Source organism: Dyella sp. LX-66, assembly GCF_018599165.1.
Lineage (GTDB): Bacteria > Pseudomonadota > Gammaproteobacteria > Xanthomonadales > Rhodanobacteraceae > Dyella_D > Dyella_D marensis.
The window spans coordinates 1-57,671 of record NZ_JAHFVJ010000017.1 but is presented as its reverse complement, the minus strand read 5'-3'; the positions used below and the strand labels follow the sequence as shown (position 1 = coordinate 57,671).

Annotated in this window: 43 protein-coding genes and 1 pseudogene (1 of these 44 running past the window's edge); 21 read left to right on the top strand and 23 right to left on the bottom strand. The window is 66.7% G+C overall.

The features are described from left to right. The 5 genes from KK141_RS21285 to KK141_RS21265 all read left to right on the top strand — a co-directional run. On the top strand, positions 1–36 hold the 3' portion of the coding sequence (locus tag KK141_RS21285) for a CusA/CzcA family heavy metal efflux RND transporter (RefSeq protein WP_214573026.1). Its footprint begins 3,075 nt before the window's first position; the window shows 36 of its 3,111 coding nt (coding positions 3,076–3,111); the start codon falls outside the window, past its left edge; it ends in the stop codon at positions 34–36. A 159-nt stretch (positions 37–195) separates the two neighbouring features. Next, positions 196–882, top strand: a complete 687-nt coding sequence (locus KK141_RS21280; RefSeq protein ID WP_214573025.1) for a sigma-70 family RNA polymerase sigma factor — start codon at positions 196–198, stop codon at positions 880–882. A gap of 14 nt (positions 883–896) precedes the next feature. Next, positions 897–1,259 carry a hypothetical protein gene (locus KK141_RS21275; protein ID WP_214573024.1) on the top strand — a complete coding sequence of 121 codons (363 nt, stop codon included), beginning with the start codon at positions 897–899 and terminating at the stop codon, positions 1,257–1,259. Next, a complete protein-coding gene (locus KK141_RS21270; RefSeq protein ID WP_214573023.1) occupies positions 1,256–1,822 on the top strand; it encodes a hypothetical protein in 567 nt (188 codons plus the stop codon). Before KK141_RS21275 ends, KK141_RS21270 begins: the two co-directional genes overlap by 4 nt. Before the next feature lie 23 nt (positions 1,823–1,845). Next, the gene (locus KK141_RS21265) at positions 1,846–2,196 is read left to right on the top strand and encodes a hypothetical protein (protein ID WP_214573022.1); all 351 of its coding nucleotides are present in this window, start codon (positions 1,846–1,848) and stop codon (positions 2,194–2,196) included. Between the two features lie 4 nt (positions 2,197–2,200). On the opposite strand, the gene KK141_RS21260 is transcribed toward KK141_RS21265, so the two are convergent. From KK141_RS21260 to KK141_RS21250, 3 genes are read right to left on the bottom strand one after another with little or no spacing between them, the layout of a single operon-like run. Next, positions 2,201–2,554, bottom strand: a complete 354-nt coding sequence (locus tag KK141_RS21260; RefSeq protein WP_214573021.1) for a hypothetical protein — start codon at positions 2,552–2,554, stop codon at positions 2,201–2,203. 26 nt (positions 2,555–2,580) lie between these two features. Next, complete coding sequence (locus KK141_RS21255; protein ID WP_214573020.1) at positions 2,581–3,348, bottom strand: LytTR family DNA-binding domain-containing protein; 768 nt, start codon at positions 3,346–3,348, stop codon at positions 2,581–2,583. Continuing rightward, on the bottom strand, positions 3,341–4,585 hold the full coding sequence (locus tag KK141_RS21250) for a histidine kinase (protein ID WP_214573019.1): 1,245 nt from the start codon (positions 4,583–4,585) through the stop codon (positions 3,341–3,343). Before KK141_RS21250 ends, KK141_RS21255 begins: the two co-directional genes overlap by 8 nt. A gap of 415 nt (positions 4,586–5,000) precedes the next feature. Between KK141_RS21250 and KK141_RS21245 the strand changes: the two genes are divergently transcribed. From KK141_RS21245 to KK141_RS21235, 3 genes are all read left to right on the top strand, one after another. Next, the gene (locus KK141_RS21245) at positions 5,001–5,636 is read left to right on the top strand and encodes a hypothetical protein (protein ID WP_214573018.1); all 636 of its coding nucleotides are present in this window, start codon (positions 5,001–5,003) and stop codon (positions 5,634–5,636) included. Then, entirely contained in the window at positions 5,637–6,287 is a 651-nt protein-coding gene (locus tag KK141_RS21240) for a helix-turn-helix domain-containing protein (protein ID WP_214573017.1), read from the top strand. Positions 6,288–6,361: 74 nt separating this feature from the next. Next, positions 6,362–8,317 carry a trehalase family glycosidase gene (locus tag KK141_RS21235; RefSeq protein ID WP_214573016.1) on the top strand — a complete coding sequence of 652 codons (1,956 nt, stop codon included), beginning with the start codon at positions 6,362–6,364 and terminating at the stop codon, positions 8,315–8,317. Between the two features lie 574 nt (positions 8,318–8,891). Here KK141_RS21235 and KK141_RS21230 read toward each other — a convergent pair. Further along, on the bottom strand, positions 8,892–9,365 hold the full coding sequence (locus KK141_RS21230; RefSeq protein WP_168647160.1) for an Lrp/AsnC family transcriptional regulator: 474 nt from the start codon (positions 9,363–9,365) through the stop codon (positions 8,892–8,894). 163 nt (positions 9,366–9,528) lie between these two features. Between KK141_RS21230 and ald the strand changes: the two genes are divergently transcribed. Continuing rightward, positions 9,529–10,647 carry an alanine dehydrogenase gene (ald, locus tag KK141_RS21225; RefSeq protein ID WP_214573015.1) on the top strand — a complete coding sequence of 373 codons (1,119 nt, stop codon included), beginning with the start codon at positions 9,529–9,531 and terminating at the stop codon, positions 10,645–10,647. 190 nt (positions 10,648–10,837) lie between these two features. Further along, positions 10,838–11,947 carry a YXWGXW repeat-containing protein gene (locus KK141_RS21220; RefSeq protein WP_214573014.1) on the top strand — a complete coding sequence of 370 codons (1,110 nt, stop codon included), beginning with the start codon at positions 10,838–10,840 and terminating at the stop codon, positions 11,945–11,947. A 153-nt stretch (positions 11,948–12,100) separates the two neighbouring features. Here the strand turns inward: KK141_RS21220 and KK141_RS21215 are convergent, their stop codons facing one another. The 10 genes from KK141_RS21215 to KK141_RS21170 all read right to left on the bottom strand — a co-directional run bounded on the left by KK141_RS21215 (position 12,101) and on the right by KK141_RS21170 (position 30,783). After that, entirely contained in the window at positions 12,101–14,536 is a 2,436-nt protein-coding gene (locus KK141_RS21215) for a GH92 family glycosyl hydrolase (protein ID WP_214573013.1), read from the bottom strand. A 46-nt stretch (positions 14,537–14,582) separates the two neighbouring features. Further along, positions 14,583–16,001, bottom strand: a complete 1,419-nt coding sequence (locus tag KK141_RS21210) for a glycoside hydrolase family 125 protein (RefSeq protein ID WP_214573036.1) — start codon at positions 15,999–16,001, stop codon at positions 14,583–14,585. A gap of 26 nt (positions 16,002–16,027) precedes the next feature. Beyond that, on the bottom strand, positions 16,028–18,679 hold the full coding sequence (locus KK141_RS21205) for a glycoside hydrolase family 2 protein (RefSeq protein WP_214573012.1): 2,652 nt from the start codon (positions 18,677–18,679) through the stop codon (positions 16,028–16,030). A 158-nt stretch (positions 18,680–18,837) separates the two neighbouring features. Further along, positions 18,838–20,190 carry an alpha-L-fucosidase gene (locus tag KK141_RS21200; RefSeq protein WP_214573011.1) on the bottom strand — a complete coding sequence of 451 codons (1,353 nt, stop codon included), beginning with the start codon at positions 20,188–20,190 and terminating at the stop codon, positions 18,838–18,840. 87 nt (positions 20,191–20,277) lie between these two features. Beyond that, complete coding sequence (locus KK141_RS21195) at positions 20,278–23,178, bottom strand: TonB-dependent receptor (protein ID WP_214573010.1); 2,901 nt, start codon at positions 23,176–23,178, stop codon at positions 20,278–20,280. A gap of 83 nt (positions 23,179–23,261) precedes the next feature. Next, a complete protein-coding gene (locus KK141_RS21190) occupies positions 23,262–25,475 on the bottom strand; it encodes a family 20 glycosylhydrolase (RefSeq protein WP_214573009.1) in 2,214 nt (737 codons plus the stop codon). Then, positions 25,472–26,524, bottom strand: a complete 1,053-nt coding sequence (locus tag KK141_RS21185; protein WP_214573008.1) for a glycosyl hydrolase family 18 protein — start codon at positions 26,522–26,524, stop codon at positions 25,472–25,474. The genes KK141_RS21190 and KK141_RS21185 overlap by 4 nt, the downstream gene beginning before the upstream one ends. Further along, the gene (locus tag KK141_RS21180) at positions 26,521–28,161 is read right to left on the bottom strand and encodes an alpha-L-fucosidase (RefSeq protein ID WP_214573007.1); all 1,641 of its coding nucleotides are present in this window, start codon (positions 28,159–28,161) and stop codon (positions 26,521–26,523) included. Before KK141_RS21180 ends, KK141_RS21185 begins: the two co-directional genes overlap by 4 nt. Continuing rightward, entirely contained in the window at positions 28,136–29,701 is a 1,566-nt protein-coding gene (locus KK141_RS21175; RefSeq protein WP_214573035.1) for an alpha-L-fucosidase, read from the bottom strand. Before KK141_RS21175 ends, KK141_RS21180 begins: the two co-directional genes overlap by 26 nt. A 17-nt stretch (positions 29,702–29,718) precedes the next feature. Then, a complete protein-coding gene (locus KK141_RS21170) occupies positions 29,719–30,783 on the bottom strand; it encodes a glucokinase (RefSeq protein ID WP_345777625.1) in 1,065 nt (354 codons plus the stop codon). A 432-nt stretch (positions 30,784–31,215) separates the two neighbouring features. Between KK141_RS21170 and KK141_RS21165 the strand changes: the two genes are divergently transcribed. The 6 genes from KK141_RS21165 to KK141_RS21140 are packed head-to-tail and all read left to right on the top strand — an operon-like array spanning position 31,216 to position 37,301. Then, positions 31,216–32,178, top strand: a complete 963-nt coding sequence (locus KK141_RS21165) for an aldo/keto reductase (protein ID WP_345777624.1) — start codon at positions 31,216–31,218, stop codon at positions 32,176–32,178. Next, positions 32,175–33,050: an amidohydrolase family protein gene (locus tag KK141_RS21160; protein ID WP_214573004.1), complete on the top strand. Its 876-nt coding sequence runs from the start codon at positions 32,175–32,177 to the stop codon at positions 33,048–33,050. Before KK141_RS21165 ends, KK141_RS21160 begins: the two co-directional genes overlap by 4 nt. A gap of 37 nt (positions 33,051–33,087) precedes the next feature. Further along, positions 33,088–33,834, top strand: a complete 747-nt coding sequence (locus KK141_RS21155) for an SDR family oxidoreductase (protein ID WP_214573003.1) — start codon at positions 33,088–33,090, stop codon at positions 33,832–33,834. A 10-nt stretch (positions 33,835–33,844) separates the two neighbouring features. Beyond that, entirely contained in the window at positions 33,845–34,702 is an 858-nt protein-coding gene (locus KK141_RS21150) for a fumarylacetoacetate hydrolase family protein (protein ID WP_214573002.1), read from the top strand. 44 nt (positions 34,703–34,746) lie between these two features. Beyond that, the gene (locus tag KK141_RS21145) at positions 34,747–36,078 is read left to right on the top strand and encodes an enolase C-terminal domain-like protein (protein WP_214573001.1); all 1,332 of its coding nucleotides are present in this window, start codon (positions 34,747–34,749) and stop codon (positions 36,076–36,078) included. Positions 36,079–36,092: 14 nt separating this feature from the next. Next, positions 36,093–37,301, top strand: coding sequence for an alpha-hydroxy acid oxidase (locus tag KK141_RS21140; RefSeq protein ID WP_214573000.1), 1,209 nt, complete (start codon positions 36,093–36,095; stop codon positions 37,299–37,301). Between the two features lie 517 nt (positions 37,302–37,818). Here the strand turns inward: KK141_RS21140 and KK141_RS21135 are convergent. From KK141_RS21135 to KK141_RS21120, 4 genes are all read right to left on the bottom strand, one after another. Next, on the bottom strand, positions 37,819–40,593 hold the full coding sequence (locus tag KK141_RS21135) for a TIM-barrel domain-containing protein (protein ID WP_214572999.1): 2,775 nt from the start codon (positions 40,591–40,593) through the stop codon (positions 37,819–37,821). Positions 40,594–40,988: 395 nt separating this feature from the next. Next, complete coding sequence (locus KK141_RS21130; RefSeq protein WP_214572998.1) at positions 40,989–41,801, bottom strand: hypothetical protein; 813 nt, start codon at positions 41,799–41,801, stop codon at positions 40,989–40,991. A gap of 221 nt (positions 41,802–42,022) precedes the next feature. After that, positions 42,023–42,478 (bottom strand): SRPBCC domain-containing protein, encoded by a 456-nt coding sequence (locus KK141_RS21125; protein ID WP_214572997.1) that lies wholly within the window; start codon positions 42,476–42,478, stop codon positions 42,023–42,025. A gap of 85 nt (positions 42,479–42,563) precedes the next feature. Continuing rightward, positions 42,564–43,709 carry an NAD(P)/FAD-dependent oxidoreductase gene (locus KK141_RS21120; RefSeq protein ID WP_214572996.1) on the bottom strand — a complete coding sequence of 382 codons (1,146 nt, stop codon included), beginning with the start codon at positions 43,707–43,709 and terminating at the stop codon, positions 42,564–42,566. A gap of 63 nt (positions 43,710–43,772) precedes the next feature. Between KK141_RS21120 and KK141_RS21115 the strand changes: the two genes are divergently transcribed. From KK141_RS21115 to KK141_RS21105, 3 genes are all read left to right on the top strand, one after another. Beyond that, on the top strand, positions 43,773–44,231 hold the full coding sequence (locus tag KK141_RS21115; protein ID WP_214572995.1) for a MarR family transcriptional regulator: 459 nt from the start codon (positions 43,773–43,775) through the stop codon (positions 44,229–44,231). Between the two features lie 912 nt (positions 44,232–45,143). Then, positions 45,144–45,509 carry a hypothetical protein gene (locus KK141_RS21110; protein ID WP_214572994.1) on the top strand — a complete coding sequence of 122 codons (366 nt, stop codon included), beginning with the start codon at positions 45,144–45,146 and terminating at the stop codon, positions 45,507–45,509. 153 nt (positions 45,510–45,662) lie between these two features. Further along, the gene (locus KK141_RS21105; protein WP_214572993.1) at positions 45,663–46,436 is read left to right on the top strand and encodes an SDR family oxidoreductase; all 774 of its coding nucleotides are present in this window, start codon (positions 45,663–45,665) and stop codon (positions 46,434–46,436) included. 72 nt (positions 46,437–46,508) lie between these two features. On the opposite strand, the gene KK141_RS21100 is transcribed toward KK141_RS21105, so the two are convergent. Continuing rightward, entirely contained in the window at positions 46,509–48,614 is a 2,106-nt protein-coding gene (locus KK141_RS21100) for an FAD-dependent oxidoreductase (RefSeq protein ID WP_214572992.1), read from the bottom strand. A 37-nt stretch (positions 48,615–48,651) separates the two neighbouring features. Further along, positions 48,652–50,427, bottom strand: a complete 1,776-nt coding sequence (locus KK141_RS21095) for a thiamine pyrophosphate-dependent enzyme (protein ID WP_214572991.1) — start codon at positions 50,425–50,427, stop codon at positions 48,652–48,654. 660 nt (positions 50,428–51,087) lie between these two features. Here KK141_RS21095 and KK141_RS21090 point away from each other — a divergent pair. Further along, a complete protein-coding gene (locus KK141_RS21090) occupies positions 51,088–52,428 on the top strand; it encodes an ATP-binding protein (RefSeq protein ID WP_214572990.1) in 1,341 nt (446 codons plus the stop codon). Positions 52,429–52,434: 6 nt separating this feature from the next. Here the strand turns inward: KK141_RS21090 and KK141_RS21085 are convergent, their stop codons facing one another. Further along, on the bottom strand, positions 52,435–54,738 hold the full coding sequence (locus tag KK141_RS21085; RefSeq protein ID WP_214587353.1) for a two-component regulator propeller domain-containing protein: 2,304 nt from the start codon (positions 54,736–54,738) through the stop codon (positions 52,435–52,437). 617 nt (positions 54,739–55,355) lie between these two features. Here KK141_RS21085 and KK141_RS21080 point away from each other — a divergent pair. Further along, on the top strand, positions 55,356–56,987 hold the full coding sequence (locus KK141_RS21080; RefSeq protein ID WP_345777623.1) for a recombinase family protein: 1,632 nt from the start codon (positions 55,356–55,358) through the stop codon (positions 56,985–56,987). 102 nt (positions 56,988–57,089) lie between these two features. Here KK141_RS21080 and KK141_RS21075 read toward each other — a convergent pair. Beyond that, positions 57,090–57,320: pseudogene (locus tag KK141_RS21075) on the bottom strand (IS3 family transposase); the annotation flags it as partial. A 156-nt stretch (positions 57,321–57,476) separates the two neighbouring features. After that, on the bottom strand, positions 57,477–57,671 hold a 195-nt coding region (locus tag KK141_RS21070; protein WP_214587352.1), incomplete at its 5' end, for a hypothetical protein.

Genomic DNA, 57,671 nt, shown 5'->3' with positions numbered 1-57,671 from the left:
GAGTTGCGTGCCGAACGGAAGGCGCGCAACGGGTAGGTTGGGGTGAGCGCAGCGAACCCCAACGGACGCCGCGCCGTTGGGGTTCGCCTCCGGCTCACCCCAACCTACGCCGGATGGAAGCCGTTCGCCCTGGCTTAACCCCATTCCTCACAGGGCAGCGAATACCCTGTTACTCCCCGAGGAATGGATGCCCCCATGACCGCCCACGCCCTCCCCTTCGATTCGCCCCTGGCCGGCCCCATCGGCTTCCTGCAGTCGCAATGGCCCTGGCTGGCCAAGGACGAGGCGGTGATGCCACCGCCGTTGCGCATCGACGGGCGCAGCGACGAGGACTGCATGGCGCGCTACCAGGACGGCGACGAACGCTCCTTCCGCGTGCTCTACCTGCGCTACCGCGACCGTCTCTACCGCTACACCCTGCGCCTGGCCGCGCATCCGCAGGAAGCCGAAGAAGTGTTCCAGGAGGTCTGGCTGGCGGTGGTGCGCGGCAAGAACGGGTACGCACCGGGCGCTTCGTTCGCGGCGTGGTTGTTCTCGATCGCCCATCGCCGCGCCGCCGACCGCTGGCGCTCCCTCACCCGCCATGCGCCGGACGGCGTCCATGCCGCCGATGCGGAAGAGACCGAGGCGGTGCATGAGAACACCGCCTCCATCGCCCTCTCGCCCGACGGCCACGCCCATAACGATGCGCTCGGCAGCGCCCTGCAGCAGGCCGTGCGCACCCTGCCGCTGCCGCAGCGCGAGGCCTTCCTGATGAAGGCCGAGGGCGGCCTGAGCCTGGAAGACATCGCCCTGGCCACCGGCGTGCCGCGCGAAACCGTCAAGAGCCGCCTGCGCTACGCCCAGCAGCGCCTGCGCGAAGCCCTCCAACCCTGGTTGTGAACGGAGCAACGGCCATGCATCACGACAACGACGACGTCCTCGACGAGCTGGTCGCGCTGTACCGCCAGAGCGCGAACGAGACCGCGCCGCGCCGGGTCGACGCCAAGGTGCTGCGCGCCGCCGAAGCGCGCCGCATGCATCGCGCCTGGCCCTGGCTGGGGCTGGCCATGGCGGCCAGCTTCGCGCTGTGGCTGATGGTGTTCCACGCCATGCCGATGCCGCCGGCGCCGCAGATGCAGGCGCACCACGACGCCACAGCCACCTATCTGCTGCACATGGACATCCGGCCGCCGCAGCAACATGCCGACGGGCTGTCGCACACCACCGCCTATCTGTACGCCGACATCAACAGCAACAGCCTGGAGAACGCTCCGTGACCCATCGCCTCGCCTTCGCTCTCGCCACCGCGCTCCTGGCTGTCTCGCTGCATGCCGGCGACGCGCCGAAGGGCTGGTTCCCGGCCGGCTCCTCGCCCGACAGCTACGACATGGGCGTGCAGCCCGGCGACCGCCATGCGGGCGACCGCAACGCCTACATCCGCGCGCAGGCCCAGCATCGCGGCTTCGGCACGCTGATGCAGACCATCGGCGCCGACGCCTACCGCGGCAAGCGCCTGCGCCTGTCCGGCTATCTGCGCACGCGCGATGCCAAGAGCGCGGCGATGTGGATGCGCATCGACGGCAATTTCCAGCAGCCCCTGGGGTTCGACAATATGAGCAGCCGCACGCTCAGCGGCGACACCGAATGGAAGCGCTACGACATCGTGCTGGACGTGCCCGAAGGCGCGCAGGCGATCGCCTTCGGCTTCCTGCTGGAGGGCAAGGGCGAAGTGCTGGCCGACGATTTCCACATGGAGCCGGTGGGCAAGGACGTTCCCGTCACCGGCACCGACCGTCCGGCCCTGCCCGCGATGCCATCCAACCTGGATTTCGCGCAATGACGCCCGCGAAAGGAAAGCGAAGCATGAAGATGCCGCGCACTCTGCTCAGCGCCTTGCTGCTTGCGCTGGCCATCACCGGCTGGGCTGGCGCCGCCGAGCGCACGCATGGATGCGATACGAATCCAGCGGCCAGCACCACGCCGGCGCCGGATTGTCGTGGCGCCGTTCCCAGGCTGCTGAACTGGAGCGAGGTCTACGAAAAAGAACAGCGCTCCGCGCTGCATGCCGATGCGCCGCCGCCCGAGATCCAGCAGGATGCCGGCCAGCGCATGGCCGGGACGATCCTGCTGCCGCTGCGCATGACCGCGGACCATGCGCTGTCGCTGCTGGATTTCCTGGTGCGGCTGTGCGTGCAGTCGATCCTCGGGCCTTAAGGATTCAGCGCGCGCTCTTGCAGTCGGCCTGCGCCGCTTCGCCCTGCGCGCTGACGCAAGGGCGGAATCCCGCCGGCAGGCCGACGATCTCCCGGCTCGCACCTTGAGCCAGGGCGAAGCGCTCCGGCGGCTTGTCGCAATTTGCAGAAGGGGCGACACAGGCCGGATCGAACAGCGCGAAATGGCATTCCCCCGTCGCGCTGGCCAGGCATATGAATTTCGCCACGCCGGCGCGCAGTTCGATCCTGCCGTGCACGATGTCGCGTCCGTCCGCTTCGCTGTGGATGTCGGTGACCTGGCCGCCGGTGCAACCGACCACGGCGAGCAGGTAGTAAAGCAGGGCCAGTACGTTGCGCATGGTGAGCTCTCCTGGGCGCCGCCGCGTCACATATTGCGGAACAGCAGCATGAAGGGCTGGCTGACCAGCAAGGTCTCCGGACGCTGGCGCAGGCGCAGCGTGCCCTTGCCGCTGTCGTCGCGGATCACCGCCGCCACCGCTTTCAGGTTGACGATGGTGGAGCGGTGGATCTGCTTGAACACGGCCGGATCGAGCAGGCCCAGCAGTTCGCGGATCGGCTTGCGCATCAGCGCCTCGCCTTCGGCGGTCACCACCGTGGTGTATTTGTGGTCGGCGCGGAAATAAGCCACGTCGTCGATCATGATCAGCCGCGTCTCGCGGCCGGCGCTGGCGGTGATCCAGGTCAGCGGCGGCCGCGCCTCGGCGAAGCGGCCGGCATCGAGCTGGCGCACCAGCGCCGCCAGCGCCTCGCCCGCCAGGCCTTCGCCCGCGCTGCGCAGCTTGATCCGCTGCACCGTGGCGGCGAGGCGTTCCGGTGCGATGGGTTTCAGCAGGTAATCCACCGCGCCGCGTTCGAACGCATCCACTGCGTATTGATCGTAGGCGGTGACGAACACCACCTGGGTGGCGGGGCTCGCTTCCGCCGCGGCGGCGGCGACTTCCAGGCCGGTAAGGCCGGGCATGCGGATATCCAGGAAGGCAACCTCGGGACGATGCTCGGCGATCGCTTCGAGCGCCGCGGCGCCGTCCTCGCATTCGGCCACGATCTCCAGCTCCGGCCACGCCTGCTCCAGCTGTTCGCACAAGGCCTGGCGCAACAGCGGTTCGTCTTCGGCAACGACGGTTTTAGCCATGGGCCACCGCCTTGGTGGGCACGGTGAGCGTTGCCGCCACGCCGCTGGGGAAGTTGGCGAGGATGGCCAGCGAAGCGGCATTGCCGTAGACGAGGCCTAAGCGTTCGCGCACGTTCTTCAGGCCGATGCCGGTGCCGCTGCCCGCTTCCGAAAAGCCCTGCCCGTCGTCGGCCACGGTGATCGCCACCGCATCGTCCTTGGCGCGGCCGAGCAGCCAGATGGTGCCGCCGCCGGGCTTGGGTTCCAGGCCGTGCTTGACCGCGTTCTCCACCAGGGTCTGCAGCATCATCGGCGGCAGCGGCGTGGCGAGCAGGTCCGGCGCCACGTCGATCTCCAGCTTCAGGCGGTCGCCCATGCGGATGCGCAGGATCTCCAGATAGGCGCGCGAACGTTCCAGTTCGTCGGCCAGGGTGGACAGCGCGTCGCCGGTGCGCGGCAGCGAGTGGCGCAGATAGGCAATCAGGTGGCCGAGCATTTCGTCGGCGCGGGCCGGATCGGTGCGCGTGAGGTATTGCGCGCTGGCCAGCGTGTTGTAGAGAAAGTGCGGTTCCACCTGCGCGTGCAGCAGGTTCAGCCGCGCCACGGTGAGTTCCTTCTCGGTGGCGGTCTGCCGCGCCGCGGCCTGTTCGCCGCGGCGGCGCTCGGCCACGCGGCGGGTGATGGCGCGGGTGATGCCTTCGGCGTTCTCCAGGTTGGTGCCGTCGTCGACGCGGAACCAGTCGCTCCACGCGCCGCTGCACGGCTCGCAGATCAGGGTGACGCTGCTGCTGCCGTCGCCCGGCAGCACCGTGGCGAGGATCTGGTTGTCGCGATGGTTGAACCAGCCGAACAGCGAGAAGCGGCGCGGCTGCCGGTTGCCGTAGGGATCGATGCGGCGCACCTTGGCGCGCAGCTGCAGGCTGTCCGGTGCGCTTTCCACGTTCTCGCTACGCGGCAGCTCGCGCACCGCCGCATCCAGCAGGCGGAAGGCCTCGCCGGCCTCGAACGGAATCTCGATCTGGCGACGCTGGCGGCTGCTCAGGCTGCTGCCGTTGACCTGGCCCATGATCAGCCGCACGCGCCGCACATGCGAGAACGCGCCGGTGATCACCATGCCAAGCAAGGCCATGCAGAACAGCACGAAGGGCCAGGCCGGGCCGTGATAACCCTCGTTGATGCCGTTCCACACGATCACGGCGAGCATGAAGGCCAGGAACCACGCGAGCGTGAGGCGGATGACGAAGAAGAAACTGGTCATGGAAGGCTTTCCCCGGAAGCGATGACGGGGCGGAGCATAGCGGGGGTGTTCGGGGGTTTCGCGGTGGTTGCGATGGAAGTGCCGCAACCGCCGACGAAACGGGGGGATCGGCGGATGAGCAACGCTCGTCATTCCGGCGCAGGCCGGAATCCAGTAGCGATAGCCTTTATGGAAGCCAGGCGTCCAAGAGTTTGCCTTTGGGTCTTACGACGAAAACCAGACGATATCGCCACTGGATGATTCGCTTCGCTCACCCCTTCGGGGCCGCCCTGCGGGCGTTCTTCGCGCTACGCGCTCGTCCGGCCTTCGCCGGAATGACTTTGTGTGGCGGTCTTTACACATAGATACCTTGAGCGTATTCCTGACACCTGGAAGATCGCCTTGTCGCACTGGGCGACCCCTTCCGGAGCACTTTATGAAGCCCTCAACCCTCCTCCTCGCCGCCCTCCTCGCCGGCAGCGCACCGCTGGCCTTCGCCTTGCCGCATGCGGACCACGCCGCCGCCGCCGCACCCGCCGCACCGAAACTGCAGGCCGCGCTGCGCTCCCTGTGGCACGGCCATATCGTCGCCACGCGCGACTACGCCATGGCCGTGCACGCGCACGACGATGCGAAGGCCAAGGCCGCCGCCGATGCGGTGGTAAGCGATGCCAAGCAGCTCGCCGACGCGGTCGGCAGCTTCTACGGCAAGCCCGCGGGCGAACGCATGCTCACCCTGCTGGCCGGCCACTGGGGCGGCGTGAAGGCGCTGACCGATGCATCCGCGAAGAACGACCAGGCCGGCGCAGCCAAGGCCATGGACACGCTCAGTGCCAACGGTGCGGAAATCGCCAAATTCCTCGCCGGCGCCAACCCCAACTGGCCCGAGCCCACCCTGCTCAGCCTGCTGACCGGCCACGTCGCCCACCACGCCACGCAGATCCGCCAGATCATGGCCGGCGACAGCAAGGGCGAAACCGCCACCTGGGCAGCCATGCAGCAGCACATGGACACCATCGCCGATGCACTGGCCGCCGGCATCGCCAAGCAGTTTCCCGACAAGGCGCATTGAATGAGCGCACTGCGCCAGCTCGGCGAAACCCGCCAGCGCCTGCTGCGCGCGCTGCTCGGCGCGCAGGAAGGCGGCACGGTGGAACTGCTGTGCCAGCGCCTGGGCGTCACCCACAACGCGGTGCGCCAGCACCTCGCCGCGCTGATCGCGGACGGCTATGTCGAACGCGCGCACGCGCGCCCCAGCGGAGGACGGCCCCTGGCCGTCTTCCGCCTGACCGAAGCCGGACGCGAACTGTTTCCACGCAACTACGGCGCGATCGCCACCGCGCTGCTGGAACTGCTGCGCGAGCGCATGGGCAGCGCCGAACTGGACCAGCTGATGCGCGACATGGGCCAGGCGCTGGGCCGGCGCGAAGTGGCGCCCGGCGAAGCCAATACGCAGGAAAGCGTGGCCCGCGCACTCGCCGCCCAGCTGGACCGCCTGGGCTATGAAGCGGTACCCGCGCGGCGCGACGGCGAATGGCAGATCGAAGCCTTCAACTGCGTGTTCCACGACATGGCGCGCCGCCACCCCGAGGTATGCCGCTTCGACATCGCCTACCTCGAAGCCGCCGGCGGTCGCGAAGTGCGCCATCTGGAATGCATCGTGCGCGGCGGCGCCTGCTGCCGCTTCCGCGTGGGCGCACGCAAGGCCGAGCCGAAACGCTAGCTCAGCGAACGGCACAGGACAGCGCACCGCGTTTGCGGCAAAGATCGCCGGTTCCCTGCCATGAGTGCCCACGGATGCGCCGACCGCTGTTCGCCCTGCTGCTGGCCGCCACGCTTGCCCCCGGCGCGCATGCCGAAACACCGGGCCGCTATCTCGACCTGCTGGACCTGCACGGCACGCCCACCTCGGCCACCGACCGCCGCTTCAACCTGTTCTTCGACGCCGGCGCCTGGCACGGCTACAGCCTGCCGGCGCGCGACGAAGGCACCGGCTTCAGCGGTCCGTTCGTGCACAGTCTCGACGGCGGACGCTGGGCGGGGCGTCGATTCGCCGCGTGGACGCTGGAGAGCAGCGCGGGCAAGCCGATCGAGCTGGCTTCAACGGAAAGCCACGCCGGCCCCGGCTATCTGGAACGCAGGCATGCCGGCGCGGGCTTGTCGGTACGCGAAACCTTGTTCTTCGCCGACGCGTGGCACGCGGTCGCGCGCATCGAACTGAGCGCAACCGCAAGCCGCGACGTGCATCTGCAGGTGGAAGGCGAAGCGATGGGCGGCGCTCCGCGCGCGGACGACGGCGGCATCGTGCAGACGCTGGGTCGCCGCTCGTTTCTCGCCACGCGGCTGTTCGCAGGCCGCGCGGTGCAGGCGAAAGCGGAAGGGCCGCGCTATCGGCTGGAGCCGGCCGGCACGCTGCATCTGGAAGCGGGAAAAACCATCACGCTGTATGTCGAGCAGACCCTGGTGGTCGACAACGCGCGCGAACAGCCGCCGCTGGTCGACCACGCCGACGCCTGGCGGCGCAACCGCGCACGCTGGGACGCCTACCTCGCCTTCGCCGACACGGCCCACCTGCCCGGCGCTAGCGACAACGACGCCCGCCGTGTCACCGCCAAGGCCGTAGTCACCCTGCTCGCCAACTGGCGCGCCGCACGCGGCGACCTCGGCCACGATGGCGTGATCCCCTCGTACTCCAACCCCGACTTCAACGGCTTCTGGGCCTGGGATTCCTGGAAGCACGCCGCCGCCCTGGCCCGCTTCGCACCCGATCTCGCCCGCGACCAGATCCGCGCCATGTTCGACCGCCAGCGCCCCGACGGCATGGTGCCCGACTGCGTCTACCTGGACGCCAAGGACAACAACTGGCGCAACACCAAGCCCCCCCTCGCCACCTGGGCCGTACTGGCGGTCTACGACGCCACCGCCGACCGCACCTTCCTCACCGAGATGTACGGCAAACTCGCCCGCTACCACCGCTGGTGGTGGACCGCCCGCGACCACGACCACGACGGCCTGTCCGAATTCGGCTCCACCGACGGCACCCGCATCGCCGCCGCCTGGGAAAGCGGCATGGACAACGCCGTGCGCTTCGACGGCGCAAAGATGCTCGCGAACGGCCCCGGGGCATGGTCGCTGGATCAGGCTTCGGTCGACCTCAATGCCTATCTGTATCGCGAAGCCATCGATCTGGCGCGTATCGCCGAGATACTCGGCAAGGCAGATGACCACGCCGCGTGGCAGAAAGAAGCAGAGCGCATCCAGACCGCGGTGCGCACCCGCATGTTCGATCGCGAGCACGGCTATTTCTTCGACATCCACCTGAGCGACCGTTCGCCGGTGCGCGTGTACGGCGCCGAAGGCTGGACGCCGCTATGGGCCGGCCTTACCGACGCTGCGCAAGCGCGTGCGGTAAGCCAGGTGATGCTCGATCCGAAGAAGTTCGCCACGCATATGCCCTTCCCCACACTTGCTGCAGACGATCCGCACTTCTCGCCGATCAAGGGTTATTGGCGCGGCCCAGTGTGGCTGGACCAGGCGTATTTCGGCGTGGAAGCACTGCGGCGTAATGGCTATGCGCAGCAGGCGGATGAGATGGCGCGGCGGTTGGTGTTGAATGCGCACGGGTTGACGGCGCAGGCGCCGTTTTATGAGAACTACGATCCGCTGACTGGCAACGGCTATCAGTCGGCGAATTTCAGCTGGTCGGCGGCGGCGTATGTGTTGATGCTGACGCCGGGACGAAAAGCACCGTAAATGCACCTTCGGAACAGCGCTACGGCGAACCCCGACATCGTCACCTCCAAGCGCACCGTAACGTTGGGGTTTGCCTGCGGCTCACCCCAACCTACGCCTAAGCGCGCCTTTGTAGCTACGTTTCAGCGAGCCCCGGCCCCTCACCCTGCCCTCTCCCCGGAGGGGAGAGGGGTGAAGTCGTGAGGCAGGCAGGGACGAAGAGCAAGAGCTGGCGCCAGTCCTTGAACATCCTCTTCGCCACGGCACGTTGAAGCACCCGCTACGTAAACGCACAGTCGTTTCGTGTAGACCCAGGTTAATCAGACTACCGCAGCCGTCCACTGCTCCTTCTAGTCGCGTCGCGAGCCGTTGCTCTAAGGCCATTTCTCTTTGGTTACTTTCTCTTTGGGCCAGCAAAGAGAAAGTAACTCGGGCGCCGGCAGGCGCACGAAATGCCCGCTGCATAAGCGGCCAAGTCGCGCTATCGCGACAATCGCGCGTGGTCGTTACTGGATCCCGGCCTACGCCGGGATGACGAGTAGAGAGGGCAACGCCAGGATGACGAGCTAAAGAGTCGCGCCCCCCGCGAAAAACATCACACCGGCAGCGCCGTCGTCCGCTTCACCGTGCGCAACGCCAGAGTCGACTGCACCCGCACCACACCCGGCAACTGCGTAAGAATATCCGTATGAATCCGCTCAAAATCCGCGGAATCCGCATACACCACCCTAACCATGTAATCCGCCGCGCCAGCCAACAAACAACACTCCGTCACCTCCGGATGCCGCTGAATCGCCGCCTCGAACGCATCCAGCGCCGCTCGCCCCTGCTGATCCAGCGTCACCAGCACAAACGCCGTGCCAGCCAGCCCCGCGGCCTTCTCATCCAGCAACATCACATAGCGCGAAATCAGCCCGCGCTCCTCCAACAGCTTCACCCGCCGCAGGCAGGCCGACGGAGAGAGATTGATGCGGGTGGCCAGCTCCAGATTGGTCAGGCGGCCGTCTTCCTGCAGCAGCTTGAGGATGGCGCGGTCGCGGTCGTCGAGGCTTGGATCGAGGCTTGGCATAAATATCCGCACTTTCGGCCATTAGTCGAATCAGGTTCGACATCTTAGCGCCAATCCTGCCTAAATGAGCGAGAAATTGCTCATGGCACCGATCATACTGCTGTGCTTCCGGCGCCCGTGCCGGAGCCAGTCGCAACCCCACTCTCAAGAGAGATTCCCAGCCATGCGCATCGGTGTACCGAAAGAGATCAAGAACCACGAATACCGCGTCGGCCTCGTCCCGTCGTCGGTGCAGGAACTGGTACACCATGGGCACGAAGTGCTGATCCAGGCCGGCGCCGGCCTGGGCGCCGGGTTGACCGACGCCGACTACGTCGCCGCGGGCGCCAAAATCGTCGACGGCGCGGACGCGATCTTTGCCGAGGCCGACATGATCGTGAAGGTGAAGGAGCCGCTGGCCGTCGAGCGCAAGAAGCTGCGCAAGGGCCAGATCCTGTTCACCTACCTGCACCTGGCGCCCGACGCCGAGCAGACCCACGACCTGATCGCCTCCGGCGCGGTCTGCATCGCCTATGAAACCGTCACCGCCGCCAATGGCGCGCTGCCGCTGCTGACCCCGATGTCCGAGGTCGCCGGCCGTCTCGCCCCGCAGGTGGGCGCGCATTCGCTGGAGAAGGCCCAGGGCGGCCGCGGCGTGCTGCTCGGCGGCGTGCCGGGCGTGCCGGCGGCGGAAGTGGTGATCCTGGGCGGCGGCGTGTCCGGCACCCATGCGGCCACGATTGCCGTCGGCATGGGCGCCAAGGTCACCGTGGTGGACCGCTCGGCCGACGCGCTCAAGCGCCTGGCCACGCAGTTCGGCACCTCGATCTCCACCGTGTTCTCCACCCGCTCGGCCATCGAGGAACTGGTGCGCCGCGCCGACCTGCTGATCGGCACCGTGCTGGTGCCGGGCGCCGCCGCGCCGAAGCTGGTGACCCACGACATGGTGCGCACCATGAAGCCGGGCTCGGTGATCGTCGACGTGGCGATCGACCAGGGCGGCTGCGTGGAAACCTCGCATGCCACCACCCATTCCGACCCGACCTACGTGGTGGACGGCGTGGTGCACTACTGCGTGGCCAACATGCCGGGCGCCGTGGCACGCACGTCCACCTTCGCACTCAACAGCGTGACCCTGCCCTTCACTCTGGCCCTGGCCAACAAGGGCTGGCAGAAGGCGCTGGCTGACGACGCGCACCTGCGCAACGGCCTGAACGTGATCGACGGCAAGGTGGTGTGTGAGCCGGTGGCCCAGGCGCACGGCCTGCCGTATGTGAAGGCGGAGACCGCGCTGGGCCTGTAAGCCGCGCGTTGCACGCAACACCCGAAAGACGGCGCCGCGAGGCGCCGTCTTTTTTTGCGTTACGCGGCGTTACATGAACGCCCGGCGCGGCGGCGCGGAACCGCCCCTGAACTCCTCCCCCGCAGCGGTCAGCGCGGCGCCTCCCGCGCCGTTCTCATCACCGCAACGACGCCGCTGACGAGGAGTTGCCATGTCCTTCGCATCGAACCGCGTTCCGTTCCGCATCCACCTGTCGCACAGCCTGCTCGGCCTGGCCCTGCTGGCCGGCGGCGCCACCATGCTGCCTTCCACCGCGACGGCCGGCGTCTTCGTCTCCGTCAACATCGCCCCGCCGCCGCTGCCGGTCTACGTGCAGCCGCCAATCCCCGCACCGGGCTATCTGTGGGTACCGGGCTACTGGGCCTACGACGACGACGGCGGTTATTTCTGGGTGCCGGGCACCTGGGTGGAACCGCCGTACACCGGCGCGCTGTGGACCCCGGCGTGGTGGGGCTGGAGCGGCGGCGTGTACGTGTTCCATACCGGCTACTGGGGGCCGCGCGTGGGCTTCTACGGCGGCATCAACTACGGCTTCGGCTACACCGGCGTCGGTTACGCAGGCGGCTATTGGAACCGCAACCGCTTCTACTACAACCGCAGCGTCAACAACGTCAGCACGCACATCACCAACGTCTACAACAAGACGGTGATCAACAACATCACGGTCAACCACACCAGCTACAACGGCGGCCCCGGCGGCATCGCCGCGCGCGCCACCGCGCAGGAGCTGCAGGCCGCGCGCATGCAGCGCAACGGACCGGTGGCCGCGCAGCGCCAGCAGATGAGCATGGCGGCGCAGAACCGCGAACTGCGCGCGAGTGCGAACCATGGTGCGCCCAGCATTGCAGCGACGCCACGTGTCGGTGCGTTCGCCGCGCGCGAAGCGATGCCCGCGCATGCGGCGATGGCGCCGAACAACACCCAGGCGCACGTGCCGCATGCCACGCTGCCATCGGCCTCCTTCGCGCCGCATGCCAATCGTGCGCCGACGCCGCAACCGCGTAGCCTCGACATGGCCTCGCCGCGACCGGCGCAGCCGATGCACAACACCGCACCGGCCTATCGCAACGAGGCTCCGCAGCGCGCTTCGTATGCGGGCCAGCGGGAAATGCCGCGGCCGCAGCCGTCACATGCCTATGCGCCGCCGGCTTATCGCGCGGCGCCAATGTCGGCGTATCACCCGCAGCAGGGTGGCGGGCGTCCGCAACCGGCGGCGCATGCGCAGGCGCCGCGGGGGCACGACGAGCATCAAGGGCACTGAGACGTAAAGCCCCTCTCCCCCCGGGAGAGGGGTTGGGGTGAGGGTACGGGCGGAGCGGCAAGAGTGATGTGCACCGCTCCGGCCGAACCCTCATCCGCCTGCCGGCACCTTCTCCCGGAGGGAGAAGGATTCAGAGGCGAGCATTGAGGGACATCAGGCCTTCATCACCGCCCCAAACGACGGCGGCCGATCCCCCGGCGCAGCACCGAACTGCTTGTTCGGCGCCTTCCCCATCTGGAACACCAGGGTGCCGCCGGCTGCCAGATCCGCATGCGCGATCCAGCTCTTGCTCCACGGCTTGCCGTTCCAGGTGACAGACTGGATGTACGGGCTGTCGGCCGCATTGCCCTTGGCCTCCACCACCAGCTTCTTACCGGCGATATCCACTTCCGCGCGGTCCAGCACCGGGCTGCCGAACACGTAATGCGTGCTCACCGGGTCCACCGGATACAGGCCCATCGCGCCCAGCACGTACCACGCGCTCATCTGCCCGCAGTCCTCGTTGCCGGCCAGGCCGTCGGGGTCGGCGCGGTACATGTCGGTGAGCAGCATGCGCACGCGCGACTGCGTCTTGTAGTGCGCGCCGGTGTAGGCATACAGGTAGGCCATGTGATGCCCCGGCTCGTTGCCGTGCGCGTACTGGCCGACCAGGCCGGCGATATCCGGCGGCGCATCGGCCGGCAGTTCGGAGCTGGTGGTGAACAGCTCGTCCAGCTTGCGCTCGAACGCGGGCTGGCCGCCGAACAGTTCCATATAGCCGTACAGATCGTGCTGGTTGAGGAAGGTGGCCTGCCAGGCATTGGACTCGGTGAAGTCGCGCCACTGCTTGCTGTGGCCGATGCTGCGCGGATCGAACGGTTCCAGCCACTGGCCGTTTTCGCCGCGCGGGCGCATGAAGGCCACGCTCTTGTCGAACACGTTGCGGTAGTTGCGCGAGCGCTTGCGCAGCGCTTCCGCGTCGTCCTTCGCGCCGGCGGCGTCGGCCAGGTGCGACAGCGCCCAGTCGTCGTAGGCGTATTCCAGCGTCTTGCTGACGGCTTCCCATTCCTTGTCGGCGGGGATGTAGCCGAGCTTGCGGTAATAGGTAAGGCCGCGATAGTCGTCCTCCATCGCGCGCTTGCGGAACAGCGGCCAGGCCTGCTTCGGGTCCACTCCGGCAAAGCCCTTGGCCACCGCTTCGGACACCACCACGGCGGAGTGGTAGCCGATCATGCAACCGGTCTCCACGCCCTGCAGCGGCCATACCGGCGGCCCGTCGGGGCTTTCCGCGGCCATGCGCAGCAGGCCGTTGACCAGGTCGGGCACGCGCTCGGCCTGGAACAGCGTGTACAGCGGATGCGCGGCGCGGTAGGTGTCCCACAGCGAATAGGTGCTGTAGTTGTGGCTGCCCTCGGGCAGGTGGTGGATCTTCAGATCCATGCCGCGGTAGCGGCCGTCCACGTCGCTGAACAGCGTGGGCGCAAGCATGGTGTGGTACAGCGCGGAATAGAACACCTTCTTGGTGTCTTCCGAGGCGGCATCGACACGGATGCGGCCCAGTTCCTTCTCCCACGCCGCTTCCGCGGTATGGCGCGCGCCGTCGAAATCCCAGCCCGACACTTCCGTCTCGAGGTTGCGCAGCGCGCCGTCGATATCCACGCCGGAAATGCCCACCTTCACCAGCAGCGGCGCCTGCCCCGGCTGCTTGTAGTGCAGCGTGGCCTTCAAGTTGGTGCCGCTGGCATCTTTCGCACCGGCCAGCGGCGCATCGTTGTTGTAGAGCACCGCGCTGTCGAACGGACGCGAAACTTTGAGCGCGAAATGGATATAGCGGCCATTCGCCCACTGGTGCACGCGGCGGCTGCCGACCAGGGTGTCCTTGCCGACCAGGCGCAAGCTCGCGTCGCTGACCTTGGTCGGCTTGGCCGGATCGTCGTGAAAGCCATGCGCGAAGTCGACCAGCAGATGGCCTTCGTCCTTGCCGTGGAAGGTGTAGCGATGCAGGCCGGCGCGCAGCGTGGCGGTCAGCTCGGCCAGCACGTCGTAATCCTTCAGCTGCACCTGGTAATAGCCGGGATGCGCGTGCTCGGTGGCGACGTCGTAGCGCGAGCGGTAGCCGCGCGTGGCCGGCTGGCCCTGGCGCGACGGCGTGGGCGTATTGGTCGGCGGCACGCCGTCGTAGCGCGAGCGGTAGTTGGTGCCGCGGTATTCGCGGTCGCCCGGCTGCAGGCGCACGGGGCCGGTGCACGGCATCACCAGCACGTCGAGCATGTCGGCCGCGCCGGTGCCGCTCAGGTGCGTATGCGAGAAGCCCATGATCGAACCGTCGCCCTGGTGGTAGCCGGACGAGGCGTCCCACTGCGCGTCATACGTGTCGGGGCTGAGCTGCACCATGCCGAACGGCAGCGACGGACCGGGGAAGGTATGGCCATGGCCGCCGGTGCCGATAAAGACGTCCACATAGCGCGACACGCCGGTGGCGGCTTCACCTGCGCCGCCGCCCTTGGCGCCGGCGGCGTGCGCCTGGGCGATGCCGTTGAAAGGATCGAGCCGGTTGCCCAGCAGGGCCGCGGCCACTGCGCCTTGCAGGAATCGCCTGCGTGTCACCATGGGAAAAACTCCAGAGGGGGATGGAGGGGGAAAAGCAGGATACGCCTCAAGCGCGCAGCAAGGCCGGCTGCCGCTGCGCCAATTCGACGATCAGTTCGCCGAACAGCGTATTGGCCCAGGCAAACCAGGACCGGGTGAAATGCGCCGGATCGTCCTGGTCGAACGCCTCGTGCATGAAGCCGCTGCCGGCATGCGTGGTCTTCAGCCACTGCAGGCACTGGCGCGTCTGCGCTTCGTCGGTGCTGGTGAAGGCGCGCATCATGATCGACATCGGCCAGATCATGCGCAGGCCTTCATGCGGACCGCCGACGCCTTCGGCGGCCTTGCCCGAGAAGAAATACGGATTGCGCGTGCTCCACGCCAGCTCGCGCGTGCGGCGATAGCGCGCATCGTCCACCGGACAGCAGCCCAGATACGCCAGGCTGAGCAGGCCCGGCGCATTCGCGTCGTCCATGAACAGCTGGTTGCCGTAGCCGTCCACTTCGTAGGCCCAGAACTCCCTGCCCTGCTCGTCGCGCATCACGCCGTACTTTTCGGCGGCCTGCTGCACTTCGTCGGCCAGCGCCTTGCACTCCTGCGCAAAAGCCGCGTCGTTGAACAGGCTCTGCGTCATCGCGCCCAGCTCGCGCAGCACGTGCACGGCGAACAGGTTGGCGGGAATGAACAGCGGATACAGACAGGCGTCGTCGGAAGGACGGAACATCGAATGGATCAGCCCCACCGGCTTGGCCGGGCTGCCGTAGCCGCCGAGGAACAGGCTTTCGGTGGGAATCAGCGACTGCCGCTGGAAACGGTACGGCCCCGGGCCGTCCTTGCGCTGCTGCTCGCGGAAGGTCTTCGCCACCAGGCGCATCGCGGCGCGCCAGTCGTCGTCGAAGGGCTCGCGGTCGCCGGTGGCTTTCCAGTACGCCGTGGCCAGGCGCACCGGATAGCACAGCGAATCGATTTCCCATTTGCGCTCGGCCACGCCGGGGCGCATGTCGGTGACGTCGTGCTGCGCCCAGTCCAGATTGGTCTTGGCGGTGGGATCGGGCAGGAAGGCGTTGGCATACGGATCGATCGCGATGCACACGGCCTGGCGGCGGATCAGGCCGCGGAACAGCCGGCGCAGGTCGGCGTCCTGTTTCGCCAGCGGCACGTAGGGCCAGACCTGGGCCGAGGAATCGCGCAGCCACATCGCGTCGATATCGCCGGTGACCACGAAGGTATCCGGCTTGCCGCGCAGCGTGCCCAGCTCCACCGTGGTGTCGAGCGTATTGGGATAGCAGTTCTCGAACAGCCAGGCCAGTTCCGGGTCGGCGATCTTGGCCTTGGTGCGCGCGATCACCTGCTCCACCGCCTTGCTGGTGAATTTGCGCTTGGCCAGCGGCGGACGCTTGCTGACGAAACCGCCGGCGGCGGCACGCGCAGTCGCCATCAGACCCGGGCCGCCGACCGCGGCGGCGCCGAGCGCGAACGACATCATTTTCAGTACATCGCGGCGGTTGGCATTCACGGCTTGGCGTCTCCCTTGGTGGCGCCGGCCAGCGAGCGCACGTGCAGCGCGCCGCGCAAGGCGTCGATCCCGGCTTCGCTGGTGATGCGCAGTTCGCGCGTCTCGCCGGGCAGCAGGTCGAAGGCGTTGTCTTCCGGCGTGGCGTCGAGCGTGCCGAAATCCACCCACACCTCGCGCGCCAGGCGCTTGGCGCTGATCACCAGCAGGCCGCCCTGCCCGTTGTCGCGCAGCTCGGCCTTCAGGTCCGGATCGGGCAGTTTCAGTTCGATCGGCGGCTTGACGAACAGCAGGTGGCGCGACAGCAGCCGGCCCTTGTCGTCCACCAGCTCGTACACGGCAAAGCTGCCGGCGGGGTCCGCCTTGCGCAGCAGTTCGGCATCGGTGGGACTGGCCACCTTGGCGCTGGCCAACGGCCCCACCTTGAGCGCCTGCTTGCTCTCGCGCAGCACCTTGCCGTCCATGCTCATCACGCGGCTGCGCAAGGTGGCCTGGAACGGCTCGGTGCGGTCGGAGACCACGAACACGTCGCTATGCCCGTCGTTATGGACCGCCACCACGCGCACCGGCGCATAGAAGCGGCGGGCGTGGAACTGCAGCGCCTTCCAGCGGCCGAAGTAATCCACGCTGGACCAGGACGCACCCGGCCACACGTCGTTCAACTGCCAATACAGCGAACCCATCGCCTGCGGCCGCACGCTGCGCAGATGCTCGGCGGCCAGCTCGATGCCCTCGGCCTGCATCACCTGGCTCAGATAGACGAACGATTCGAAATCCTTCGGCTCGCCGTAGTACTTGCGGATATACAGCAGCAGGCGGTCGTTGCCGTCGCCGTTGGCGAACTTCTGGTGCGCGCGCATCACCGGCGAGTTCGGCTCCAGGTCGCGCTCTTCAGCAAAGGCGCGCACGGTGGCCATCACCGGGAAGGACTGCAGGCCGTACTCGGACTGGAAGCGCGGCGTTTCGCTCAAGTAATTCTCGATCGGCTTGGAACCGGACCACACGCTCCACGAATGGTAGTCGCCGTCGGTAAGCTGGTTGGCCGGGCCTTCGTAGTCGGTGCTGGGCGAGCTGGCCCAGTACGGCACGTCGGGCGCGTTCTCGTGCACCACGCTGCGCAGGGTTTCGCCGAACAGCGCCTTCATGCCGTTTTCGATGCGCGCCAGTTCGTCCGGCGCCAGCGAGGCCTTGAACTTCTTGCGGTCGTCCCAGGCTTCCCAGCCGGTCTGCACTTCGTTGTTGCCGCACCAGAGCACGATGCTGGGATGGTCGCGCAGGCGGCGCACCTGCTCCACCGCTTCGATGCGCGTGTTCTCGCGGAAGGCTTCGTCGTAGGGCGGGATGGCGCCGCCGAACATGAAGTCCTGCCAGATCATCAGGCCGAGCCGGTCGGCTTCCTCGTAGAACGCATCGCTCTGGTAATGCCCGCCGCCCCACATGCGCAGCATGTTCATGTTGGCGTCGCGCGCGGAGCGCAGGATCTGCGCCATGCGCTCGGGCGTGGCGCGGTTGGGGAAGCTGTCGAACGGAATCAGGTTGGCGCCCTTGGCGAAGATCGGCACGCCGTTGACCACGAAGGCGAAGCCGCGGCCCCACTGGTCCTTGTCGCGGCGCAGTTCGACGCTGCGCAGGCCGGTGGCGCGGCTGGCGGCGGCCAGCGTGCCGCCGTCGCGGCTCAGGGTGAGCTCGAAGCGGTACATGTCCTGCGCGCCGTAGCCGACCGGCCACCAGCGGCGCGGATGCTCGATGCGGATCGGCAGGCTGAGCGCGTTGTCGCCCTTGCGCAGTTCGACGTCCTGGCTGGCCTGCTGTCGGCTGCCATCGGGGTCGGACCAGCTCACGGTGAGCTTCGCCTTGCCTGCCTGGTCGGCCTGCACGTTCGCTTCCGCATGCAGTTCGGCCACGTCGGCGTCGACGTGCTGCTGGGCGATGTGGAAATCGCTCATGCGCACGTCGTCCCAGCTCTCCAGCCGCACCGGCTGCCAGATGCCGAGGGTGACGTAGCGCGGGCCCCAGTCCCAGCCGTACTGGTAGTTGGCCTTGCGGATGTAGTTGGCGCTCTGCTTGCCCTTGGGCTCGTCGCCGAAGGCCGAATCGAACTCGCCCGGCAGCGCGTACGGCTGCTTGAGCAGCCACGGCTGCAGGCGCGCGATCGGCGAATGCAGGTGCACTTCGAGCTTGTTCTCGCCGGAGCGCAGCGCGCCCTTCACCGGCACGCGCCAGCGGCGGAACATGTTGTCGGCGGCGACCAGCTTGCGGCCGTTGAGGGTGACGTCGGCATAGGTGTCGAGCCCGTCGAACACCAGCTCCACGTGGCCGCGCTTGAGCGTGGCCGGGTCGGCCTTGAAGCTCAGCCGGTAATCCCAGTCGGCCAGGCCGATCCACTGCAGGCGCGCCTCGTTGTCGCGATAGAACGGATCGGTGATGACGCCGGCCTTGAGCAGATCGGTCTGCACGCTGCCCGGTACTTCGGCGGCGCGCCATTCGGCGGCTTCGGCGTGAGCCTTGGCCTCGGCCGATTTCGGCGCGATGTGGAATTGCCAACCTTGCTCAAGTGATTGCGTGCTTAGCTGCGCGGCTGCGGCAGGGCCGGCCAGAAGCAGCGACACCGCCAATGCGGACCAGTAGGGGAACGTTGCGCTTCTCTGCATGAAAAGTTCCGATGTAGTCGTGAGTTTTCGATCTGGAATCCTTCTCCCTCCGGGAGAAGGTGGCGGCAGCCGGATGAGGGTTCGGCCGGAGCGGTGCACATCACCCTAGCGCTCCGCCCGTACCCTCACCCCAACCCCTCTCCCAAGGGGAGAGGGGCTTAATGCCGGGCGTCGAACACCTGGAATTCGCGGATGCGCGCGACGCCCGCGCTGGACAGGATATGCAACCGTACCTTCTGTGCCGTGACCGGCGCAAAGGTATCGATCTTCTTGTGTCCGATCGCCTCGGCCCGCGCCACTGCCTTCCAGGCCTGGCCGTCCCAGATTTCCACCGCATAGCGGCGCACCGCCTGCCCCTCGTCCAGCCATTCCATCGACAGCGTGCGGTCGAAGGTCACCGGCTTGCCGAAGTCCACTTCCACCGTGGCGCTGCGCGCGTCGGCGGGGGCGGACCAGAAGCTGTCGCGGTTGCCGTCGAGCGCGCGCTCGGTGTTCTCGTCGGTCTTCGCATGCTTGCGCGCCAGGTTGGCGGCGTCGCCGTAGCGCGCTTGCACCGCCTTGCCGAACTCTTCCAGCCGCTTGACGTCGGCTTCCGGCAGCAGGCCGTGATTGTCCGGCGCGATGCCGAGCATCAACTGGCCGCCGCGGCCCACGCTGCTTTCCCAGATGTCCATCAGCTCGGGCACGCTCTTGAGCGAGGCCTCGTCGTTGGCGTGCCAGAACCAGTGGAGCTTGTGCAGCGGCGTGTCCACTTCCACCGGGCGCCAGCGCTCGTAGCCGTGGCGGTCGATCACGTTCCAGTTCTCGTAGCGGATATGGCCGTCTTCCTGGCCGACCCAGCGCGCGTCGCCGTATTCGAACAGCGCCATGTCGGCGAACACCACCGCATTGGGCTGGTAGGTGCGCAGCTCCTCGATATAGCGCTTGAAATCGTAGACGTGGCCGGCGCTGCCGGCGCCGTCCAGCCACCACTCGGCGAGCATGCCGTAGTGCTGTACCAGTTCGCCCAGCTGCGCCACGTAGTAGTTGTCATAGGACTTGGAGTCGGCGTAACGCGGCTCGTGGCGGTCCCACGGCGACAGGTAGATGCCGAATTCCAGTCCTTCCTTGGCGGCGGCGTCCGAGGCCAGCTTCACCAGATCGCCCTTGCCGCCCATCCACGGGCTGCTCTTCACCGAGTAGTTGCTCTGCTCGGTGGGCCACAGCGCGAAACCGTCGTGGTGCTTGGCCACCATTACCATGTAGGTGGCGCCGGCCGCACGGCTGGCGCGCGCCCACTGCACGGGGTCCACCTTGTCCGGATTGAACACCTTCGGGTCGGCCTTGCCGTCGCCCCATTCGCGGTCGAGAAAGGTGTTGGTGCCGAAGTGCACGATCACGCCGAACTCCAGGTCCTGCCAGTGCGATTGCTGCGGCGACGGGGTGAGGCCGACGGCGTTCTGCGCATGGGCGGTGAAAGCCAGGCCCGCGCCGAGCGCAAGGCAGAGGAGACGTTGCGACCACTTCGACATGTGTTGTTCCTGCTTATGTTGTGAGTTACCCGGCCGGGGCAGCCGGACCAACCGGCGGGGCGCCAACGAGCGCCCCGCCGTCCTGCCTTAGTCGAGCTTGTATTCCACCTGCAGCGAGATCTCGCGGCCGTTGTAGTTGGCGCCCTGCAGCGTCGGGATGAACTCGAAGCCGCCCGCGTAGTACGGGATCTTGCCGACCTTGTCGAACAGATTGGTGACGGTCAGGCCGAGCCGCAGCTTCTCGTCGAAGCGGTAACCCACGGTGCTGCTGAAGGTCACCCACGGCGAGGTGTAGGCGTGGTAGACCACGCAGGACGGATCGCCCAGCGACGGCGTGATGCCGTTGGCCAGCACCTCGCAACCGCCGTAGTGCGGCGCGCGCACGCCGCCCTGGCGTTCGCCGTACACCGTCACGTCCCACGGGCCGTTCAGCCAGTTCAGGGTGGCGCGGGTGCGCGTGGCGACGCGGTCGTAGCGGGTGTTGAGCAACGGATCGCTGGCGTACTTGCGCAGCTTGTACGAGAGGTTGTCGGTCCAGTCCAGCGAGAAGTTGAACGCACCCCAGTTCTGGGTCTTCCAGCGATAGCTGACGTTGGCGTCCACGCCGCTGACGTACAGCTTGTTCTGGTTGATCGGACCGGTGTAGACGGCGGTGATGTTGCCCTGCCCGTCGCGGATCACGTTGGCGATGATCTGCTTGCAGTACTCCGAACCCTGCGGATGCAGGGTGTACGGCGCGCCGCCCACCTGCAGGCCGGTGCGGCAACCCGCCTCGTCCTTCAGCACGTCGTCTTCGCCGACGTTATCGATGGCGTTGTCGATGCCCATGTGCCAGTAGTCGGCGGAGATCGACAGGCCCTCGACCCAGTTGACGTCCCACACGAAGCCATAGGTCCAGGCATGGCCTTCTTCCGGCAGCAGGTTCTGGCCGCCGGCGGCATGCAAGGTGTAGTACGTGGTGTGCTGGATGGCCGGACACACCGACTGGTTGGCGGCGATGCACTGGTAGTAGTCGGAGTAGATGCCCTTGGTCGACAGCGAGTCCTGCTTGTACAGGTACTGCATGTCCGGCGCGTGGAAGTTGGTGCCGTAGGTGCCGCGCAGCAGCAGGCCGGTCACCGGGCGCCACTCGATCGCCGTGCCCCAGGTGCGGGCGATGTCGGCATCGCTGGCGTCGCGGTACTTGTCCAGGCGGCCGGACAGGCTCCAGGTCAGCGTGTCCGACAGCGGCACGCGGAACTCGGTACCGGCCGACAGGCGCATGCGGGTACCGCCGCCGGCGTTGTAGTCCTGGAAGGGATCGCCGAAGGTGGTGGTATTGCCGCGCGCATCGGGCGTCAGCTTGTAGCCCTGGTGGTTGGCTTCCAGCACGCCGGCGAAGCCGACCGGGCCGGCCCAGGTGTTGAACAGGTCGCCGGTGAGGTTCAGCGAGGCCTGGTCCATCCACGACACCGCGGTGTTCTGGCCGGTCACGGCAAACGTGCGGTAGTCGGCCGTGGAGATCGGATTCCAGAAGCGCTGCTGGTTGATCGTATAGACCGGATACTCCTCGCCGCCCACGGTGGTGGTGCCCTGCTGCGGGCCGAAGAAGTAATTGAACATGCCCTGCTCGTTCAGGCCGGTGTAGCTCTCGCGCACGATGTACTTGGCGTGGCCGACGTTCAAGTCCCAGTTGAAGCGGTTGTCGAACAGGGTGCCGCGCAGGCCGGCGTGGATGTCCCAGTTCTTTTCGTCGTCGTGGGTATTGCCGTAGCCGCCCATTTCGCCCGGCGTGAGCTGGCGGAAATAGTTGGTGATCACCTGGCCCGTGCCCTGGTCGTAGAACGAACCCGGGATGCCGCCCATCGGATACAGGAACGGCAGCTCGGTGTTGGACACGCCATGGGTTTCCCAATAGCCCACCGAACCGTAGGCCTGCAGGCCGCCGCCGAAGTCGTAGGTGCCGGACACGTAGGCATCGCGGTCGTCGCGGCCGGGCGTCAGCACCCAGTTGCCGAACAGGTCGTTCTGCGCGCAGTAGCTGCCGAGGTCGGTGATGTTGGTGGGATCGACGGTGTTGCCGTTGGTCGCCACGCTCTGCTTGTGGTACTGGCTGAAGTTGTTCTTGAAGCCACGCTGGTTGCAGGCGCCCGCCGGCGGCGTGATGTAGTTGCCGTTGCCGTCGGCCAGCATCAGGCCGGTGTAGCGCGGGTAGCCGAACATGCGCGCGTTCTGGTCCCAGGCGCCGTAGCCGGCGTCGGCATCCGAATCGGTATAGCGGCGGTCGCGGCCCCACAGCGGCGTGCGGTGGCTGCGCTGCAGGTTGTACACCACGCTCCAGTTGTCGCCCGAACGGCCGCCGACGAAGTTGATGTCGCCGAAGTCGCGTCCGCCGCGGGTGGAACTGCCGACCTGCACCTTGATGTCGTCACCCTGGTAGTTCTTCTTCAGGATGATGTTGACCACGCCGGCGATGGCGTCCGAACCGTAGATCGCCGAGGCGCCGGTGGCCAGCACCTCGATGCGGTCGATCATGCCGGTGGGAATGTTGTTGTAGTTCTGGAAGTTGGTCTTGCCGTTGGCCGGCATCGGGTAATCGGTGACGCGATGGCCATCGATCAGCAGCAGGCTGCGGTTGGAACCCATGTTGCGCAGGTTGAGCTGGCGCGCGTTGACCGAGGTGCTGCCCCAGCTCGGCGGCGTTTCGGCGATGCCGGCCTGGGTGATCGAGTTCATCACCTCGAACACGGTGTTGAAGCCCTGCTTCTGGATGTCCTCGCCCTTGATGATGTTGACCGGCGCCGGTCCTTCCACTTCGGCGCGCGCGATGCGCGAACCGGTGACGACGACCTTGTCCAGCGTCTTGGCCTTCTTTTCCCCTTGCGCGGCCTGGTCCTGCGACTGGGCCTGGTTGGTGCCGGCGTCCTGCGCGTGCAGCGCGAACGTGGGCAGCAGCACCAGCGCGAGTGCGCTGGCGAGTCTGTGACGGCGTAGTGCGATGTGCGACATGGTTTAACTCCTCCCCGTTAGATGGATGCCTTCCCCCGAAGGCGTGACGTACCGCTTGTTGCTCCTGTTGCCGGCGCGCTCCCTCAGCGCGCCAGGATTTCGTCGACGAAGGTCCAGGTATGGCGCTGGTCTTCCGCCGGATGCCGGGTCAGTTCCACCCGCAGATAGCGTGCGCGGAACGGGCGCGCGGCCGTATAGGCCACACGCTGTATATGGGCCACATGATCGCGTTCGATCGGCTTGATCTTCACGTCGCGCAGGGTGGTCCAGTGCTTGCCGTCCTCCGAGGCGGCGAAGCGCACCTTGCGCGGCCACCAGATCCAGGATTCGTCCTGCTGCAGCACGCCCACGCTCACTTCGTGCAGCTCGGTGACGCTGCCCAGATCCAGGCTCAGCTTGGGATCGATTTCCTCCCAGCCCAGCCAGGCGCCGCTCTTGAACTCGCCGCTGCCCAGCACGCCGTCGGTGAGCGTGGCGGCGCCGTGGCCGCTGTAGGCCGCGTCAGGGGCCGGATCCGCGCTGGCCGCCGCGCCGAAGCTGGCGCTGCGCTCCAGCTGGAACGCGCGAGGATGGTCGTAGGCGCGGTCGCGGCGGAACGGCACCACGCGCAAGGTGCCGGGCTGTTTCAGATCCAATACATCCGTGAACGAAGGCGAGGCCGCGGTGGGCTCGCTGCCGTCGGTGGTGTAGTGCGTGACGACGTCGTCGAAACCGCGCTGCGCGCTGACCTGCCAGCCGTCGTGGGCGGCGTTGGCGGTGACCGTGTAGTCGGCGGTGTTGCGGTCTTCCGGCCCGTATGCCACCTGCCACGCATCCAGCCGCGGGTAGTGCGCGGCCAGGCGCTGGTGGAAATCCGCATAGGCCGCGGCATCGGCGCTGCCGCCGCGCCACAGGCGCTCGGCGAAGGCGAGCAGGCGCGGATACAGGCGCTGCTCGGCATTCAGCGGATCGGCGCGCTCGCTCCACAGCGGCGCCTCGGCGCCGAGCACCAGTTTGCTTTGCGCGTAGTCGGCATCGCCGAGCGGATCGACCAGGTAGAGCTTTTCCACGCTCAGCCGCGACAGCGGCGAGTCGAGGTAGTACGGGCTGGCATTGACGACGCGATTGCCGTTGGCGAACGCCTTATGGAAGCCGGCATCGCCGCGCCACACCTCGACCACGGCGGCGGAGTCCACGCCGCCTTCCAGGACCTCGTCCCAGCCGATCATGGTCTTGCCCTTGCCGGCCAGGTACACCTGCATGCGGCGGATGAAATAGCTCTGCAGGCCCGCTTCGTTTTCCAGGCCTTCGTCGCGGATCAGCTTGTCGCAGGCCTCGCAATGGCTCCATGCGCCGGCCGGCACTTCGTCGCCGCCGATATGCACGTAGGGCGAGGGGAACAGCGGCAGCACTTCGTCCAGCACGTTCTGCAGGAACACATAGACGTTCTCGTCCGCCGGGCAGAACACGTCGCTGAACACGCCCCAGCCGGTCTGCACGGGAATCGGCTTCTTCGCGCAGGACAGCTCCGGGTAAGCGGCGATCGCCGCCGAGCTGTGGCCCGGCATCTCGATCTCCGGAATCACCATGATGTTGCGCTGGCGCGCGTACTCGACCACTTCGCGGATCTGGTCCTGCGTGTAGAAGCCGCCGTAGCGGCTGCCATCGGCCTCGGTGCGCCACGCGCCGACTTCGGTGAGCTTGGGATAGCGCTTGATCTCGATGCGCCAGCCCTGGTCTTCGGTGAGATGCCAGCGGAACACGTTGAGCTTGTAGTAGCTCATCAGGTCCAGCTGCTTCTCGATAAACGACACGGGATAGAAATGCCGGCCCACGTCGAGCATGTGGCCGCGGTAGACGAAGGCCGGCGCATCCTCGATGCGTACCGTTGGTATCGTTACCTTGGCCGACCCGGCAACATCCGCCGGCAGCAGCTGGCGCAGCGTCTGCACGCCCCAGAACAGGCCCTTGTCGGTGGATGCGCGGATCTCGATGCCGCGCGGCGTGACGTCGAGGCGATAAGCCTCTTCGCCGGCAATCTGCGGATCGAGCTGCAGCGCGATGCGCCGGCCCCGGCTGCCGATAGGCAGATCGAGACCCGCCTGCGCCTGCACCGCGTCATGCAGGAAGGAGGCGATCTCCTTCGAGCGCGCATCGGCCGGCGCCTCGATGGCGACCTTCTTGTCCAGCACGAAGCTGCCCTTGCCCTCTTCCACCTGCTTCGGATACGGCAGCAGCGCCAGGCCCGCATGCGCGAACGCGCACCAGGCCAGCGCCAGCGCGCCCAGTCCCAGGCGCAGCACCTTGTGCTTCCTCATCGTGTCGCCTCCGGCAGTGCGTCCCATACTTTCGGATCCTCGGCGCCCAGCACCCAGGAGCAATAGCCCTGCAGGCCGTATTGCTTGACCAGGGCCACGCGATCGGTGAAGGCGCGCGCGTCGGGCAGGAACACCCATTCGCGCATGCCGTCGCGGTAGAACCAGAACCAGCTCTCGTGCTCCACCGGGTCCCACTGGATGGTGGCGCCGTACTGCCGGGCCAGCGGGAAGGACTCGTCCGCGTCGATGTACGAGGCGGCGATGTTCGACTCCTCCTTGCCGTCGTCGCGGCGCGGATCGGCGGTGTACCAGTGATAGCCGTAGGTGGCGATGCCCACCGAGAGCTTGTCCTTCGGCACCAGGGTCAGGGCGTATTCCAGGTGCTGCACCGTCCACGGCATGCCGCCCACCGGGCCGGGCGTGGTCCAGCGCGTGTGCTGGTCGTAAGTCATCAGGCAGATCAGGTCGGCCGACTGGCCCAGTGCCTTGAGGTCGTAGGCGCCGCGCCAGAACTTCCACATCCACTGCGCGAAACCGCCTCCGCCCGCGTAGCCGGGCGCATTCGGCACCACCGCGATGGACAGTTGCAGGCCGTGCTTGTGCAGCGCTTCCGCGGTCTGCTTGGTCATCAGGCTGAGTGCGTCGCGGTCGTTCCAGTCGATGTTCTCGAAATCGAACTGGAAGCCGAGGTAGCCGTGCTTGGTGCCCTGCTCCACCAGCGCGGCGATCATTGCCTTCTTCGCCGCCTCGTCGTGCAGCAGCTGGTGGAACTTGTCGCGCACGCCGCCGGCCGAAAGGATCGGCATCACCGGCATGCGATGCTGCTTGGCGATCTGCATCACCAGCGGATTCGGTTCGCCGGAGACCAGGCCGCTTTCGTCCACGTGATACCAGGTGGGCACCACCACGCCGATCTTGTCGGCGTGCGCCTCGAACGAGGCCATCGATTTGGGCGTGCCCATCAGATAGAACATCGCGCCGGGAATGCGCGCGCTGGCCAGCGCCGGCAGCAGCAACAACAAGGCAAGCAGTAGCAGGCGCCGCATCACGGAGCCCCCAGTTCGATGCGCAGCACATACGCGTATTCGCCAACCGGCTTGGCGGGCAGGGTCAGGTGCAGGCCGTCGTCCTGCTGCTTGAACGCCACCGCCTTGCCGTTGGCGAGCAGGCTCACCGCCTTCACGCCGTCGCTGGCCTTGACGGCATGGATCACCGCCTTGCCGTCGGCCGGCCAGGCCAGCTCGATGGCGTAGAGCTTGTCGCCATGTTTGGTGAAGCGGAAATCCTGCGCGGTATTGGCCTTGCTCTTGGTGTCCTGGAACGAGCCGCCGACCACTTCGGTCGGGCCCTCGCCGAACTGGCGCCAGGGCGTGGTGCTGTAGATCGCCTCGCCATTGGTCTTCAGCCAGCGGCCGATGGAATGCAAGGTGTCCTGCGCGGCCTGCGGAATGCTGCCGTCGGCGCGCGGGCCGATATTCAACAGCAGGTTGCCGTTCTTGCTCACCACGTCGACCAGCAGCTGGATCAGTTCCTGCGGCTGCTTGTAGGTGTCGTGCTCGACGAAGCCCCAGGAGTCGTTGCTGATCGAGGTGTCGGTCTGCCAATGCGTGGGATTGATGCCGGTGAGGCGGCCGCGCTCCACGTCGTAGGTGCCGGCGCCGTCGGCGAACTCGCCGAACTTGTAGTTGACCACCACGCCGCCGCGCGTGGCGCCCTGGTTGTAGTAGTAGGCCAGCATCTTCGGCAGCGAGTTGCGGAAGGTCGGGTGGCCGATCCACCAGTCGAAGTAGATGAGGTCCGGATGGTAGTCGTCGATCAGCTCGGTGGTGCGCGCCAGCCAGTCGTCCAGCCAGGCCTGCGAGACGTAGGTGAAGTCGCCGGAAAGATTGTCGCTGTCCGGGCCGCTCATGCGCAGCTGCGCGGGGCCGTAGAACTCGGCGTACTTGGGATCGTTGACGTCGGAAGCGAACTCGCGGCCGTTGCCCATGAACCAGTCGTGCTCGGCGCGATGCGAAGAGAGGCCAAAGTGCAGGCCTTCGGCGCGGATCGCCTTGGCCAGCTGGCCGATGACGTCGCGCTTGGGACCCATCTTTACCGCGGTCCAATCACTGAGCTTGGAGTCGTACATGGCGAAGCCATCGTGATGCTCCGCCACCGGCACCACGTAGCGCGCGCCGGCATCGTGGAACAGCTTGGCCCAGGCGGCGGGATCGAACTTCTCCGCCTTGAACATCGGGATGAAGTCCTTGTAGCCGAACTTCGCCTGCGGGCCGTAGGTGGCCACGTGATGGGCGAATTCCTTGCTGCCCTGCACGTACATGTTGCGCGAATACCACTCGCTGCCGAAGGCCGGCACCGAATACACGCCCCAGTGGATGAAGATGCCGAACTTGGCGTCGTCGTACCAGCCGGGCGAACGGTAGCCCTGCAAAGAGGCCCAGTCGGCGCGGAACGGACCGGCGGCTTCACCCTTCTCCACCTCGGCCAGCAGCGCGCGGCGCTGCGGTTCGAACTTGGCGCTGGCCTGCTCCCACAGCTCGCTGTTGCGCCGCGGACTCTGCGTCTTGGCGGTCGGCGCGGTGGCGTCCTGCGCGTGCGCGGCGAAGCCGGCGCAGGCGCACAGCAGCGCGGCGGCAAGGCGGCGGCGCGGGCGGCGCGGCTCAGTGCAGTTCGATGCGATAGGCATAGGCGTGCGGTCCAGTGGGGAGAGTGGGGAGGCGCAGATGCAGGCCGTCCGCCTGCTGCTCGAAGGGAATGTCGGCGCCGCTGGCCAGCAAGGTGACGCGGCGTACGCGCTGATCGGCGCCGATGGAATGGATCACCGCGCGGCCGTCTTTCGGTTGGCCCAGCTCGATCGCATACAGCCGGCCGTCGCGCGTGGTGAAGCGGAAGTCCTCGGCGGTGTAGGGCTTGGTCTTGCTGTCCTGCATGGTGCCCGCCGCCACTTGCGTCGGGCCTTCGCCGTAGCGCTGCCAGGGACGCGTGCCGTAGATCGCCTCGCCGTTGGCATGCAGCCAGCCGCCCACCGCGTGCAGGATCGCCACCGCTTCCGGCGGCATGCTGCCGTCGCCCTTGGGGCCGACGTTCAACAGCAGGTTGCCGTTCTTGCTGACCACGTCGGCCAGCAGGTGCACGATCTCGTCCGGGTCTTTGTAGCTGTCGTGCTCGACATAGCCCCAGGATTCGCGGCTGACCGAGGTTTCGGTCTGCCACGGCTGCGGGCGGATGTCCGCGGCCTGGCCGCGTTCGATATTCAAGGTGCCGCTGCCGGCACGCATGCCGTCGAGCTTGTAGTTGAGCACCACGCCCTGCCCGCGCGCAGCGGCCTGGTTGTAGTAGAACGCGGCGAAACGGGCCAGCGCGCCGCGGAAGCGCGGCTGGTCCACCCACCAGTCGAAGTACATCAGGTCGGGCTTGTAGCCTTCGACGATCTCGCCGGAACGGGCCAGCCAGTCGTCGAGATAGGCGTCCGAAACAAAGGTCCAGTCGTGTTCCTTGCCGTCTTCGCCCTTGGCGCCCTGCAGCGGATACGCGGGGCCGTACAGCGCCGCATAGCGCGGGTCGTTGACGTCGGAATCGAACTGGCGGCCGAAGGAGAAGAACCAGTCGTGCTCGGCGCGGTGCGAGGAAAGGCCGAGCTTCATGCCCTCGGCGCGCACGGCCTTGGCGAGCTGGCCGATCACGTCGCGCTTCGGACCCATCTTCACCGCGGTCCAGTCGCTTAAGCGCGAGTCGTACATGGCGAAGCCGTCGTGATGCTCCGCCACCGGCACCACGTAGCGCGCGCCGGCTTCGCGGAACAGTTTCGCCCAGGCGGCGGGGTCGAACTTCTCCGCCGTGAAGCGCGGAATCAGCTCCTTGTAGCCTGCCTGCGCGCCATAGGTGTCGACCTGGTGCTGGTGGTAATCGGCGTACTTGCCTTCGCGTTCGTACATATGGCGCGGATACCACTCACCCTTGTACGCGGCCACCGAATACACGCCCCAGTGGATGAACACGCCGAACTTGGCATCGCGGTACCAGTCCGGCGCGCGGTAGTGGGTCAGCGTGTCCCAGTCGGGCGAGAACGGGCCTTGCCAGGCCTGTGCGTCGACGTCTTTCAGCAGCGCGGCGCGTGCGCCGTCGTAAGGCCGGTTCGCCTCGCGCCACTGCGCTTCGATGGTGCGCGCATCCGGCGTGCCGGCGGCGGCCGCGAACGAGGCCGCGATCAGCACCAGCGCCAGCATGTGCATCGATGCCCGCATCAGTGCCGCGCCGGCTGGTCCAGGTACCAGCTGGCGGCGCCGATCACGCCGAGCTGGCCGTGGTCGACAACGCGCACCGGCACGTTGTGCAGGAACGGACGCATCACGCCTTTGTCGAGAAAGCGCTCGACGAAACTGCTCGCGCGCACGTAGCCGGCGATGCGCGAGAGGAACCCGCCCGCCAGATAGATGCCGCCGGTGGCCTGGTACAGCATGGCCAGGTCGCCGGCGAAGGAACCCAGCCAGCCGCAGAACAGGTCCAGCGTTTCCCTGGCGCGCGGATCGCTGCCGGCGATCGCCGCGGCGGTGACGGCCGCCGGTTCCGCGCACGCCGGCGCCTTGCCCTGCTCGCGGCACAGCGCTTCGTACACGCGCAGCACGCCGGGGCCGGACAGCACGGCTTCGTAGGAGATATGCGCATCGCGGTCGGCCAGCAGGCGCATCACGTCCTGCTCGCGGCCCACGCGCGCGGCCAATTGCATCTGGCCGGCTTCGCTGGGCAGCACCACCGGCGGCGAACCGGGCAGGCGCACCGCGGCGCCCAGCCCGGTGCCCGGCCCGACCACCACGATGGGGCCGGGCGTGGAGGCGGCGCGCGCGGCGGTGTGCAGCACCGGCGAACGCGCGGTGTCGATGTATGGCGCCGCATGCGTGAGCGCGACGAAATCGTTGATCAGGTGGACTTCGTCCAGCCGCAGCTCGGCGGCCAGCGCCGCCGGCTCGATGCGCCAGGGCAGGCTTTCGTTGATCAGCACGCCTTCGTGCGCGCAGCCGGTGCAGGCCAGCACCAGTTCGCGCGGCCGCATGGCCAGGCCGTCGAGGAAGGCGCGCACGATGGCGGCGAAGCTGGCGTGCTCGCCGCAGCGGAAGATCCGGTACGCCTGCACCACCGGGCCGCCCGCGCCGCTGCCCGGCGCCATCAGCGCGAGGCGTGCATGGGTGCCGCCGACGTCGGCGGCCAGGAACGGAGCGCGGCTGGCGGCCGCGCCGGTCGAGGGCGCACCATCCGGAACCACGGTGGGACGGCCGGGGCCGCGCCCTGCCGGAGGCAGCGCGCCAAGCACGCTCTCCGCTGGCCAAGTGGCCCCAGCGAGCGCTGAAGTGGTTTCGTGCCGGTCCACGCCAAACCTCCCCTTACTTCCCCAGATGCCGCTGCGGCGGCGATTTCGCCGGCCGAGTGGAACTTCGCCGACTTCACCGGCGAACCGATGGTTCATATTTACTTAGATCGTTTCAAGTCGCGTTGCAACACAAATTTCATCTGTCTTACGCACTGGCCGATTTCCACTTGTAAATACACATTTCATAGGTGCACACTGATTCGATACCCGGCGCGGGCATTTGAGAGGGGACCCGCGCATGGGCCAAAGTCCCCGTCCGAGCCCTCACCGAGGCCGGTACCGGGGGCGCCCAGCGAGCGGAGTTTCTGCATGGCCGATCCAGGCATTCCCAACCCGCGAGGCGCCGAGCGGCGCCCGCCCCGGCGAGGTCCCGCGGTGTCGCGGCTCGCCTTCGGCGGTGCCCCCATCGGCAACCTGTACGCGGGAGTGGACGAAGCGAGCGCCCGCCTGGCGGTCGAGCGCGCCTGGCAGCACGGCATCCGCCATTTCGACACGGCGCCCTACTACGGCTACGGCCTGGCCGAGGAACGCCTCGGCGGCGCGCTGGCCGGCGTACCGCGCGCCAGCTACACCCTGTCTACCAAAGTCGGCCGCCTGATCGAGGACGCGCCCGGCCGCGACCCGCTGGCCGACGGCTTCGACGTGGCCGGCAAGCGCGCGGTGTTCGACTACAGCCGCGACGGCGTGCACCGCGCGGTGGAAGCCAGCCTGCGCCGCCTGGGCGTCGACCATGTCGACGTACTGCTGCTGCACGACATCGGCGCCCTCACCCATGGCGCGCAACACTTGCGCGTGCTGCGCCAGGCGCTGGACGAAGCCCTGCCCGCCCTGGCCGAGCTGCGCGAGCAAGGCGTGTGCGATGCGATCGGGCTGGGCGTGAACGAAGAAGCCGTGTGCCTGGAAGTGATGCCGCGCTTCGAGCTGGACGTGATCATGCTGGCCGGCCGCTACACCCTGTTCGAGCAGGAACAGAGCGCGCAGGTCATGGCGCAGGCGCTGGAACGCGGCGTGTCGATCTTCGCGGCCGCGCCGTACAACTCCGGCCTGCTCGGCGGCGAGCGGCCCGGCGACACCTACAACTACGCGCCGGCGGACGCCGCGGTGCGCGCGCGGGCGCAGCGCTTCTACGACGTCTGCGCCGAAGCCGGCGCCAGCGTCGGTGCCGCCGCCTTGCAGTTCCCGCTGTTCCATCCGGCCGTGGCCACCGTGGTCTGCGGCATGCGCACGCCGGACGAAGCCGATGCCGCCGCCGCCCGGCGCGACGCGGCGCTACCCGCCGACTTGTGGCCGCGCCTGCGCGACGCCGGCCTGCTGGGCGAACATGCCGTGACGCCATGAACGCGATCGACGCCCACCAGCACTACTGGCGCATGCAGCGCGGCGACTACGGCTGGCTCGACGACGCGCCGCACGTCCTGCGCCGCGACTTCCTGCCGTTCGAACTGAACCCGCACCGCGCCGCCGCCGGCGTGCAGCGCGCGATCCTGGTGCAGGCCGCGCCGACCGAGGCGGAAACGCGCTTCCTGTTCGAACTGGCGCAGGCGGACCGTGCCGTGGCCGGCGTGGTCGGCTGGGTGGATGTCGAAGCGGCGGACGTCGACGCGCGCATCGCTGCCCTGGTGCGCGACGGCAACGGCCTGCTGCTCGGCCTGCGGCCGATGGCGCAGGACATCGACGATCCGGACTGGCTCGCGCGCAGCGAGCTCGACGCCGCCTTCGCCAGCCTGCAGTGCCACGGCCTGGCCTTCGACGCGCTGGTGCGCCCCGACCAATTGCCCGCGCTGCTCGCGCGCCTGGAACGCGAACCGCAACTGCGCGCCGTGCTCGATCACGGCGGCAAGCCCATCGTCGACGGCGTCGCCAGCTTCGATGCCTGGGCCGGGCCGATCGCCGCCCTGGCCGCGCGCACCTCGCTGCACTGCAAGTTCTCCGGCCTGCTCACCCAGCTCGCGCCGAACCTGGCGGAAGCCGCGCTGGCGCCCTACATCGAGCACCTGTTCGCCTGCTTCGGCCCCGCGCGCCTGCTGTGGGGCAGCGACTGGCCGGTGCTTACGCTGCGCGGCGATTACGCGCACTGGTTCGAACTGGCGCGCGCCTATGTGCAGCGCCTCGCCCCCGGCCACGAGGAAGCGATCTTCGGCGGCAACGCCGCTGCCTTCTATCGCCTCGCGCCGATGACTTATCCGCACCGCAAGGAGACCACGCCATGATCGCTCGCTCCATCGACACCACGCCGGAGCTGCCGGCATGAGCGGCCGTCTCGCCGGCAAGCATGCACTGGTCACCGCGGCCGGCGCCGGCATCGGCCGCGCCACCGCCCTCGCCTTCGCCCGCGAAGGCGCGCGCGTGCTGGCCACCGATATCGACGAAAAGGCGCTGGCCGCGCTTTCCGCCGAAGCGCCGGACGTGCACACCGAACGCCTGGACGTGACCGACCCGGCGCAGATCGACCGCCTGGTCGCCAGCCATCCGCCGTTCGACGTGCTGTTCAACTGCGCGGGCTTCGTGCACGCCGGCACCATCCTGGACACCGACGACACGGCCTGGAAGCGCTCGTTCGCGATCAACGTCGACAGCATGTTCCACCTGTGCCAGCGCCTGCTGCCGGCCATGCTGGAACGCGGCGGCGGCAGCATCGTCAACATGTCCTCGGTGGCGTCGAGCATCAAGGGCGTGCCGAACCGCTTCGCCTATTCGACCACCAAGGCGGCGGTGATCGGCCTGACCAAGTCCATCGCCGCCGACTTCGTATCGCGCGGCATCCGCTGCAACGCGATCTGCCCCGGCACGGTGAAGACGCCCTCGCTCGGCGACCGCGTGCGCGCGCTGGGCGGCGACGAGGACGCGGTGTGGCGCGGCTTTGTCGAACGCCAGCCGATGGGGCGCCTGGGCACTCCCGAGGAGATCGCCATGCTGGCGCTGTATCTGGCTTCCGACGAAGCAGGCTTCACCACCGGCACCGTGCACATCGTGGACGGCGGCTGGTCCAACTGAGGAATCGAACATGAAACTGGTTCGCTACGGCGCCCATGGCAACGAGAAACCCGGCCTGATCGACAAGGATGGCGTGCTGCGCGACCTGTCCGAGCACGTTGCCGATATCGATCCCTACGTGATCAACCGCGAAGGCCGTGCGCGCCTGGCCGCGCTCGATCCTTCCACCCTGCCCGCGGTCGAAGGCACGCCGCGTTTCGGCGCCCCGGTGGCGCCGGTGAGCAAGATCATCTGCGTCGGCATGAACTACGCGCGCCACGCCGCCGAAACCGGCCAGCCGGTGCCGGAGCAGCCGGTGCTGTTCATGAAGGCCACCACCGCGATCATGGGCCCGAACGACGACGTGGTGATTCCGCGCGGCTCCATCTGCACCGACTGGGAAGTGGAGCTGGGCGTGGTGATCGGCGAGACCGCGCGCGATGTATCCGTCGACGAGGCGCTCGCACACGTGGCCGGCTATATCGTGATCAACGATCTTTCGGAGCGCGAGTTCCAGCTGGAACACGGCGGCCAGTGGGTGAAGGGCAAGAGCTGCGACACCTTCGGCCCGCTCGGCCCCTGGCTGGTCACCACCGACGAAGTGACCGATCCGCAGAACCTGCACCTGTGGCTGGAAGTGAACGGCCACCGCTACCAGGACAGCAGCACCAGCGACATGGTGTTCGGCGTGGCCAAACTGGTCAGCTACATCAGCCGCTACATGACCTTGCTGCCCGGCGACGTGATCAGCACCGGCACGCCCGCCGGCGTAGGCCTGGGCCTGAAGCCGCCGACCTATCTGCGTCCCGGCGATGTGATCGAGCTGGGCATCGACGGCCTCGGCCGGCAACGCCAGCAGGTCCACGCCCACCCGGCCGACGCGCGCTGAGCGCCGGCCCATCTTTTTTCAACCGGCAGAGGGAGGCCGGCCGCATGGCGACACGTGCTCCGGTGAAGATCACCGCGCTAGATACCTACGACATCCGTTTCCCCACTTCGCGCCAGCTCGACGGCTCCGACGCGATGAACCCGGATCCGGACTACTCCGCCGCCTACGCGGTGCTGCGCACGGACGATCCGGCGGGCTTGGCCGGCTACGGCCTGGCCTTCACCATCGGCCGCGGCAACGACGTGCAGAAGGCCGCGCTCGATGCGCTGCGTCCGTATGTGGTCGGCCTGACCCTGGATGAAGTGACCGATGATCTGGGCGGCTTCGCCGCGCGCATGGTCGGCGACTCGCAGCTGCGCTGGCTGGGGCCGGAAAAAGGCGTGATGCACATGGCGATCGGCGCGGTGATCAACGCCGGCTGGGATCTCGCCGCGCGCCGCGCCGGCAAGCCGCTGTGGCGCTATATCGCCGAGCTTTCGCCGGAGCAGTTGGTCGCCGCCATCGACTTCCGCTATCTCAGCGACGCGCTGACCCCGGACGAGGCGCTGCAGATGCTGCGCGCTGCCGAGCCGGCCAAGTCCGCGCGCATCGAACAGCTGCTGAAGGAAGGCTATCCCGCCTACACCACCTCGCCCGGCTGGCTCGGCTACACCGACGAGAAAATGCTGCGCCTGGCGCGCGAAGCGGTGGCCGAAGGCTTCCGCACCATCAAGCTGAAAGTCGGCCTGAGCGTGGAAGACGACGTGCGCCGCTGCCGCCTGGTGCGCGAAACCGTCGGCCCCGACGTGGCCATCGCGGTGGATGCCAACCAGCGCTGGGACGTGCACGCCGCGATCGACTGGCTGCGACGCCTGGAAGGTTTCGACCTGGCCTGGATCGAAGAACCCACCAGCCCCGACGACGTGCTCGGCCACGCCGCGATCCGCCGTGCCGTGTCGGTGCCGGTGTCCACCGGTGAGCACACCCACAACCGCGTGATGTTCAAGCAGCTGTTCCAGGCCGGCGCGGTCGACCTGGTGCAGATCGACGCCGCGCGCGTCGGCGGCGTCAACGAGAACCTGGCGATCCTGCTGATGGCGGCGAAGTTCGGCGTGCGCGTATTCCCGCATGCCGGCGGCGTGGGCCTGTGCGAGCTGGTGCAGCATCTGGCGATGGCCGACTTCGTGGCGATCACCGGCCGCAAGGACGACCGCGCGATCGAATTCGTCGACCACCTTCACGAGCATTTCGACGACCCGGTGACCATCCGCGACGGCCATTACCTGGCGCCCACCGCCCCCGGTTTCTCGGCGCGCATGCATGAGCGTACGCTGGCCGAGTACCGCTTCCCCGATGGCCCTGTTTGGCAGGAGCCGCCGGCCGTGGCGGCGCGCTGAGCAGGAGCCGGAGCATGGCCACGCCGATCACCAACGTACTGGACCTGCGCGAACTCGCCCGCCGCCGTGTGCCGCGGGCGTTCTTCGAGTACGCCGACCGCGGCGCCTACGACGAGCTGACGCTGCGCGACAACCGCGCCGCGTTCGAGCGCATCCGCTTCCGCCAGCGCGTGATGATGGACGTGGACCAGCGTTCGCTCGCCACCACCGTGGTGGGCCAGCCGGTGTCGATGCCGCTGGCTATCGCGCCTACCGGATTGACTGGCTTGCAGCACGGCGCCGGCGAAATCCTCGGCGCGCGCGCGGCGCTGAAGGCGGGCATTCCGTTCTGCCTCAGCACCGTGTCGATCTGCTCGATCGAGCAGGTGCGCGCGGCGGTGAATGCGCCGTTCTGGTTCCAGCTCTACGTGATGCGCGACCGCGGCTTCGCGCGCGACCTGATCCGCCGCGCCAAGGACGCCGGCTGCTCCGCGCTGATGCTGACGGCCGACCTTACCGTGCAGGGCCAGCGCCACCGCGAGATCAAGAATGGCCTGAGCGTGCCGCCCAAGGTCACCCTGCGCAATCTGTTCGACATCATGAGCAAGCCGCGCTGGGCCTGGAGCATGGCGCGCGCACCGAGCCGCTCGTTCGGCAATCTGGCCGGGCGGATCGAGGGCACCGGCAGCCTGACCACGCTGGCGCAGTGGATCGCCAATCAGTTCGATCCCACGCTCAACTGGAAGGATCTGGAATGGATCCGCGAGTTGTGGCCGGGGAAGTTGATCCTCAAGGGGATCATGGACGAGGAGGATGCGCGGCTGGCGGCGGCGCATGGGGTCGATGCGATCGTGGTGTCCAACCATGGTGGGCGGCAGCTCGATGGGGCGCCGGCGAGTATCGAGGTGTTGCCGCGGATTGCCGATGCAGTTGGCGATGATCTCGAAGTTTTGTTCGATGGTGGGATTCTCAGTGGACAGGACGTCTTGAAGGCGCTGGCGCTGGGGGCGCGCGCCGGGTTGATCGGCAAGGCGTTTCTTTATGGGTTGGGGGCCATGGGGGAGGAAGGGGTGGCGCGGACGATCGAGATCATCCGGAAGGAGTTGAGTGTGAGCATGGCGCTTACGGGGCAGACGGATGTGCGCCGGGTGGGGCGGGATGTGATTTGGCGGGATCAGGCTGTGGCTGCGAGGCCGATGTTTTTGCCGTTGCCGGTGGGGTGTGGGGCGCAGGGGGCGCCCTGAGTTGTCGTCCCGCACTTGCTCGTCATCCCGGCGTAGGCCGGGATCCAGTAACGGTATCGTTCGATTGTCGCGTTACCGCGACTTGGCCGCTTATGCAGCGGGCATTTCGGACGCCTGCCGGCGCCCGAGTCACTTTTTCTTTGCTGGCCCAAAGAAAAAGTAACCCAAAAGAAATGGCCTGAGAGCAACGGCTCGCGACGCGACTAGAAGGAGCAGTGGCGGCCGTGGAAACGGATTAACCAGAGTCGACACGAAACGGCAGTGCGTTTACGTGACGCGTCCTTCAACGTGCCGTTGCCGAGAGGACGTTCCGCGACTGAGGCCAGCTTTTGCTCTTCGCCCCTGTATGCGACGCCACCCCACTTCTCCCTCTCCCCTCCGGGGAGAGGGAGAAGTGAGGGGTCTCTCGGAGCGCAACGTGAAACCCTGCCATACCAACGTGGCGAGGTGCGTGAAGGTGTGGGTGTTGGGGTTCGCCTGCGGCTCACCCCAACCTACGCCGGGATTGTCGCTTCATTCAATGCCAACTCAAGCGCACCGCTTCGCGCACCGACCGCGCTGGCACCGTCGCCGTCGCCACGCCTTCCTTCGCATTCCACTTCCACGCCTGCCCTTGCTTGCCGTCCACGGTCAAAGCACCGGGCTTTTTTGCCGCATGAAGGCGCAGCTCGTATGCGCGCTTCTGCACCTGCCCCTTGAACTCGCCCTGCGCGGCGTCGATCGTCAACTCGTGCGTGCCGTCCTGGCCGGTGCTGTGGTGCATGGTGGTGATGGCGTGTCCGCCTTTGTCGTAATCCAGCGATACGCCGTCGTCCTCGTAGAGCGAGAAGCTGCCGTCGCCGTCGCCGAATACGTGCAGGATCAGCGTGTCCAGCGGCTTCGCGTCCGAGTAGTCGCTCGGTGGCTGCATCGGCACGATGGCGCCGGCGCGGGCGAATACGGGAGTGTCATCGGAGGCGTAGCGGGCGGTGAAGGTGGTGTCGCCCTGATAGCGCTTGCCTTTGAAGAAATCGACCCACTGACCGGGCGGCAGATAGACCGTGCGCTGGCCGCTGGTGTCGAGCACCGGTGCCACCAGCAGGTCTTCGCCGAAGAAGTATTCGTAGGGCTGCTTGTAGGCCTCTTCCAGCTCCGGATGCTGCAGGTACAGCGGGCGCAGCAGCGGCAGTGATTCGGTATGCGCGAGCCAGGCGTAGGAATAGATGTAGGGAATCAGCTGGGTGCGCAGGGTGAAGTATTTGCGCATCAGCGCCAGGCCCTTGTCGCCATACATCCACGGCATGCGCGTATTGCCCTCGCGCGGATTGGCATGGGCGCTGTGCATGCGCAGCAGCGGGCTGAAGGTACCGAACTCGATCCAGCGGGCGTAGAGGTCGAAGTCGATCTTGGCGCCGTGGAAACCGCCGATATCGTGGCTGATGTAAGGCACCAGCACATTGCCGCCGCGCGCGGTGAACGCCACTTCATAGGCCAGCACCGGCCATTCCGAATAGGTGTCGCCGGTAAAGAAGCCCGGATAGCGCTGGCTGCCCCAGTCGCCGTAGCGGCCGAGGATAAAGCCGCGCTTGCCGGTAGCCTGCGCGCTGAAGTCGTAGAACACCTTGTTGGTCCACAACTGCGAATTGAGGCCCGGCATCCCGGTGGCACCGCCACCGCCATCCACCCACCACAGGTCCACGCCCTGGCGCATCAGCGGCTCGTGCAGCCGGCGCATGAAGACCTCCGCCTGGCGCTGGTCGGACAGATCGAACGCGATGGGTTCCGGCGGATGCACGTCGCGCAGCGCCACCGGCCCGCGCAGCAGGCCGCCGCCGCCGCGGCCGGGTTCCACGCGCAGGGCGATGTGGATCGTCTCGCCGGGCTTGGTCACCGCCGCGACGTCGGTATAGGTCAACCGCTGCGGCCACTGGATCTGGCTGTGCTGCAGCTCCTGGCCGTTGACGAAGATGCGGTAGCTCTGGTCCACCTCGCCGAGCACCAGATACAGCGTCTTGGGCAGATCGGCCGGCAGGCGCACGTCGCTGCGGTACCAGGACACGCCCGCATAGTTCGGCTGGCCCTGCACCTGCCAGGAGCGGTCGGTCTGGATGCTCTTCCAGCTGCGCGCATCGAAGTCGGACGCGTACCACTTGGCCTTGATGCCCACGTCGCGCGGATCGATCGCGAAACGCCAGCGGCCGGACAGGTCCAGATCGAACGACGGCCTCACCAGCGGCGGCTTGCCCAGTGCCTCCAGCACGCCGGGTGCATGGCTGTCGTCGAAGGACAGGATGCTTTCCTTGGTATTGGCATAGCCCGGATGATCGTTGAGCCCGAGCTTCACGCCGCGCCCGTGCAGCCAGGTGACGAAGCGGTCCGGTTGCGCAATCAGCGGGCTCCAGTCGTAGCCGCCGTCCCAGCCGTAGTTGTGCCAGGCGAAATCCAGCACCAGGGTGTCGAACGGAATGCGCGCGGCGCGCAGGCGGCTGACCTCGTCCTCCAGCATCTTCCGGTTGTAGCGCTGGAACGCGGGCTGCTTCGCTTCCGCGGTGCCGGGGAAGTATTCGAAATTGAAATCGGTGATCCACGGGCCGAGCACGTAGCGCGGGATCATCGGGATCTCGCCGCTCAACTGCGCGTACTCGCCCAGCGCCTTGCGGTAGTCGTTGCCGTAGGCGAACAGATACCAGTCCTGCCCGCTGCGCTCCTTGCGCGGCTCGATCCATTGCGAGGTCTTGTTCCACAGCGGCGTGCCGCTGTCGTCGACGAAGGCGTAGCCGCTGCGGCTGAGCAGGCCGGGCTTGGCTTTCTCCAGCTTCACCTCGATGCCGGGGATCACGTCATTCACCGGGCTTTCCAGCGGATTGCCGGTGAGGTTGGCCTTGCTGACGTTGTCCAGCGAATAGGTCAGGCCGCCGAGGTTCTGCGCGTCGTCCGCGCCGGGGTGCCACTCACCCGGTTTTCCGGCGGTCCAGGTCACCTTGAGGTTGTCGGCGTTGAAGGGGCCGGAGTTCAGGCGATAACGCAGGGTCATCGCGTCCGTGCCGGCCACCAGCCAACCCTTCTCGCGCGATACGTGCACGGTGACCGGCGCCCAGTCGCGCTTCTGCATCACCGCGGTGGGCGCGTCCACGAAGGCGCCGCCGGGGGAGTACTCCATGCGCACCAGGGTCGGCGTAAGAAAGGAGAAGCGCGCATGGTCGGCCACCACCACCGGCTGGCCGGACTTCAGCGGCACCTGGGCACAGGCGGCCAGGCACAGCGAAGCCAGCAGCACCGGCCAGGCGGGCCATCTCGGACGGCGAACGAACATCGGGTACTCCCCCTTCCTTCAATGTCGGCGCCCGATGACACGGTCGTAGGCGTCGGCCAGGCGCAACGTCAGGCCGGCGCCGGGGCGCGCGTGGATACCGGGCGGAAGCTAGCGCAATGGCGGCAAGGAGTGGAGAGGCGCAAGCCGCCATGGCAGGCATCTGCTGGCCTCGTCACATTCCTGGATGCGCGGCGCGGCCTTGGGGGTAGGCCCAAAAAAAACCCCCGAGAAATCCGTCTCGGGGGAAGAACGACTGCGGTATGCGTCACCGCAGGAACGCACGGGCTATTGCCCCGGACCCAGCGCCTCGGAGAGCGCCGCCTTCGGTGCCGGGACAGGTACAGCATGGGCAAGCACGACGCCGCGCGCCATGCGGCGAACTCTGAAATTGCGGCTCAGCCGCCCATGCCGGGCAGTGCGTCGGCGATGTAATCGCGGCTTGCCCAGCTGCCGCCCTCGCCCGCTTCCGCCGCATGGATGCGCGCCCGCCCGCCATCCGCGGCCGGCATGGCCGAGACGGCGCGGTTGCGCGGATCGCGCGCGCTGCGCTCGTCGATCTTCACCATCAGGCCGTCGGCGATATCCAGCCTGGCCGCGATGCGGCTGCCGTCGGTGAACTGCACCAGCACGCTGACCACCGGGCTGCGCGCGCTGTCGGTGGTGTGCAGATAGGCCAGGCTGCGCCGGGTGATGCCGAGGTCCAGCGGAATCCGGCGCAGGATGTCCGCCTGTACATAGCCTTCGAAATAGCGGCGCTGGCGCGCGTCCTCCAGCACGTCGTAGACCGAGATGCCGGGATCGGGGTAGTCGGAGACCGGGATGACCTTGCGGTTGAAGTAATCCACCGCCTCCCTGGCCGAATCGACGATGCGCAGCGTGTAGGTCTTCTTCCAACCCATCGGCGCCGCGTCGTGAAAGCGCAGCAGCTGCGCGAACGCCGATTCGACTTCCGGCTCGGTCCACTTGCGCCGCACATCGTACGGCAGCGCCTGGCCCCAGCTGCGGGCCACGCCGTACTTGTGCAGGGTGCGCGTGGAGGGATCCCCTACATAGACCTCGGACCACGCCTGGCCGTGTTCGACGCGCCCGAGCATGGCCTTCTCCTGTTCCGGCGTGCATCCGTCGCACCAGTACAGGTCCGCCGCGCGGACCGCGCCGGAAAAACACAGGCAGGCTGCCAAGGCCATCGCCGGTAGCCGGCCGATCAAGAATCTGCTCGTTCCCATGCCGATGGCCTACAACGCTCTTCCCGCTCGCCTACAGCAACGTTCCAACAGCGGTGCGCAGAAAAGCAATCGGCGCGATCCAAAACACTAGGAAATGGATAAGGGACCGCAGGCTGCAAAAGCAGGAAAAGTCGCAGAAAAACCTAATGTGCGAGCGGCTTCCCGGCGTGGCTCATTCAGTCAATTCTGATTTCTTAGGAATATCACGCATGCTTTTCGCGGCCATGGCGGGATGCCGCCTGTCGCGCGATCGCATCCAGCGTGCCGCCCCAGTAGAAAGCGAGATGGCGGAAGATCACTTCAGTGGGGAAGGTGTGCGCCTCGAAGTCCAGCCGGGTCTGTTCGCCCAGCGGTGTAAGGCGAAACTCCAAGACGGTGTAGCTGGAGGGCTCGTCCGGCAGTCGGGATACGGAACTGAGGTGCGTATAGCTCAAGCGCCGTTCCGGTTCGAAGGCCAGCACCTTGCCGCGATTCTCGAAGCGGCCGGTGTGCACGCCGCGCACGCTGACGGCGCCGCCGATGCGCCAGTCCGCGCTTACTTCGAGTTTCATGGCGGGCTCGCCCATCCAGTCGCGCATGAGGTCGGGCTGGGTGAGGCTTTCCCATACGGTGGACGGGGGCGCTTCGATGGTAACGGATTCGATGATTCGGTCTGGCATGGAATAGTCCGATAAGTAACCACGAAATATCGTAGCTCGCCTGGCGACTTATCAGAGTACGCCGCGCCCTCTCCCGCGGCGGCCTTCAGGCCGCCTGGGGTCGCGCCGCATGGCTGCGCCAATGCTCCAGCGACAAAGCCAGCCCATCGTGCGAAAGCTGGGTCGCCGCGGCTTCCGCCGAACCCTCGGCCGCCTCGATGACCCGCTCGAACATATGCGCCTCGTAAGCCGCCACCGCGGCATCCCAGTCGCCGCCACTCACCAGTTGCATGGCCAGCTCTGCCGCATCGAGCATTGCGGCATTGACGCCCTCGCCGCCGAACGGCGACATCAGATGCGCGGCATCGCCCAGCAAGGTGATGCCGCGGCGGTGCGGCCAGCGATGGCCGACGGGAAGCGCGTGGATGTAGCGCGGCGCGATGGCGTCGTTGCTCGCGCGGATCAGGTCCAGCAGCTCCGGCGCGAAGCCTGCGAACTGGCGCAGCAGCTCCGCGCGTGCGGCCACCGGATCGGCGACATCGAAGCGGCGCTCCACCCACGCCATCGGCACCCGGAACACGGCATAGCCGCGCAGGTGCGCGTTGCCGTTGCGCTGGACGATCAAGCCCTTGCCCTCGCCTTCCGCATCCAGCTTGCCGCGCCCCACCAGCAGCGACAGCGCGGGGTGCCGGTCGTCCACCTCGTCAATGCCGAACTCGATAAAAGCCAGGCCGCTGTACTGCGGCAGGTACGGCGACAGCAGCGGGCGCAGGCGCGACCATGCGCCATCGGCGCCGACCACCAGGTCGAAGTTGCCGGCGAAGCCGTCCGCCAGCAGCAGCTGCCAGCCACCATCGGCGTTCTGCCGCACTTCGCGCACGTCGCTGTTCCAGCGCACGCAGTTGTCAGGCAAGGATGCGAGCAGCATGGCGCGCAAGGCGGTGCGGTCGACCTCGGGCCGGTTGCCGCCGGCGGCGTCGGCTTCCTCGTAGAGCACGCGGCCGTGCATGTCGAGCAGCTTCGAACCCTGGTCCTCGTAGCGCGCGATGCGCAGGAACTCGTCGGTGAGCCCCGCCAGCGCCAGCGCGTGCTGGCCGGACTCCTCATGGATATCCAGCGTGCCGCCCTGCGGCCGCGCCAGCGGGTCGGCCTCGCGCTCGAATACCGTGGCCTGCCAGCCATGGCGATGGAGGATGCGCGCCAGGGTAAGACCGCCAGGGCCGCCGCCCGCGATCGCGATACGAGGTTTCATTGCCGGCCCTCGCCGAAAAAGATAGGATGCTATTTATCCTGAGATGCATAGGAGCCTATGTCAATGGGCAAATCGACCGCTTCCACCCCGATGCGCCCCCGCATCGGCCAGCTGATCAACCGCGCCAGCCGGCTGCTGCTGCGCGCTGGCGATGCGCGGCTACGGCCGCTGGGGCTGGCCGGCGCACAGATTCCCGTGGTCGCCATGCTCAAGCACCACGGGCCGATGACGCAGAAGCAGCTCGCCGAGATGGCGCAGATCGAGCAGCCGTCGATGGCGCAGACGCTGGCGCGGATGGAGCGCGACGGGATGGTGGAGCGGCGCGCCGATCCGGCGGATGGGCGCAGCAGCTTCGTGCACCTTACGGAGTTGGCTTTGGGCAAGTTGCCTGAGGCGCAGAGGGTGTTGAATCTTGGTGAGCGGAGGATGCTGGCGGGGTTGGAGGAGGGGGAGGTTTTGGTGTTGATGGGGTTGTTGCAGAGGGTGGTGGGGAACCTTGAGAGGGAGATGGGGGTGGCGTGAGACGCTACCTTCTCGTCATTCCGGTTTGGGCCGGAATCCGCCCTTACTCGTTGTGCCGACGTAGGTCGGAATCCGCTTTGCTCGTCATTCCAGCGAGAGCTGGAATCCAGGGCCTTTGCGCTTGATGTTGCGCTGGCGCTTGGGTGTCTCGCCTTTGGCGAGTGTTTCGTGCCGCTGCCGCGGCCCGAGTTACTTTTTCTCTGCGTGCCCAGAGAAAAAGTAACCAAAAAGAGAGGGCACCCTGCTTGGCGCCCTCAGCAGCAAAGCTGCTGAGGGTCCGTGAGGGCTGGCCGGGCTTTTTGACAGGGCATCCATGCCCTGATCAAAAAGGCGAGGACTCCTGTCCTCGCCCCCTGCGGGGCCTGATCGTCCAGCCCTCACCGCCGGCGCCAAGGGGACCCGGTAGATCAAGAGCAAGTGCAGGAGCGAAAGCAAAAGCGCGCAAGCGGAACGCCGCGGCTGCGCCGCATGCTCTTCGCTCGATTTTCGCGTCTGCCGTCATCCCCCTCTCCCCTCCGGGGAGAGGGTTGGGGTGAGGGGCCGGTCGGAGCGATGCGATGAACTTCGTAGCGACTCGCTCTTAAAAACTCGAAGCGATCCACAACAAACATCGCACTCCAACTAACACATCGCCCTTTGAAGCACCTCACTGACACCACAACTCTTCAACCTCAACGCGATTGCCATTCCCACGCACCACGCGCATCCGCAACACGCCTACGCAAATCCCCTCTCTCCTGTCGTCCTCACCCGACAGACACTCACACCATGCTTTGCTAGCGTGGCGAAGTTGCGTGTTGCATCACTTCGCACGCGACCATCCTTCTTTCAGCACAAAAAAAGCGCGGGCCGGTAGGGCTGCAACCCCGACCGGCCCGCTGACCACAACCAACTCCTATAGGAAAGTCGATCATGGCTAGCAAGGATCATACGGCAGATATCTACACCATCCCCTCCGCGGACGATTTGCGTATTAACACCGCGACTAATCCCCTAGGTCGCCCGATTTATCTCACTGACGAGGTCGAAGATTCTCAAGAACGTTTGCTTACCCGCCTGGCCGGCATACATATGGCGGTGAATGTGATCAATGATTTGCTCGCCAACAGCGATGCCTTCCGCGAGCGCCAAGCCAGTGGACAGCCGAATGCACCCGGTGAATGGCCGTTGCCGCCGACCTATGTGGAAGGCTTGTTCGTCGCCGTGCGCTTTCTTAGCGAATACGCCGAGTCGCTGAGCCTCGGTGCGCTTTCCGAAACTCGTATCGACGACGTCTGACGACAGGTGCGATCCATCGAGTGACTCGGTGGATCGTCCTGTTCCTATAAGGATTAGTCTGAATTTCTGGATGATCCATCCCGCCGCAGCGGGATGATCCGCGGCAGGCCGCTGCCTAGACTCGTCTCACCCTCACCTCTCAGGAGACAAGTCATGGCAGATCATTCCATCAAGGGCAAAACCGTGCTGATCGCCGGCGGCGCCAAGAACCTGGGCGGCCTGATCGCACGCGATCTGGCCCAGCACGGTGCCAAGGCCGTGGTCGTCCACTACAACAGCGCCGCCACCAAGGCCGCCGCGGACGAGACCGTGGCCGCCGTGAAAGCCACGGGTGCGCAGGCGGTGGCGATCCAGGCCGATCTCACCCGCGCCGCCGCGGTGGAAAAGCTGTTCGCCGAGGCGGTCGCCGCGGTCGGCCGGCCGGATATCGCCATCAATACCGTGGGCAAGGTGCTGAAGAAGCCGCTGGTGGAGATCACCGAGGCGGAATACGACGAGATGTCCGCAGTGAATGCCAAGACGGCGTTCTTCTTCCTCAAGGAAGCCGGCCGCCACGTCAACGACAACGGCAAGGTGGTCACCCTGGTCACTTCGCTGCTCGGTGCCTTCACTCCGTTCTATGCGTCCTACGCCGGTACCAAGGCGCCGGTGGAACACTTCACCCGTGCGGCGGCCAAGGAGTTCGGCGAGCGCGGCATCTCGGTCACGGCCGTGGGTCCGGGGCCGATGGATACGCCGTTCTTCTATCCGGCCGAAGGCGCGGATGCGGTGGCCTATCACAAAGGGGCCGCGGCGCTGTCGCCGTTCTCCAAGACGGGCCTTACGGATATCCAGGACGTGGTGCCGTTCATCCGTCATCTGGTGAGCGAAGGCTGGTGGATTACCGGCCAGACCATCCTGATCAACGGCGGCTATACCACCAAGTAATCCCCCGCCGTCCTGCCCATAAGAGAAAGCCCCGCATCGCGGGGCTTTCTCGTACAACATGCAGGCGATCCCTTACACGGGCTCGGACTCCTCCGATTGCCGCGTCGGGTCGATATTACGCAGGAACTTCTCGACGTCGTCGGCATTGCCGACCACCGACTCTTCCGGACAGATAAACGGATAGGCCTTGTTGTCGATGATCGGCTCGATGCCGAAGAAATCGTTCAAGACCGATTCCGAGGTGCAGTAGGCGCCCTCCACCCAGGCCTGGTCGTTGGAATAAGCCTCGCCGACGATGAAGATGTCGGCATCGGCGCCCTTGATCAGCTGCGAGGGCTTGCGGATCTTCCGTTGCACGTCGCCGATGTCGTAGTGCGGCGCCCATTCGTGATAGCCGGCATTGAACGGCGGCAGCGCCCAGTCCATGTAGGCCGATTCCAGCGGCTCCGGCACGGCGGTGTAGTCCGTGTTCGGGCCGAAGTGCAGCTCGGCCAGCATCTTGCGCAGCATCTTCACCATGCGCGCGGGCACCTTGCGCGGCCCCTCCAGGGGCTGGGTGTCCGACGAGCTGGGGATCTCGCGCAGGCGCTTGGGCCCCAGTTCCAGCTCGTGCCAGAACGCGGTGTTGTCCTCGTCGTCATAGCTGGCCAGGATGCCGTAGACCGGCTTCTTCTTCGGCGTGGTCGCGTTGTTGCCGAAGTACACCACCATGCGGATCGGCGAATTGGTGACGCTGGGCCCGATGGTGTCGTTGCGCGACGCCGCGGTGAGCTGCTTGACCTGCTGAATGGTCAAGGCCTGCTCGGTGATGTTCTCGATCGCCTTCACCATGTCCCCGGCCGACTCGTACGGAACCTCGATCATCGTCGCCATCGCCTTCAACGCGGCGGCGGGGAATTTCTGCGCGCGCAGCCCGGCGATGGTGTCGGGGGTAATGGTGTAGCCGACCACCATGGCCGGATACGGCGCCGGATTGTCGATGTCGGGCGACCACCACGGCTGGTCGAAGAACATGCCGATCTTGTACGAGGGCTGCATGATGGTCGCTTCGAGATAGAGGCTCACCTTCTCGTGATTGAGCACGTCCACCTCGCCCTTGGCCGGCGCGCGGAAACGCGTGGCCTGCGCCACCAGGTCGATCGCGGCGCGCGGCATCGCCATCCACGCGGCATCGGCCTCGCCCCCGCCCACGGGGAGATTGGGATCGGCACGCAGCGCGGTGGTGTAAACCGCCTTGCCGGACTTCGACAGGATCGAATGCAGGCGCGTGTCGGGGTGGTAGCGGAAGTCGATGCCCTTGGCCTTGGCCAGCTTCAGGATCTCCTCGAACAGCGCATTGAACATGCCCGAGTAGCCGATCGACAGCGTGCGGTACTGGCTGCCCGGGGTGAACTCGTTGTTGATATTGAACGACACGCCGGCATGCGTGTTGATCACATTGGAACTGTAGCCGTTGCCGTCGGCCGCGTAGTCGTAGCCTTCCGAACCGAGCTGATCGTAAAGCAGGTTCCAGTAGCCGATATCCTTCAGGTAATCGCCCTGCTGGAACACGCTGGCCTCCGGCAGCTTCGCCGTGATACGCCCGTGCTGATAGAACGAGCACCAGTCGCGGCGGGTGAAATCGGCCCATGGCTTGGTGGTCGCCAGGTCCTGCACGATGGTGAAGCCCTGGTCGGGCGTGGTGGACGCGCCGAAGTTGTTCACCGCATACGGCGCCGGCGTATTCGAGGTGATGCCGTTCAGATAGAAATTGCGCGAGCGCAGATAGAACAGCTGGTTATTGGTGACATTGAACGGCACCGAATACTTGTCCAGCCCCAGCAGCGAAATCACCGCGGTGACCACGCGGTGGCCCGGCGCCAGGCCGTTGTTCGGATCCGGGAACTCCTTGGTCGGAATCCGGTTCCAGTGCGAATAGCGCATGCCGCCGAGTTCGACGTAGGAGTTGGTCTTGTCGTTGTTGTAATGCCAGGTGCAGACGCGCGCGCCCGCGGCGCGGGTGCCCGGATGGCGCTTGGTGAAGTCGTAGCGGCCCCAGTCGTGCAGCGCCAGGATGTCGCCCTTCTTCAGCTGCTTGGCATTGAACTTGGCTTGTTTGGATTGGCCGCTGAGCAACCGCCAGGCCGTGTAGAGGCCGGCGGCGCCGGCCCCGAAGATCGCATAGGTCTTCTGTGTCATGGTTCTGTAGCTCCCTGTATGAGAGTGGCTGGCAGCATTACTCGCTGCCGAGGCGGTACATCTGGCCGGGCAGATCCTTTTGCGGAATGACGACTTCGACGAGCACAGGCTTGTTCTTGATCTTGGCGATGCGCGGCAGCGCCGCATTGAGTTCGTCCACCGTGGTCACGCGGATGCCTTCCGCGCCGAAGGCCTGGGCCAGGGCGAGGTAGTCCCACTTGGGCAGGATGTCGAAGGCATCGAACTTGTGCTTCGGGCCGGGCTTGAACGCGGACATGTCCACGTAGACCTGCTCGATCGCATAGACCTGGTTGCTCATCACGAAGATCACCGCGTTGAGCTGGTTGCGCGCCAGCGTGGACAGCGACTGGCAGACCATCATGAAGCCGCCGTCGCCGGCCACGGTCCAGGCGCGCTTGCCGCTGCCCAGCTGGGCGCCGGAGGCCGCGCCGGTCTCGAAACCGATGCACTGCCACGCCGCCGAGGCGATAAAGCTGCCCTGCGACAGGCCATAGCAGTTGGTGGCCACGTACATGGCGGAACTCACGCCGTAAGTCATCACGATGTCCTTCAGCAGGTTCTTGTCCTGCAGGAATTTCATCGTGTTCGCGAAGAAGCGGTTGTAGGTGATGATCTGCGGATCGACGTCGTAGACCGGGTCGGAGTTGGCCGCCCACGGGTTGGGATACTTCGGCTGCGGCGGCGCCTTGGCCTTGATCGGGTAAGCCTTGCTCGCGACGAAGCGCGCCAGCAGTGCTTCCATGAAGTCCTGCATGGTGACGTCGCCGTACTTGAAATAGCCGGCGCGCACGCCGTCGGTGTCGGCCAGCACCATGCTTCCGTACTTGCTCTCGATGAAGGCGAGGTAGTCGTCGGTGATGATGGCGCCCAGGGTCAGCACGCAGTCCGAGGCCATTACGATCTCGCGCACTGCCTCGATCGAGGCCGCATCCGAGTAAGTGCCGATGAACTTGTCGCCCTGCTCGTCCAGCACCGCCTTGCCCAGGCTGGTGGTGGTGTAGAGAAGGCCGCTGGCGTCGATGATCTTCTGCAGCAGGCCGGAGAGCCCGAAACGCAGCACCTCGACACCGGCGAAGATCAGCGGCTGCTTGGCCTGGGTGATCTGCATCCAGGCCTGGTCCACCGCATTGCGCAGCGCCAGCTCGGGGCTGCGCGTGACGCGCGGCTTGAGCGGCGTGGCCGGCGGGCGCGCGCAGGGCTGGCCCCACACCTCTTTGTAGCAGGCGATGTAGACGGGGCGCTTCTGGGTGATCGCCTCGACCAGCAGCTCGTCGATCTGTTCGGCCGCGCCCACGTTGGTGCTGAGCGTGATCGCCTTGACGGTCACGTACTCGTAAATGGCGCGGTCCGAATTGAGGTCGCCGGTGGAGTGGTGGAACAGCACGTCGTACATGTCGGTGATGTCGCGCATGTCGGCGCCGGGCGTGGCGCTGATCACCACGATCGGGCTGCGCTCGACCCAGGCGCCGGCAATCGCGTTGAGCGCGCTATAGGTGCTGACGCCGAATTGCAGCGACACGGCGGCCAGGCCGCGGGTGCGCGCATAGGCGTCGGCGGCGTAGGCCGCATCCAGTTCGTTGATGGCGCCGATTGCGGTGACGCCGTCGAAGTATTCCAGCGCCTGGGTGAAGTGCTTGACGTAGTCGCCGGGTATCTGGAAGACCTCGGTGACCTGCAATTGCTTGAGCCGCGTCAACAGATAATCGGCCACGGTAAAGGTGGCGGTCGAGATCGACGCCGGTGCCGTGCTGATCGAACGGGACTTATTGGTGGTGCTGCTGCTGTCTGCCATGACGATTCCCCCTGTCTGAAGAATGGAGGCGCGCGACACGAGCCGGCCGGGCCGTGCGCCGCTTCCGTCGTTACCGCAAAGAAAGAAAATGAAATGTCCGCCGGTTAACGCATGCGTGCCGGGGCGAGTGCATTGCACCGCCTCGCGGATGGATGGAACTATTCCGTGTTGCCCCATTCGGCATGGCTGCGCAGAACGGTCGTTGCGACCCGCGCAGGAATACGCAAAGCGGCTGCCCGCAGGCGAACGATGTCTTTCATAGAGCGCTCCCTGGACCGATCTGTCGGTCCGCCCCACTACGCTTTAGAAGTGATGTGCTCCAGCCAACGTCGACGCATGGACGGGCGAGCTGGCTGGACTCCCCGAGGTGCCTCAAGACCACCACAGCACGGGGGCGACAGCCGCATGTGGACGCCGTGAATACCTACGGACGCCGGCATGCTTTTGTTGCGGAAATCGTGGATTCAGCCCCCTGAAAACGCCCGGAGACTACAACGCTCGGGTGTGAAGCCGATGTCACGGATAAAGTGCGAAGCTGGGCTTGCGCAGCGAGCGCCCTACAATGCGTGCCCGGCACAAGGCAGCGGCGCGAATCGGTGCGCCTGATCCTTGTGTCCGCCGTGGCATCCCCGCCCCATTCCACCTGTCGACACGGTCGCCATGTCCACCGAAGCCTCCTCGAATCCGCTGCAGTCCTTCACGCATCGGCGGCCGCTGCCCTTCCCTACCGCCGAACCGCGCAGCGACCGGATGCTGCAGGCGATTCTCGCCGCGGTCGGCACGGTGGCCTCGATCGCCGCCATCGCGACGCAGCGCGGTACCGATGCCGCGCAACCCCAGGATGCGTGGACCGCCATGGCCATCGGCGCCTACGCATGGGCCTGCTTCGCGCTGGCACGCGCCGGCTATTACCGCGGCTCGGCCAGCCTCACGGTGATCGGCAGCCTGCTGCTGATCGGCATCAACTACGCCGTCTACGGACTGCAGGCCCAGCCGGACCTGCTGATGATCCACCTGCTGCCGCTGCTGCTGGCCGGCCTGCTGCTGGGCCGCGCCGCGGTGTGGTGGGTGGCGCTGGGCAGCGTGCTGTCGGTGCTGCTGGGTGCGTGGAGCGACCTGCATGGCGCGACGAATGCCGTGGCCGGCGCGGAAACCTGGTCCAGCCTGTTTCTGTCCGGCATGAACTTCCTGGTGCTGGCGACCATCCTGGATCGCCTGATCCTTTCCTCGCAGCGCGCCATCGCGCGCAGCCACGAACTGGATGCCGCCTACCGCGAACTGCAGCGCACCATGGACGAGAAGGACCAGGCCTATGCGCGGCTGCTGGAATCGCAGCGCATGGAAGCGATCGGCCGCCTGTCGACCGGCGTGGCCCACGACTTCAACCATATCCTCAGCGTGATCCTGGGCCTGGTCGCTTCGCCCGCCTCCAACGGCGGGCCGGACATGGCGCTGTCGCGCATCGAGCGCGCGGCCCGGCGCGGCACCATCCTCACCCGCCGCCTGCTCAGCTTCAGCCGTCCGCAGAGCCGCGACATGGCGGTGTTCGACCTGGGCGAGGCGATCGACGAAATGTCGGCGCTGATCGCCGCGATGTTCCATCCGCGCATCAAGGTGGAATTCGATATCTCCGCCGGCGATCTGCTGGTGCGGGCCGATCGCGACGAACTGGAACTGGCCCTGCTGAACCTGGCCAGCAATGCCTCCGACGCCATGCCGCAGGGCGGCCATTTCAGCGTCTCGGCCCACGTCGACGGCACGCATGCGCTGATCCGCATCGAGGACGGCGGCGTCGGCATGGCGCCCGACGTGCTCGCGCATGCGTCCACGCCGTTCTTCACCACCAAGCCGCGCGGCGAAGGCACCGGCATCGGGCTCAGCATCGTGCACCGCTTCGTGGCCGACTGCGGCGGCAGCATCGCCATGGACAGCCAGCCCGGCCGCGGCACGCGCATCGAGATACGGCTGCCGCCGACCGGCGGCGAGACGGCGGAAGCCTGAAAGCCGCTACGAGCGCAGGCGCCGCCAGGCCGAAGCGCCGATCCCGTCCGAACGGCCGCCGGCGACCAGCACCAGCAGGCCGAGCAAGGTGATCAGGGTCCAGATCCACGGCCGCTGATACCAGGGCTGCGGATGCACGATGGTCAGCACCGCCGGTGCCGACACCCACGGCCCACCCACCACGCGCGCCTGCACCTCGAGCTGGTGCACGCCCCACGGCACCACCGGATACAGCAGGCTGCGGCTCTGCCCGGCATCGACCCAGTCGCGATCCACGCCAGCCAGGCGGAAGCGGAACAGGGTTTCCTGCGGGCGCCCGAGATTGACCGCGGTGTAGCGAATTTCCAGGTTGCGCGAGAACGGCGGCAGCACCAGCTGCGGACCGGAAAGATCCAGCGCATGGCCGTTCACCGCCGCGTATTCCACGTGCGAGGTGGGCGGCGCGGGATCGGTGCCCGGCACCTTGGCCGGATCGAGCACGCCGAAGCCCGACACCAGGGAAAACCACAGCCGCCCCTGCCCGTCGCGATAACAGGCGACGGAACCGCCGCCGTTGATTTCGGCGGGGATCAGGCCGTCGCGCTCGGCGAAACGCACCGACTCGATCGAAGCGCCCGCCTGCCCCGGCGACGGCAATACCGTCACGCCGAGATTGCCCGCCAGCCACAGGCGCCCGCGCCCGTCGTCCTCGATGCAGGACACGGTGTCGTCGAACAGGCCGTTGCTGCGGTCGTAGTACTGGATGCGGCCGTCCTTGATGCGGTTGAGTCCGCCGCCGTAGGTGCCGATCCACAAGCTGCCGCTGGCGTCCTCGTGCAGCGCGCGCGCAAAGCGCGAGGACAGCCCGTCGTCCACCGTCCAATGCTCGGCGACCTGCCCGCCCTGCAATCGCCACGCGCCATGATCGCCCACGAACCAGTAGCCGCCACGCAGCGCCTTGCTCACGCTGCCGATGCGCATGCCGCGCAGGGCGTCGATGGATTGGCGGCGGACGATGCGTCCGCCGGCATCGATGTCGAGCGCGAACGTCGAGCCACCGGTGGAGACCAGATAAGCACCGTCGCCGCGCTGCCACACATTGACCGGCTCCTTGCTCGGCCAGGTGTCGACCCGCCGCACCGCGCCGTTGTCGAGCAGGCCGAGGTCTCCGTTCGCCGTGCCGATCCACAGGCGGCCCTGGCGATCCAGCAGCAGGCTGAAGACGCAGGAGCTGCTGAGCGCCGGCTGCATCGGCACCGCACGCGCGCGGCCGTCGGCATCCCAATGAAAGAGACCGCCACAGGCGGAACCCAGCCATAGCCCGCCCTCGCCATCGGCGGCAATCGCACGGCCAGCCATCGCGGTACCCAGCCTGCGTTCGCCCACCAGCCCGAACAGCGGCGCACGCACCTTGAGCAAGCCGTTATGCCCACTGCCGGCCCACAGATTGCCCTCGTTGTCCCAGGTGAGATTGGCCACGCCCGGCACCGACAGCTCGGGCGCTTCCTGCCATCCCCCACGCCCGTCCTGCGCCAGCACGCCCCCCGTGGCCTGCGCCACCCACCAGCGCCCGTCCGGCGCCTGCGCCGCATCCCTGGGCTGCGCCACGCCCAGCGCCAGCCAGCGCTGCATGGCCGGCGTATAGCGGTAAAGCTCGGTCTCCGTGCCGACCAGCAAGCTGTCGCCATCCAGTCGCAGCAGCCACACCGTGCGGTCGTTCGCCGGCAAGGCGATGTTCCGAAACGCATCGCCGTCGACCCTATGCAAGCCGTTATTGCCACCGACAAACAACGTCCCCGCCCGATCCATCGCCAGCTGGTTGTCGCCCACCGGACTCGAATGCTCGCTCCAGCGCACCTCCCCGCTGACCGGATCGAGCTTCAACAACCCCGCATTGGTAGCCGCCCAGATCGCACCATCCCCTCCCTGCAGCATCGCGTTGACCTGGCAGCTCGCGGCGCATACCGGCAGATGCCGGAAGCCGGAGCGGCCGCGGATGCTCAATCCGGCGTCTTCCGTCCCGATCCACAGATTTCCATCGCGGCTTTCGAGCAGCGAGGTGATGCGATCGCTGGCAGGAGCGTCGATGCGTCCCGATCCCGAACGCGAGCGGCCATGAAAGATAGTGAAGGTGGTGCCATCGAAACGGGCCAGACCGCCAAAGGTGCCAACCCACAGATAACCGTCGCGGGCCTGGACGATGGCATTCACATGCGACTGCGGGAGACCGTCGTCGCCGCTGTAGAGGCGGATGCCCACGCGGTAGTCGAAGGCCGGGTTTGCTCTGACCGTAGCGCTGATTCCGAGCAAAGCGCAGACGAGCAGCAGCATGGAGCAGCAGCGGCTGTGAAGCGTCCGGTGGCGGGCGCTGACGGTCTTGTTCGATGTGGAGCCGCTGGGGGAGTGAATGTCGGTCACGTACGCGGCTCGGGGCCACTCGCTCGGGGTGAAATTGCTGAGGATGGCGTGGTGGCTCGGGGTATGGCCGTCCAGGCGAAGGGGCGATCTTGTAGCTGATCTCGGGTAAAGGAAAGGGCTTTTGATTTGCCAACAGTGAGCGGTGGGGCCAGCACCGGCCCCTCACCCCAACCCTCTCCCCGGCGGGGAGAGGGAGATGACGGGCGGGGCGAAAATCGAACGAAGAGCATGCGGCGCAGCCGCGGCGTTCCGCTTGTGCGCTTTTGCTCTTGATCTTCAGGGTCCCCTTGGCGCCGGCGGTGAGGGCTGGACGAAAAGGCCCCGCAGGGGGCGGGGACACGATGTCCCCGCCTTTTTGATCAGGGCAAGGATGCCCTGTCAAAAAGCCCGGCCAGCCCTCACGGACCCTCAGCAGCTGCGCTGCTGAGGGCGCCAAGCAGGGTGCCCTTTCTTCTTGGTTACTTCTTCTTTGGGCAGCCATATGAGATTCCATATAGACTTCGCAGTCTACTCAGGGATCGATGCTTCACGTGGATACAAACATCAAGGTCTATAGCTACTTACGCTTCAGTGACGCTCGACAATCCACCGGCAGTAGTGCCGATCGCCAGACCGAGTATGCGGCTACCTGGGCCAAGAGCCGACAGTTGCAGCTCGATGCATCGCTCTCCCTCCGTGACGAAGGATTGAGCGCCTACCACCAGCGCCATGTGAAACAAGGAGCCCTGGGCACCTTCCTCAGCGCCGTGGACGAGGGCCGGATTGCCGCGGGGTCCGTGCTGGTCGTGGAAGGCCTGGATCGACTGAGCCGCGCCGAACCTCTCCTAGCCCAGACACAGCTCGCCCAGATCATCCATGCCGGCATCACCGTGGTGACTGCCAGCGATGGCAGGGAGTACAACCGGGAACGACTGAAGGCTAATCCCATGGAGCTGATCCACAGCTTGCTGGTGATGATTCGGGCCTATGAGGAAAGCGATACCAAGAGCAAGCGGGTCAAAGCCGCCATTCGACGTCAGTGCGAGCGGTGGTTGGACGGCGCTTACCGCAGTCGCATTCGCAATGGCAAGGATCCCCAATGGCTGGCGTGGCATTCGGATGGCTGGAAGCTCATCCCGGAACGGGTCGAAGCCGTCCGCATGGCCATCGACTTGTTTCGGGCCGGGCATGGTCCGCTGGCCATCGTGGATCGGCTCAATGCCGCCGGGCTGTCCATCTCAGCTAAGGGGAGCCGGGCAACCCATCTCTATAAGCTATTTCGTCTGCCCGCCCTGCGTGGTACGAAAACCCTGTCGGTCGATGGCGTCGATTACACCCTGTCCGACTACTACCCCGCCCTGCTGAGTCCAGAGGCGTTCGACGAACTGCAGGGCCAAATCCGACAGCGGGGCCGGCGCAAGGGCAAAGGCGAATTGCCGGGGATCATCACCGGCCTGCGCCTTACTCAGTGCGGGTATTGCGGGTCGGCCATGGTGGCTCAGAACCTCATGAGCCGGAAAAAAGACGATGACGGCCGGCTCCATGACACCTACCGTCGCCTGTCATGCGGCTCAGGGCAGGCCTATCGCCGTTGTCCTGTGGGCGGCAGCACGAGCATTGCCCCGATCGAACGGGCGCTGTTGGACTTCTGTTCGGACCAGATCAACCTGGATGCCCTGCTGGATCGCGGCGCCGTCGATCCGCCTGCTCGCCAGAAACTCGCCGTCGCCAAGGCACGCGTTGCCGACGTGGAGACGCAGCTCAAGCGCCTGACCGATGCACTGCTGCAAGACGACGGGGCAGCGCCAGCGATCATTCTTCGTAAGGTCCGCGAACTGGAGAATGAAGGCGAGCGGCTGCGGCACGAGATGGCGGACGCCGACGCGGAATGGGCAGCCGTATCTCGGAAGGCGCCGACGACCGCCGACGCTTGGCGTGAACTAGTGATTGGCGTGAAGAGCCAGGATTACGATGCGCGGCTGAAAGCACGGCAACTCGTGGCCGACACCTTCGCCCGTATCGTCGTGTACCGAGTGGGAGTTGAGCCCGACGAGCCAGCCGGCCCTGCGCTAGATCTGGTCCTAATACCGCATGGCGGTCACCCTCGGGTGCTTCGCATTCACCGCAAGACGGGGCAGTGGCTTGGCGCAGAAGAGGTCAGCACTCAAGCCTTAGCCTGCTGATCAACATATAGATATGTTGCGCGAACAGCCTCAGACGGAGTCACTCAATACCTACGGCGAGAGGACAAACCTCATTTGGTCAAACTTAGGGCAGGATCGGTGGTGCAGCCGCTCGACGCGCTTGTAGTTCACCACAAGTCCTTCCTGCCGAAGCTTCAGGTAGATCATGCCGACGCCACACCGTCGCTGGCGCTGCGCCAAGCCGACGATGCGATCGCGAAGCGCCACGTTGCGATCGGAGCGACCTTGATAGCGATAGGCGCTTGCGCTCATGCCGACTATGGCTAGTGCTCGACGTTCGCTAGGTTCGTTGCCCACCATGTAGCGCACGAGCTCGGTTGTGGGAACGCAGCGAGTCGCCGGGGTCATTGTCGACGACGAAGACTATGCGCAGATCACTACCGGCATGACGAAATGTTCGAACTTTGAGCATGACAAGGCGTCGATGGGGTGTCGCGGTGCCCGATCCGGATGAACTGCTTGCCGACATCACGGTGCTAGAAACATGGCGCGCGCGTTTTGAGAAGCGCAGCGGTGAAATTGCCAAAAGCAAAGCAGACCGGTCGCTACTTCGGCGCCCTCAGTGGCCGCAGCACCGTGGTACGCCCCCGATTCCGTAGACACCTGATAGTGTCTATTGAGGATCGGAGGATCTATGACCAGCAAACGTTTCACCGACGAGTT

Bases quoted from the DNA above. Each gene is read 5' to 3' on its own strand.
- KK141_RS21215 (WP_214573013.1), bottom strand. From the start codon at position 14,536: ATGGTGACACGCAGGCGATTCCTGCAAGGCGCAGTGGCCGCGGCCCTG.
- KK141_RS21180 (WP_214573007.1), bottom strand. From the start codon at position 28,161: ATGCCTATCGCATCGAACTGCACTGAGCCGCGCCGCCCGCGCCGCCGC.
- KK141_RS21160 (WP_214573004.1), top strand. From the start codon at position 32,175: ATGAACGCGATCGACGCCCACCAGCACTACTGGCGCATGCAGCGCGGC.
- KK141_RS21100 (WP_214572992.1), bottom strand. From the start codon at position 48,614: ATGACACAGAAGACCTATGCGATCTTCGGGGCCGGCGCCGCCGGCCTC.
- KK141_RS21195 (WP_214573010.1), bottom strand. From the start codon at position 23,178: ATGTCGCACATCGCACTACGCCGTCACAGACTCGCCAGCGCACTCGCG.
- KK141_RS21210 (WP_214573036.1), bottom strand. From the start codon at position 16,001: ATGATGTCGTTCGCGCTCGGCGCCGCCGCGGTCGGCGGCCCGGGTCTG.
- KK141_RS21275 (WP_214573024.1), top strand. From the start codon at position 897: ATGCATCACGACAACGACGACGTCCTCGACGAGCTGGTCGCGCTGTAC.
- ald (WP_214573015.1), top strand. From the start codon at position 9,529: ATGCGCATCGGTGTACCGAAAGAGATCAAGAACCACGAATACCGCGTC.
- KK141_RS21140 (WP_214573000.1), top strand. From the start codon at position 36,093: ATGGCCACGCCGATCACCAACGTACTGGACCTGCGCGAACTCGCCCGC.
- KK141_RS21260 (WP_214573021.1), bottom strand. From the start codon at position 2,554: ATGCGCAACGTACTGGCCCTGCTTTACTACCTGCTCGCCGTGGTCGGT.
- KK141_RS21150 (WP_214573002.1), top strand. From the start codon at position 33,845: ATGAAACTGGTTCGCTACGGCGCCCATGGCAACGAGAAACCCGGCCTG.
- KK141_RS21155 (WP_214573003.1), top strand. From the start codon at position 33,088: ATGAGCGGCCGTCTCGCCGGCAAGCATGCACTGGTCACCGCGGCCGGC.
- KK141_RS21145 (WP_214573001.1), top strand. From the start codon at position 34,747: ATGGCGACACGTGCTCCGGTGAAGATCACCGCGCTAGATACCTACGAC.
- KK141_RS21120 (WP_214572996.1), bottom strand. From the start codon at position 43,709: ATGAAACCTCGTATCGCGATCGCGGGCGGCGGCCCTGGCGGTCTTACC.
- KK141_RS21280 (WP_214573025.1), top strand. From the start codon at position 196: ATGACCGCCCACGCCCTCCCCTTCGATTCGCCCCTGGCCGGCCCCATC.
- KK141_RS21175 (WP_214573035.1), bottom strand. From the start codon at position 29,701: ATGCTGGCGCTGGTGCTGATCGCGGCCTCGTTCGCGGCCGCCGCCGGC.
- KK141_RS21190 (WP_214573009.1), bottom strand. From the start codon at position 25,475: ATGAGGAAGCACAAGGTGCTGCGCCTGGGACTGGGCGCGCTGGCGCTG.
- KK141_RS21255 (WP_214573020.1), bottom strand. From the start codon at position 3,348: ATGGCTAAAACCGTCGTTGCCGAAGACGAACCGCTGTTGCGCCAGGCC.
- KK141_RS21105 (WP_214572993.1), top strand. From the start codon at position 45,663: ATGGCAGATCATTCCATCAAGGGCAAAACCGTGCTGATCGCCGGCGGC.
- KK141_RS21265 (WP_214573022.1), top strand. From the start codon at position 1,846: ATGAAGATGCCGCGCACTCTGCTCAGCGCCTTGCTGCTTGCGCTGGCC.
- KK141_RS21250 (WP_214573019.1), bottom strand. From the start codon at position 4,585: ATGACCAGTTTCTTCTTCGTCATCCGCCTCACGCTCGCGTGGTTCCTG.
- KK141_RS21200 (WP_214573011.1), bottom strand. From the start codon at position 20,190: ATGTCGAAGTGGTCGCAACGTCTCCTCTGCCTTGCGCTCGGCGCGGGC.
- KK141_RS21230 (WP_168647160.1), bottom strand. From the start codon at position 9,365: ATGCCAAGCCTCGATCCAAGCCTCGACGACCGCGACCGCGCCATCCTC.
- KK141_RS21085 (WP_214587353.1), bottom strand. From the start codon at position 54,738: ATGCTGCTGCTCGTCTGCGCTTTGCTCGGAATCAGCGCTACGGTCAGA.
- KK141_RS21135 (WP_214572999.1), bottom strand. From the start codon at position 40,593: ATGTTCGTTCGCCGTCCGAGATGGCCCGCCTGGCCGGTGCTGCTGGCT.
- KK141_RS21125 (WP_214572997.1), bottom strand. From the start codon at position 42,478: ATGCCAGACCGAATCATCGAATCCGTTACCATCGAAGCGCCCCCGTCC.
- KK141_RS21115 (WP_214572995.1), top strand. From the start codon at position 43,773: ATGGGCAAATCGACCGCTTCCACCCCGATGCGCCCCCGCATCGGCCAG.
- KK141_RS21240 (WP_214573017.1), top strand. From the start codon at position 5,637: ATGAGCGCACTGCGCCAGCTCGGCGAAACCCGCCAGCGCCTGCTGCGC.
- KK141_RS21110 (WP_214572994.1), top strand. From the start codon at position 45,144: ATGGCTAGCAAGGATCATACGGCAGATATCTACACCATCCCCTCCGCG.
- KK141_RS21220 (WP_214573014.1), top strand. From the start codon at position 10,838: ATGTCCTTCGCATCGAACCGCGTTCCGTTCCGCATCCACCTGTCGCAC.
- KK141_RS21205 (WP_214573012.1), bottom strand. From the start codon at position 18,679: ATGCAGAGAAGCGCAACGTTCCCCTACTGGTCCGCATTGGCGGTGTCG.
- KK141_RS21095 (WP_214572991.1), bottom strand. From the start codon at position 50,427: ATGGCAGACAGCAGCAGCACCACCAATAAGTCCCGTTCGATCAGCACG.
- KK141_RS21235 (WP_214573016.1), top strand. From the start codon at position 6,362: ATGCGCCGACCGCTGTTCGCCCTGCTGCTGGCCGCCACGCTTGCCCCC.
- KK141_RS21090 (WP_214572990.1), top strand. From the start codon at position 51,088: ATGTCCACCGAAGCCTCCTCGAATCCGCTGCAGTCCTTCACGCATCGG.
- KK141_RS21245 (WP_214573018.1), top strand. From the start codon at position 5,001: ATGAAGCCCTCAACCCTCCTCCTCGCCGCCCTCCTCGCCGGCAGCGCA.